The following is a 44,237-nucleotide window of genomic DNA, read 5'->3' on the forward strand; positions in this document are numbered from 1 at the left end:
CCTCGGGGGCCAATCTAAAAATAATCAGGCCAACAGGCCGAAAGGCTGATCAAGATACACAGCCGACCGAGGCCGCACAAGCCGCCAAAAGTCGCATTAACCGCGTGCGCACCGGCTTGCGCGCCCCGATTGTCGAGCGGCGTGATCTGTATCAACGTTTCCGGCAGGCCAACCTGCAAACCCGGTCTTGCCAATGCCGGGCCAAAACGGCCCGGCAATTAAAGTAACGCGCGTGCTCAACCAGTGTTACGCAGACCAGCAGCGATCCCGGCTACAGACACCAGCAGCGCCAGTTCCAGAGGGCTGTCCAGACTGGCTTCGCGACTGCGGGAGCGGGACAGCAGCTCGGCCTGGAGCAAATGCAACGTGTCGAGATAGGTGTTGCGCAGACTGATGAATTCCAGCGTGTCAGGGCTGTGTGCCAGTAGTTGCTTCTGCCCGGTCAGCCCCAGAACCACCTTGCACGCCTGCGACAATAGGTCGCGTAAATGTGCGCCCAAATGTTGCAGCTCAGCACTGACCAGACGTTCGTCATAGAGTCGGGCAATGTCCGAATCAGCTTTGGCAAGGACCATTTCCAGCATGTCGATGCGGGTTCTGAAAAACGGCCACTGTTCGCGCATTTGCGCCAGCACCGTACCCTCACCACGCTCCAGAGCCTTGCTCAGCGCGGCTTCCCAACCCAACCAGGCGGGCAGCATCAAACGCGTCTGCGTCCAGGCGAAGATCCACGGAATGGCGCGCAGGCTTTCCACGCCACCTTCGCGGCGCTTGGCCGGGCGACTGCCGAGTGGCAGGCGCCCCAGTTCCTGCTCGGGCGTTGCCTGACGGAAATACTCGACGAACTCAGGGTTCTCGCGCACTACCGCGCGATAGGCGCTGACCCCGTCAGCGGCCATTTGGTCCATCATCGTCCGCCAAGACGGTTGCGGAGGTGGTGGCGGCAGCAGGGTCGCTTCCAGCACCGCTGCCAGATAGAGATTGAGGTTCTGTTCGGCGATGTCCGGCAGGCCGAATTTGAAACGAATCATTTCCCCTTGCTCGGTGGTCCGGAAGCGCCCGGCTACCGAACCTGGCGGCTGCGACAGAATCGCCGCATGCGCGGGGCCACCACCACGACCAACCGTACCGCCGCGACCGTGGAACAGCAGCAATTCGACCTGCTGTTCGCGACAGATCTCCACCAGCTTTTCCTGCGCGCGGTACTGGGCCCAGGCCGCCGCCGTAGTGCCCGCGTCCTTGGCCGAGTCGGAATAACCGATCATGACTTCCTGCGGGCCGTGCAGACGCGAACGATAGCCAGGCAAGCCGAGCAGCGTCTCGATCACCGGCCCGGCGTTGTCGAGGTCAGCCAGGGTCTCGAACAACGGCACCACACGCATCGGCCGTTGCAGCCCGGATTCCTTGAGCAGCAACTGCACGGCCAGCACGTCGGATGCCGAACCTGCCATCGAAATGACGTAAGAGCCCAGCGACGCTGCCGGAGCTGCTGCCACTACCCTGCAGGTTGCCAGCACTTCTGCGGTGTCGGCTGCCGGTTTGAAGTAGCTTGGCAGCAACGGCCTGCGGTTGTTCAGTTCGCGCAACAGAAAGTCGATGCGGGTCTGCTCGTCCCACTCTTCGTAGCGACTCAACCCCAGATAATCGGTAATTTCAGTCATCGCCGCACAGTGGCGACTGGAGTCCTGGCGGACATCCAGACGCACCAGAAACAGGCCGAACGTGACGGCACGGCGCAGGCAATCCAGAAGCGGCCCGTCGGCAATCACGCCCATGCCGCACTCATGCAGCGACTGGAAGCACAGCAGCAGCGGGTCCAGCAGCTCGCGGTTGTCTCGCAGCACCGCTTCAGGCGCAGGCAAGGTCTCGCTCAATGAGGCGTTGGCCCAATTGCGCGTCGCGCGCAGGCGCTCACGCAGACGCTTGAGTTCTGCCCGATAAGGCTCGGCACTGTCACCGACGCTGGCCCGCAAGGCGTCGCTGGCCTGTTGCATCGACAGCTCTGCGGCCAGGTTATCCACATCACGCAGATACAGGTCAGCCGCCATCCAGCGCGCCAGCAACAACACTTCACGGGTAACTTTGGCCGTGACGTTCGGGTTGCCGTCACGGTCTCCGCCCATCCACGAGGCAAAGCGGATCGGCGCGGCTTCCAGCGGCAAATGCAAGCCGGTCGCTGCGTGCAGTGCATGGTCAGCCTTGCGCAGGTAGTTCGGAATGGCGTGCCAGAGGGAGTGCTCGATAACCGCAAAACCCCATTTGGCCTCATCAACCGGCGTGGGACGGATACGCCGTATCTCTTCGGTATGCCAGGCCTCGGCGATCAGACGCTGCAAGCGCGAGGTAATCTGTGCGCGCTCGGTGCTGTTGAGGTCGCGATGATCGAGCGCGGCCAACTGCGCAGCGATGGCGTCGTATTTCTGAATGAGCGTACGGCGCGCAACTTCGGTGGGGTGAGCCGTCAACACCAGCTCGATTTCCAGCTTGCTCAGTTGGCGCGCCAAGGCATCAGGCGTGTGACCTTCCGTTTTCAGGCGGTCAAGCAGCTCGGGCAACACCCGCGACTCAAAGGGCAGAGGCTGGGTATCGTCACGGCGATGCATGAGCTGATACTGCTCGGCAATATTGGCCAGGTTGAGAAACTGGTTGAACGCACGGGCCACAGGCAGGAGTTCGTCATCACCCAACCCGTCGACACTGGCGCTGAGTTGCTCGGCACCTTCTGCAGAACCGCGCCTGCCCGCCTTGGCGCCTTTGCGAATACGTTCGATCTTGTCGAGGAATTCAGCGCCTCGCTGCTCACGAATCGTGTTACCCAACAGCTCACCCAGCAGGTGAACGTCTTCGCGCAGACGCGCATCGATATCGGCCATCGTTCCTCTCCCGTTTTTTGTCTGGGCTCAGTTGCGTACCCGCAAAACAGCGCGGGCGTACGTGAATTCGAATCCGCATTGCCAACAGTGCACCAAAAGCCTGCAATTGGACAAATGGTTCAACAAAAAGCCGCGCCTCAACGCCTGATTAATCCTGCAGCGACGTCCGCTCACATGCCGATCGACATGCTGACCGCTTCCTGAAGCCCCCTGAAAATTCCTGACCACACAGTAGATATTTATCTGAACTATTCAAAAACAGCGCAGGTCGGAGCCTTTAACCATTACAGGAAAGCCCGAAAGGCAGCAGGCGGTTGTACGACCTCATGCCCGGACTTGATGCAACAACTGTCATGGATAACCACGTTCGGAGTCAGACAATGGAGTTGATCACCATGAACACCTTAACTGCCAAAACCAAGTTCAAAGGCCTGCGCGGTCTCAAGCTGGCTGCGCTGGCGCTCGGTAGCACCTTTATCCTCGCCGGTTGCGCAGGTAACCCGCCATCCGAGCAATATGCAGTTTCGCAATCGGCCGTCAACAGCGCTGTCAGCGCCGGCGGTACCGAATTCGCAGCGGTGGAAATGAAGTCGGCTCAGGACAAGCTCAAAGAAGCTGATCTGGCCATGCAGGATCACAAGTACGACGAAGCTCGCCGCCTGGCTGAACAAGCCGAGTGGGACGCTCGTGTAGCAGAACGCAAATCTCAGGCCGCCAAAGCTGCCAAGGCTGTGCAGGATGCTCGTCAGGGCGTCAACGAACTCCGTGAAGAAGGCCTGCGTCAGGTGCAGTGATTGCCCTGAACCCTTTCTGTTTTCATGAATTCGTAACTGATTAAAGGACGACCCTATTATGCGTAAACAATTGATGATCCCTGCTCTGCTGGCCATGAGTGTTGCCCTGGCAGCCTGTGCAACCAAGCCTAACCCTAATCTGGAACAGGCCCGCAGCAACTTCACCGCGCTGCAGACCAACCCGGAAGCTACCAAAGTCGCGGCGCTTGAAACCAAAGACGCCAGCGAATGGCTGGCCAAGGCAGAACAGGCTTTCCGTAACGATGATGACGTCAAGAAAGTTGACCAACTGTCTTATCTGACCAACCAGCGCGTAGAGCTGGCCAAGCAGACCATCGCCCTGCGCACCTCCGAAGCTGCTCTGCAGAATGCTTCTGCCGACCGCGCCAAGGCACGCCTGGAAGCTCGTGATGCTCAGATCGCTGCGCTGAAGAACAGCCTGAACGCCAAGCAGACCGAACGCGGTACGCTGGTGACTTTCGGTGACGTGCTGTTCGACTACAACAAGGCCGATCTGAAGCCGACCGCTCAAGGCGACATCGGCAAGCTGGCTGCTTTCCTTCAGGAAAACCCTGATCGCAAAGTGATCGTTGAAGGCTACACCGACAGCACAGGTTCTGCTTCCTACAACCAGTCGCTTTCCGAGCGCCGCGCCAATTCGGTTCGCATGGCACTGGTACGTATGGGTGTAGATCCAGCACGCGTTGTGACCATGGGTTACGGCAAGGAATATCCGGTTGCTGACAACACCAGCAACTCGGGCCGTGCCATGAACCGTCGTGTGGAAGTCACCATCTCCAACGACAACCAGCCTGTTGCACCGCGCTCGTCGATGAAATAAGCGACTGAGCCGCTGCACTGAAGCCCCGCCTGCGCATACAGGCGGGGCTTTTTAATGCCGAAAATTTATCGCCTTGTTTATTGCTGTGGCGTCTGCTGGCCGATGCACCGCACCGCTTGCCTGTGGTCATCGATCAACACGCCCGACAAGCCCTTTCGCGATGTGTCGAACAGCACCAGCACGCCATCAACGCATTGCGCTACCTCGACAGCTGGCGTCGCGGCGATCTTATAGTCCTCGCCTGGCACGGTCTTGAGCAGAGTGAATTCGCCGAGCAGCAATGCATCCTCAGGCTTTGCGAAGTGCAGGTAGCCGTAAAACCACAGACAGCCGACGGTGCCGATGACTGCACCGACAGCGCTGAGAATCATGCCGTTGACGTTACGGTCGCGGCTCATGGCGCTGGCGGTGTAGCAGGGGTCGGGTAGTCGGGCACTTGCGCAAGGCGACGCAGGCCATTGAAATGCGTCGGGTCGTCCAGATAGCGCAGCATCACCTGACGCCAGAGAGGGTCTGCGAACGTCTGTACGTGCTCGCCACGGGTCAGTTGCAATACGCGCGGCGGAGGCGCTGCCTTGTACAGCTCGATACCGTTGGCGAGCGGCACCAGTGTGTCGTCCATGCTGTGAAAGATCAGCATCGGTGTGCCGGCCAATCGTGGCAGGCCGTTGACGGCACTGTCGGCCTCCGGGATCAGCCAGGACAAGGGCGTCTTCAATGGCCAGGTCAGCCACGACTTGCTCAGCGAGTTTCGCGCGACGCTGCGATAGCTGGCCGGCACGCTGTCCAGCACCAACGCCTTGAGCCGCGAGCGCTCCTGCGGATGTTCTGACAAGTAGTGCACCGCCAGCGCTCCACCAATGCTTTGCCCCAGAACCACAAGGGGTTTGCCTTGCACTTGCGGTGCAGTGTTCAACCAGTCGAAAGCGGCCTGAACATCCTGATAGACCGCCGGCAGGCTCGGTTCGCCCTGCGACTCGCCATAGCCACGGTAATCCAGCATCAGCACCTGATAACCCTGCTCGGGCAACCACCAGACGCCACCAAGGTGCCAGGACAGATTGCCGCCGTTGCCATGCAGATGCAGCACCGTACCCTTGACCGGCACACCCTCTTTCGCGGGCAGCCACCAGCCATGCAGGCGCGTACCATCGGCGGCGGTGAGGTTCACATCCTGATACTGCAGTCGCGCCTTGTCGGGTGTGAACGGAACACCTTGCTCGGGATAGAACAACATCGAACTGCAACCGGTGAGTGCGAGGAACAGGGTGAAGATGCCGAGCAGTTTCAAATGGGGTTTCCTTGTTGTTTTCATCGCCACATCACTGCCGTGCTGGCGCAGAGCAATGGCACGATAGTTACAAGATTATCGTTCCTCACGCTCCAGCGTGGGAATGCCGTTCTGGACGCTCAGCGTCCGATCCTAACTGTGCAGCGCGGCGCGGCGCAGATTTGAGACGCCGAGCGTCACCCACTGCGTGCCAACGCGAAGCATTGGCACGATAGTCAGGTCGGCCTACAAAATATTCGAGTAGTCCGCTTCGATACGGTCCAGGCTCAGGTGGTTGAGGAAGTTGGAGAAGCACATCCAGGCCGACAGCGCGTTCATGTCACGGAACTGCTCAGGCAGGTATTTGGGTGCCACTACCAGTCCTTCATCTACCAGTTGGCGCAAGGTACGCATGTCTTCCAGCGTGGTCTTGCCGCAGAACAGCAGCGGCACCTGTTCAAGCTTGCCCTTGCGCACGGCCAGCTGAATGTAGTTGTAGACCATGATGAAACCCTTCAGATAGGACAGGTCTTTAGTGAACGGCAAGCCGTTGGGCACCGAGCCGCGGAACACGCGACTCGCGTTGCCGTAGCTCTCCGACATGCCGAAGCCCTGCTCGCGGTAGAACTCGAATACCTGCAGAAAATCAGCGCCCTGCTCGGCCATGTGAATGGCACGGGTGCGATTGGTCAGCTTGCGCAAACGGCTGGGGTAGGAGGCAAAGGCGATGACTTCCATGAGAATCGCCAGGCCTTCCTGAGTCACCGTCGATGAAGGCGGACCTTTGGACAGGAACGTACAGATCGGCTGGTTTTGCCCGTTCAACGTGGTGCCGACGTGTACCAGCCCTTCGTGAACCTCCAGCGCCCGTACATCACGCTCATTGAACATCGCGTCGGTGCGGATTTTGATGTAGTCGGCACCGGCAGCCGCATCAGCGACGATACCGTCGGACTCGAAAACCCGGATGGTCTCCTCGGCCTCACCGAACACACGGTTCAAACGCGATTGCAGCAGCGAGACAGCGTCCTTGGCCGTGAGCGTTTTCGGCTCGTCCTTCAGGTCGCCGCGTCCGGCAATGTTGTTCAGGTAATCCGAGAGCATCAGGCCCAGATCGGCCAGCGTCGGGTCACCGGCGTGAAAGGCATCGGACGCAGCGCCATACAGCTCCTGCGAAATCAGGCCGAAGTCGGACGTACCGCGGGCCTCGAGCATACGCACCACCATGCGGTACTCACGGCACATGCGGCGCATGATCTGCCCGACCGGGTTGAACTGCCCGAGTTGACGCGTTACATCCCGCTCGATGTTCTGAAACTCTTGATTCAAGGCGACCGAATCAAAGCCCAGCGGACGGTTTTCGTAATAGGCACGGTCCACGGCAGGAAGCGCCTTGCCCTTGGCGGCCAGAAAGTCCTTGCGAACTGTCTCATCCCATTTAACTGCATCCAGAATGCGGATCGGCGTCTGTGCAACGACGATCCGATCCGATAACGCACGAATAGTCTGTTGATACTCGTCCACCGGTACTCCTTGGCTGGCTGTTTCGCTACTGCTCGGCGGCATGAGAACACGCCACCGCTGGAAAATATCGAAATTGGCAGGGTCGTCAAGCCGTCTGAACCGCCGACCCAGAGCACGTCGAACGAAGTATAGTCACCCTCGAACCGGCTGCGGCGTTCCCAAAACCAGACGCATCTGCCGGGTCAGAATACAGAGCATTTCTTCGTCCGCCTGACGCTGTGGGCCATGCAGCAGGCCTTGATACTCAATGCGCCGGATGAGCCCCGTCAACACCTGAGCGTCCTGATACGGCTGCAACGAACCAATCACCTGAAAGAACTGACAACTGCCCTGCAGCAGAATTTCCTGATGGGCCATCACCAGCGGGGTCAGACGCGGGTTGATCAGCGCTTCGTGGTAGAACGCCTGTTCGGCAATCAGGTAGTCGCGCCGGGTCAGCAATTGATGCCGGATATGCTCCATCACCATACGCGCAATATCGTCAGCCAGCCGAAAACGGTCGGTCGGGCTGCCCGAACTGCGGCTCATCATCTCACGCAGAATACCTTCAGTGTTCTGCCAAAGCCGCGCCAGGTAATCGGCACTGCGCTGTACATACTGGGCAAAGGCATCGGTGAGCAGGTCATTGATGTCCTTGAAGTAATAGGTGGTTGCCGACAGCGGTACGCTGGCCTCAGCGGCCACTGCGCGATGACGTACAGCGCGCACGCCGTCGCGCACCACAATACGCATGGCCGCATCGAGAATGACCTGTCTGCGTTGTTCACTGCCTTCGCGGGCCGCCTTGCGGCCTTGATACTTGACACTTTTGGCCACCGCGCTCGCTACTCCGGCGGCCCCTTCTCTGGCAATCGTCACGACAGCTTCCTTTTTAAATCGTCCTGAAAAACACCTAAAAAAAAGCCGCCCATTGAAGGCGGCTGTTTTTTCATTGATTACGCTTGCGGGCGCATGTGCGGGAACAGAATGACGTCGCGGATCGATGGCGAGTCGGTGAGCAGCATCACCAACCGGTCGATACCGATCCCCTCGCCTGCCGTCGGCGGCATGCCGTACTCCAGGGCGCGGACGAAGTCGGCGTCGTAGTGCATGGCTTCGTCGTCACCGGCATCCTTGTCGGCCACCTGAGCCTGGAAGCGTTCGGCCTGATCTTCGGCGTCGTTGAGCTCGGAGTAGGCATTGGCGATTTCACGGCCGCCGATGAACAACTCGAAACGGTCGGTTACGCTCGGGTTTTCGTCGTTGCGACGAGCCAGCGGAGAGACTTCGAACGGGTACTGAGTGATGAAGTGCGGCTGTTCCAGCTTGTGCTCGACCAGTTCTTCGAAAATCATCACCTGCAATTTGCCCAGGCCTTCGAAGCCGAGCACCTTGGCACCGGCCTTTTTGGCAATGGCACGAGCCTTGTCGACGTCCTGCAGATCGGCAGCGGTCAGATCCGGGTTGTACTTGAGGATCGAGTCGAACACCGACAGGCGCACGAACGGTTCGCCGAAGTGGAACACCTTGTCGCCGTAAGGCACGTCGGTGGTTCCCAGAACCAGTTGAGCCAGTTCGCGGAACAGCTCCTCGGTCAGGTCCATGTTGTCTTCGTAATCGGCGTAGGCCTGGTAGAACTCGAGCATGGTGAACTCGGGGTTGTGCCGGGTCGAAACGCCCTCGTTACGGAAGTTGCGGTTGATCTCGAAGACTTTCTCGAAACCACCGACCACCAGACGCTTGAGGTACAACTCCGGCGCAATGCGCAGGAACATTTCCATGTCCAGCGCGTTGTGATGGGTTTCGAACGGCTTGGCTGCCGCACCGCCGGGAATGGTCTGCAGCATCGGCGTTTCGACTTCAAGGAAGTCACGCTTCATCAGGAAGCTGCGGATGTGAGCGATAACCTGCGAGCGCACGCGGAAAGTCTCACGCACGTCTTCGTTGACGATCAGGTCGACGTAACGCTGGCGATAGCGCTGCTCGGTGTCGGTCAGGCCATGGTGCTTGTCGGGCAGCGGACGCAGCGACTTGGTCAGCAGGCGAACGGTGGTCATCTCGACGTACAGGTCGCCCTTGCCGGAGCGTGCCAGGGTGCCTTCGGCAGCAATGATGTCGCCCAGGTCCCAGGTTTTCACCTCGGCCAGGGTTTCTTCAGGCAGGGTCTTGCGGTTGACATAGACCTGGATACGCCCGGTCATGTCCTGGATCACCATGAAAGAGCCACGGTTGAGCATGATGCGACCGGCGACCTTGACCGGAATCGCTGCCTCTGCCAGTTCTTCCTTGGTCTTGTCGACGTACTGTTTCTGCAAGTCGTTGCAGTAGCTGTCGCGGCGGAAGTCGTTGGGGAAGGCCTGACCCTTGGCACGGCCTGCAGCAAGCTTTTCCTTGCGCAGGGCGATCAGGGTGTTTTCTTCCTGTTGCAGGGCTTGCGGGTCGAGTTGTTGGTCGCTCATGTCTTTAAATATTCCATCACAGGTTCGCCCTCGTCTTGCGACGAGGGACTTGAGGTGTCGGCTGACGGTTTACAGCCCTTGCTTGAGGCTCGCGATCAGGTATTCGTCGATATCGCCATCAAGCACCTTGTCGCAGTCGCTGCGTTCGATGTTGGTCCGCAGGTCCTTGATACGCGAGGCGTCCAGCACATAGGAACGAATCTGATGACCCCAACCGATATCGGACTTGGTGTCTTCGAGCGCCTGGGACGCTGCATTGCGCTTCTGCACTTCCTGCTCATACAAACGGGCCCGCAGCATTTTCATGGCGGTGTCCTTGTTCGCATGCTGGGAACGTTCGTTCTGGCAACTGACCACGGTGTTGGTCGGAACGTGGGTGATACGAACCGCCGAGTCTGTGGTGTTTACGTGCTGACCACCGGCCCCGGAGGAGCGGTAGGTATCGATGCGCAGGTCCGACGGGTTGATGTCGATTTCGATGTTGTCATCGATTTCCGGCGAAACGAACACGGCCGAGAACGAGGTGTGGCGACGGTTGCCGGAGTCGAACGGGCTCTTGCGCACCAGACGGTGAACGCCGATCTCGGTACGCAGCCAGCCAAAGGCGTATTCACCCTTGATGTGCACGGTAGCGCCCTTGATACCGGCGACTTCACCGGCAGACAGCTCCATGATGGTGGCGTCGAAACCGCGCTTGTCAGCCCAACGCAGGTACATGCGCAGCAGAATGTTGGCCCAGTCCTGCGCTTCGGTGCCGCCGGAACCGGCCTGGATATCCAGGTAGGCGTTGTTGGGGTCCATCTCGCCACTGAACATGCGACGGAATTCGAGCTTTTCCAGCGATTCGCGCAGGCGCTCGACTTCGGCGGCGACGTCATCGACGGCGGCCTGGTCTTCTTCTTCGGCAGACATCAGCAACAGGTCTTTGGCATCGGCCAGACCCGAGGACATTTCGTCCAGGGTTTCTACGATCTGCGCCAGCAGGGAGCGCTCACGCCCCAGTTCCTGGGCGTAGGTCGGGTTGTTCCAGACGTTTGGATCTTCGAGCTCGCGGTTGACTTCGGTCAGACGATCATGTTTGTGATCGTAGTCAAAGATACCCCCGAATGGTTTCGGAGCGCTCGGACAAATCCTTGATGCTGTTTAGGATCGGGTTGATTTCCATGGTAGGCAGCACTCGCAGGCGAAATTTTCAAAGCCGACGAGTATACCCCAGGCAAGGCCACGAAAGCAGCCCGTCGAGCAGGCGTTGTGAGGCCTATTTTACCGGTCACTGGCGGCGTCAGCCTGCCGCAACCTGATTGCGTCCGTTGTTCTTGGCCAGATAAAGCCCCTTGTCGGCATCCAGAATCAGCTGACGGCTGTGCATCCCGACCTGCGGCGTCACGGTAGCGACGCCAATACTCACAGTAAGGCTGGAACCCGGCGTTGGAGCGATATGCGGGATATTCATGCCTGACACGCTCTGGCGCAGTTTTTCAGCCAGCAGACGCGCCCCGCCCGGAGAGGTATTGGGCAGGACCATGGCAAACTCCTCGCCGCCATAGCGCGCGGGCAAGTCGGACGGGCGACTGCAACTGTTGCGGATGGCTTTCGCCACCTGACGCAGGGCCTCGTCGCCCTCCAGGTGCCCGAAGTTGTCGTTGTAAGCCTTGAAGTAGTCGACATCGATCATCAGCAGCGACAACTGCGCCTGATCGCGAATGGCACGCCGCCACTCCAGCTCGAGGTACTCATCGAAATGGCGGCGATTGGACAGCCCCGTCAGGCCATCGGAGTTCATAAGGCGTTGCAGCACCAGGTTGGTGTCAAGCAACTGTTGCTGGCTGACCCGCAGGGCACGATAGGCCTCGTCACGCTGCAACAGTGTCATATAGGAGCGCGAGTGGTAGCGAATGCGCGCCACCAGTTCGATGTTGTCCGGCAGTTTGACCAGATAATCGTTGGCCCCGGCCGAGAACGCGGCGCTCTTGATCAGCGGGTCTTCCTTGGTGGACAACACGATGATCGGGATATCGCGGGTCAACGGGTTGCTGCGGTACTCGCGAACCAGCGTCAGACCGTCGAGGCCCGGCATGACCAGATCCTGAAGAATCACGGTCGGTTTAATCTGCACGGCCTGGGCAATTGCCTGATGCGGGTCGGCGCAAAAGTGGAAGTCGATCGATTCGTGGCCAGCCAGCCCACGCCGGACAGCCTCGCCAATCATGGCCTGATCATCAACCAGAAGCACCATGGCGGTGTTCTCATCCGGGGTCTTGATCTCATCCGTCTGCAGGTCATGCATAGTGTTTCTCCTGATCGCCGACCACAGGTGAATGCACCTGAGCAGTCATTGAGTAAATACCTCGACCAAGCGAGGAGCAATGGCGGGCAGCGGACGTATCTCAACAGCAGCATCAATGGCTGCAGCCGCTTTGGGCATGCCATACACAGCAGAACTTGCCTGATCCTGGGCGATGGTCAGAAAACCTCGCTCCCGCATTGCCTTGAGTCCCTGCGCACCATCGCGCCCCATGCCGGTCAGTAGAACGCCGACTGCCTCACCACTCCAATAACGGGTTACGCTCTCGAAAAACACATCGATCGAGGGCCTGTAGACTTCATTCACTGGCTCTGCGGTATACGCCAGCGTACCGTCCTTGAGCAAACGAATATGATGATTGGTTCCGGCCAGCAGCACCACCCCTGGCTGCGGCGTTTCGCCTTCCTTTGCCAACCGCACGGGCAGGCCGGAAGCGGAACTCAACCACTCCGCCATACCGGCCGCGAACACCTGATCAACATGCTGCACAAGGACGATCGCTGCCGGAAAGCTCACCGGAAGCCCCTTCAGGAGGATCTCCAGCGCCGCGGGGCCGCCCGCCGAGGAGCCGATGGCAACGAGCCTGTCGCGCCTCGCCGGCTCCGATCTCGGCGCAGCCACCACATGCTCGCGGCCGACACGCTGACCGATCAGCCAGTCGATATTGAGTATCTTGCGCAGCAGGGGTGCTGCCGCCTCTTTGGGGTTAGGACCGCCGATGGCAGGCGTATCCACCACATCCAGCGCACCATGCCCCATCGCTTCGAATACGCGACGCATGTTCTGCTCGCGGTCGACGGTCACGATGACAATAGCGCAGGGTGTTTCGGCCATGATCCGACGGGTGGCCTCTACGCCATCCATCACCGGCATGATCAGGTCCATCAGGATCAGGTCCGGGGTCTGCTCGACGCAGCGCTGCACGGCATCGGCACCATTGGACGCCACCCATATGATCTGGTGCGCGGGCTCGAAGGCCAGCGCGCGACGCAGGGCTTCGATGGCAATGGGCATGTCGTTGACGATGGCAATCTTCATCCTTGCGCGTCTCCTATCAATTCGACAACAGCGTCGAGCAAGGCATCATCGTGGAAACTGGCTTTGGCCAGGTAGTAATCCGCTCCGGCGTCCAGGCCGCGGCGTCGGTCTTCTTCACGATCCTTGTAGGAAACAACCATGACCGGCAATGACTGCAAACGGGTATCACGGCGCAGCAACGTCACCAGTTCTATACCGTCCATGCGCGGCATGTCGATGTCGGTGATGAGCAGATCGAAGTCCCCGGCACGCAGGGCATTCGAGCCGTCCATCCCGTCCACGGCAACCGATACTTCGTAACCGCGACCGACCAGCAGCTTGCGTTCCAGCTCGCGAACAGTCAAAGAGTCATCGACCACGAGAACCCGTTTACGCGATACATGGTCGACCTGACGGTTGCGCCGGTCAATACGCTCCAGGCGTCCGGTATTCAGGAGTTTTTCCACCGAGCGCAGCATGTCTTCTACATCAACGATCAACACCACCGAACCGTCATCGAGCAAGGCCCCCGCCGAAACGTCCTGAACCTTGCCCAGCCGCGCATCGAGCGGCATCACCACCAGCGTACGCTCACCGATGAAGCGTTCGACGGCTACGCCATAAACTGCATCACGCTCGCGAATAACCACAACCTTGAGCGCTTCGCCGGCATTCTGGGCGGGCGGCCGATTCAATAACTGACTGGCCGAGACCAGACCGACATGGCGCTCTTCATCCCAGAAGTGCTGACGCCCTTCCAGTTGCAAAATATCATCCGGCTGCAAGTCGCGCATGCGCTCGATATGGGCCAGAGGGAAGGCATAGGCTTCTCCGCCCACTTCCACTACCAGGCTACGCACTACAGAAAGCGTCAGCGGCAATTCAATCCTGAAGCGACTGCCCTCGCCCGTCCATTGTTGCAGCTCGACACTGCCATGCATCTGGCGAACCATGTGCTGCACAGCATCAAGACCGACACCACGACCGGAAATTTGCGTGACCTTGTCGCGCATGCTGAAACCCGGCAGAAACAGAAAACTCAGCAGTTCCTCCTCACTCAACTGCGCGGCGGTTTCTGCTGGCGAAAGCTTGCGTTCAACAATGCTCTGGCGCAAACGCTCCAGGTCTACGCCGCCACCGTCGTCACTCAACTCAACGACCAGCAAACCAGCCTGATGCGATGCCTGCAGACGAATCAGACCTTCAGGGTCCTTGCCCGACGCCGCGCGTTTTTCGGGCGACTCGATGCCGTGGTCCACCGCGTTGCGCAACAGATGGGTCAGCGGCGCATCAAGCTTTTCCAGTACATCGCGGTCGACCTGGGTCTTCTCCCCTTCAATCTGCAGACGTACCTGTTTACCCAACTCACGCCCCAAATCGCGGACCATGCGCGCCTGACCGTTCAGCACATCGGCGAAGGGCCGCATGCGGCAGGCCAGTGCGGTGTCATACAGCAGCTGCGCGCGCTGCGCCGACTGCCAGCCAAACTCATCCAGCTCTGCGGTTTGCTGGACCAGCACCTGTTGCGCCTGGGACAGCAGGTTACGTGCATCTTCCAGGGCTTTTTGCACATCAGCCGGGGGGCCTTCTTCGCCAAAGCTCGCACCCAGCACTTCAAGCGCGCGGTCGCTGCTGCTTTGCAAGCGTTTGAGGCGCTGCATACCGGCCAACAGCGGCTTGAGTCGCTGGGTCTCGACCAGCGATTTGCTGGACATGTCCAATAGCCCGTTCAAACGCTCGGCAGTGACCCGCAAAACACGCTCGCCGCCCTCGGCCACTCGACGTTCACGCAAGGGGGTAAAAGGTGCTTCCGGTTCCGGAGCCGGAGCCGGAGCCGGCTTGGCGGCGGACCTGGATGGCGGACGCGGCTCTGCTGTCAGTGGATCAAGGACAGGGTTGATTACTGGCTCAGCCCCTTGGGCTGAAGACTCAAGCTGCTGCATCGCGCTGGCCAGCAATGCGTCCGAGGCCGGGTCAGGCAGCGGCGTATTGACCGTGCGCGCTGCGCCAGCACCGGAGGCCAGCAGCGCGTTGAGCCTTTCAACATAACTGTCGATATCGGGCTGACCGACGCTATTACCGCCTGGCGTAGCGATACGCATCAACAGGTCAGTGCCGGACAGCAGCGCATCAATGTGCTCGGCCTGCAGCAATAGACGGCCTTCTTGCGCGCTGACCAGACAGTCTTCCATCACATGCGCAACGCTCACCCCGAAATCGACGCCGACAATGCGCGCCGCGCCCTTGAGCGAATGTGCCGCCCGCATGCAGGCTTCCAGCTGATCCGCCTGGGTCGGGTTACGCTCAAGCGCCAGCAGGCCCGCACTCAATACCTGGGTCTGCGCATCGGCTTCCAGCGTGAACAGTTCAAACAGTGAGGCGTCACGCATTTGATCTGGCGTCATGTAAGGCTCCGGTGCACCGCCGACAACAACTCTTCTTCGTCCAGCCAACGCAGGCTTCGGCCTTTCCATTGCAGAACGCCGCGAGTAAAACGGGCGTTGGCATGAGTACCGGACGCAGAAGCGGCTTCCAGCTCACGCTCGTCAATGGCGTGAATGCCGTCTACCTCGTCCACCGGTACCACGACCGGGCCGCCTTCAGCAGCAACGATCAACATGCGCGGAACCACCCGCGCCGACTGGTCACTCGCTGCATTGCTGTCCAGCCCTAGCAGCTCGACCAGCGATATGCACGCTACCAGAGCACCTCGTACGTTGGCGACACCCAGCATCGCACGCGAGCGCTGGTGCGGCAGCGAATGGATGGTCTGGCTGGGGGCGACCTCCGAGAGGCAGCGGGAAGCCAGCCCCAGCCACTCTTCGCCAAGACGAAATACCAGGATGGAGCGGGTCTGTATGTCGCGTAGCAATACAGAGCCCTGAAACTGCTCATGCGATTCCTGGGCCAGTGCGTAGCGGTCCAGCAGACGAGTGGCCGCCGCAGAATAAACCGCGCAGTTGCGACAGTGTATGTGCTCTTCAAGCAACGGGCAGGAACGATCACCGTGAATACCGATACGGTTCCAGCAGTCATCGATATCCAGGGCTTGGTCATGGGTAAGACTGGAAAAACCGGACACACCCGTCATCAATGGTTTCCTTGTTTATTCGCGCCACGTGCAGCACGGTCCTGCAAGCGCCGGGCCCCGGCACTGTCGCCCTGGGCGGCCAGCAACGCAGCCAGTTGGGCCAGCGATTCGGAGTGCTGCGGTTGCAGGTACAACGCCTTGCGATAGAAACCCTGAGCCTGCGCCACGCTGCCTTCTACTTCGCTGAGCAGGCCCAGCCAGTAAAACACCTGTGCAACCGGCTCATGCTGTTGCAGATAGCGCTCGCAGGCAGCCTGCGCCTCGGCACTTTTGCCTTCGTTGGCCAGGCCGGCAATCCTGTCGAGCAGCGCCGAAACCTCGCTATTGCCAGTGACAGCAACCGGCTTGACGATGGGCGCAAACGCTGCGGACGTTCGTGCGACAGGTCGTGGCGCAGGCGCTCTGGCAGGTGCATCGGGGGCCGGGCGCGGTGCAACCGGGGCGGTTACCGGAGCCGGGCTCCAAGCCGGAGCCGGAGCTGTCGGTTCGATTGGCGCATGCCGGAAGGCAAATGATTGCGCAATACCGATCGAGCGCATGCCAATACCTGCCAGCAGGTTGCCCTCCGCCGGCCCGATGAACAGCAGGCCGTCTTCCCGGGTCAGTTGCTTGAGGACCTTGAACACATGTTGCTGGGTCTGCCGATCAAAATAGATCACCAGATTGCGGCAGAAAACGATGTCATAGGCGACCTGCGAAGCCAGTTTCGGATCGAGCAGGTTGCCAGCCTGAAAACTCACACAGGCGCGCACACTGTCGGCGATTTCAAACCCGTCAGCGACCGGGTTGAAATACCGCTCGCGAAAACCGGTGTCGCTGCCCCGGAACGAGTTCTTGCCATAGATGCCGTGCTCGGCCTTGGCAATCGAAAAAGGGCTGATATCAATGGCATCGACCTTGAACTGCCTGGCATCGACTCCCGCATCGAATAACGCCATGGCAATCGAATAGGGTTCCTCGCCGGTCGAGCACGGCAGGCTGAGAATACGCAACGGGCGCACACCGGCAAGGCTCGCTATACGTTCACGGGCCAGCATGCCCAGTGTGACGAACGATTCCGGGTAGCGAAAAAACCAGGTTTCAGGAACGATCACCGCCTCGATCAGCGCCTGCTGTTCTTGAGGCGACGACACCAGAAGGTGCCAGTACGCATCACTGTCGGGGCAATGGGCGACCGTCGCACGCTGACGCAAGGCACGCTCGATGATCGCCTCGCCGACCGAGGTCACATCCAGCCCGATACGCTCCTTGAGGAAGCTGAAGAAGCGTGAATCGTCGACCTTCATGGCGCGTCCTCAAGCAGTTCGAGGTCGATTGGCGGCACCGGGTACAACAACTCGCGAACCGGCTCGCTCAACAGTTCCTGAACGTGAATCCATTGCAGCAGCCCCTGCTCATCCTCCCGAACCGGCCCCAGGTAAGGTGACAGGCGATTGTCCAGCCCGTACGCCTTGAACTGTGACACCGGGCAACGCAGCGTTTCGGTGGCCTGCTCCAGAATCAGCCCGAGTAATTGCGCCGGGTGCGCGTCGTCGTGCCGATAATGCACCAGAACCATGCGGGTGCTGGTGCGCAAGCGCGCTGGCTGACCGGAGTTCAGTGCACTGATGTCAATCACAGGCACGATCTCGCCGCGATGGGCAAAGATCCCCGCCACCCAGTGCGGAGCCTGGGCAATTGCCTTGAGTTTCACGCGAGGCAGGATCTCGGCAATCTCTGTCGCGTCCAGTGCATAGCGGTCTTCGCCGATGCAAAACAGCAGAAAGAGTTTGCTGGTGGTCAGTGGCGTGCCGTTGCGCCTCGGCGATTGATCCGTCATTGGAGTGTTCAGACCTTGAATCGCGAAACGCCACCGCGCAGCCCGACCGCGACCTGACTCAACTCGTCGATGGCGAAACTGGCTTGACGCAGAGATTCGACAGTCTGGCTGCTGGCATCCGCCAGTTGCACCAGCGCCTGATTGATCTGTTCGGCACCGGTAGCCTGAGCCTGCATACCTTCATTGACCATCAGCACACGGGGCGCCAACGCCTGTACCTGCTGAATGATCTGCGACAACTGCTCGCCGACCTGAGTGACCTCGAACATGCCACGGCGCACTTCTTCGGAAAACTTGTCCATGCCCATAACGCCTGCGGAAACCGCCGACTGGATTTCCCGCACCATTTGTTCAATGTCATAGGTGGCGACAGCGGTCTGGTCGGCGAGGCGCCGCACTTCGGTGGCGACCACCGCGAAACCACGGCCGTACTCACCCGCCTTCTCGGCCTCGATGGCAGCGTTAAGCGACAGCAGGTTGGTCTGGTCGGCCACCTTGACGATGGTAACGACGACCTGATTGATGTTGCCGGCCTTCTCGTTGAGGATCGCCAGTTTGGCGTTGACCAGATTGGCAGCGCCCATCACCTGATGCATGGTGTCTTCCATGCGTGCCAGCCCCTGCTGGCCGGAACCGGCGAGAATCGACGCCTGGTCTGCTGCGGAGGTGACTTCGGTCATGGTTCGCACCAGGTCGCGCGAGGTGGCAGCAATTTCCCGCGAGGTCGCGCCGATCTCGGTGGTGGTTGCCGCGGTCTCGGTAGCGGTGGCCTGCTGCTGGCGGGAAGTCGCAGCGATTTCAGTGACAGAAGTCGTTACCTGCACCGAAGAACGCTGGGCCTGCGCAACCAGCGCAGTCAGCTCGGTCATCATGTCGTTGAAGCCGGTTTCGACCGCATTGAACTCGTCCTTGCGGGACAGGTTCAGGCGGGTGCTCAGATCTCCGGTACGCATGATGTCCAGAATCCGCACGATCAGTTGCATCGGTGCCATGATCGAACGCATCAGCAGCAGCCCGCAGGCCGCAGCCGCCAGCACTGCCACCAGCAGCGACAGGATCATGCTGATCTTGGCAGCCAGCACGGCGTTGACAATGTTGGCGGTGGCCTGATCAGCCAGCTGTTTATTGGCCACGATGAGATCATTGAGCTGCTTGCGGCCCGTGAGCCAGACCGGGTTCACTTCGCCATAGAATTCGGCGCGCGCGCCTGCGTAGTCGCCGCTATCGTACTTGGCGTGAACATCGGCGAGCATGCGCGAATAGGTTTCGCGGCGCTTTTCGAAAAGCGCGAAGCTGTCTCTGTCTGCATCATCGAAGATGGACTTCTTGTAGCCGTTCATCTGTGCCTGCAGGTTTTCGTCAAACCCCTGAAACTGGTCCTTTTCCTGCTTGGTCAGCGCACGCCCCTGCCCTTCGGCAATCAGCTCCAGGGTGCGGATGTAACTTTCGCCCCATGCGCTGCGCACCAGCGTGCTGTAGTAGACACCGGGTAACGCATCAAGACGGACATCTTCCTCGCTGGACTCGATGGAAAACAGTCGTGAATAAGATACAACGACCATCAACAGCATGATTGCGATGATGACGGCGAAACTCGCCAGAATCCGTTGGCGCAAGGTCCAGTTCTTCACAGTCAGCCCTCAAGAGTTCAACGACGGCATCGGGCCGTGTTCAAGAAGCGGACCGACGAGCGGTCCAAGCGGCGTGAGTATAGCCCAGCCGTCAACCGGTACACGGGGAATGAAAAACCAAATCATGGCACCTGCTCATTAACCCGCTTTCCTGCCTTCTTGTCGGCACTTGCCACCACTACTTGAACACAACACGTCAGGAACCTGTGCAGCCGATAAATAGTTAGCACTTGCCGGCCTGACCTCAAACGTAAGCTTTGTCGCCTGCTCACTCACGACAAGGCACTTCAATGCTGGACCAAACTTCGCCGGGCAAGGCACCTGCCGCCCAGCATGTGCAACTTATAAAAGATAAATCACCCCGATGGCTGCTTGACGCAGAACCGTCAACCCATGCAACTCTGCGCAAAACCTCCGGACGCCCCTTGCAATGGCTGACGAGCGCGCGCACGTCCAGCCCGGAGCAAGTCGATAAACTTCAGCAGCTCTATGCCGAGCATCGCCAGAATGAACAAAAGGTTCGTCCGACGCTTGATCGCCTCTCGACACTGGAAGACTTCGCGACCCCTCTTCTGACGGCGGCGATCAAGGACCGCTTCGGTCTGGACGTCGACGTCGCCCGGACCTGGCTGTTTCACGCCAGCCGGGCCAGGGTCGACCAGTCGTTCCAGGCGGCATCCCGAGACCCCATCACTCAAGCCAACATTGCCTTGAGGGCCGCCTGTCAGATCCTGCTCAAGGCTGCGCTGCAGAATTTCGAAAAGTGGGAAACCGCGCCTGGCGCGATGGATTCGGACTCGGGCATAGAGGCTCAGGTGTTTTCCGCCTTTGAAATCATCGGTCAACAGATCGCCGGCCAGTCCTTGCCGATATCTGCTACCGGGTTCGCAGCGATGTGCCGCGAGTTGGACCTGGGCGGTAAATACCAGACCCACCTGGAGTCCATCTTCAATGCACCTTCGACACTCGAAGAAACGGCGGACGCTGCGGCATCCAGGCTGCGTAAGGACTTCCTGAAACTTCAGTCATCGTCCATCCGGCTTCAACTGCAGATTGCCTACCTGCAGGAACTTGTCAGCCCGCCATTGCAGGGCGCGTTACTGGATATTCTCGACGGCAAGCAAAACGTCAGGCTTGATAACAGGCCGGTCAACTGCAGCGTGCTGTGCCTGGGGGATGTCGAACTTGACGGCCCGTTCGTTATTGGCAAAGACCGCGACATGGCAACTCAGGCAGAAAAAATTGTCGTCTACATTCCAGACGATCCGGTTGCGCCATTGAAGGAGTACGACTCGGTCGAGGCGTTTATAAACTCGTTGCGCGACCGAATGTTCATCGATGGATATCTGAATTTTTTCATGCGTTTCATACCGGCGCGCCATCGAAGTGCCTTGTTTGAAAAGCTGTCCGAGCGTCTGCACCCCAAAGTCAAGAAAGGGGGGGTCTTCGAGCGCCAGTGGCTGGAACGTGAAGCGGACCGAAACGCCCGGCTGGACCTGAGAGAGACTCCTCTGCAAGACCCCTTGCCGGAGGCCCTGTACGATCGCAAACGTGCAGCGTTGAAGGACAATGCGCTGTTTCATGGCGTGCCAACGGCGGCGCAGGACCAGAAAACTGTCGACGAGCGTGTGCAGTACTTTAAGGACAAAGCCTTCGACGTCTTGAACATCGCCGCTTTTGTCGTTCCGGTACTGGGCGAAGTGATGATGGCCGTCACAGCCATTCAGTTGGCCCATGAAGTCTATGAGGGCATAGAAAGCTGGGCCAAAGACGAAAAACAGCAGGCGCTCACCTACCTGTTCGACGTGGTGGAGAATATTGCCCTGATGTCGGCCCTTGGCGCTGCGGCGACGGGCTCAGCAGGCATACCTGCGATACAGGTGCCCGAGTTCGTAAACGGCCTCAAACCCGTGGAATTACCGAGTGGAATGACTCGTCTCTGGAAACCGGACCTGACACCCTTTAGCCATGACATCGTGCTGCCAAAGGGTCTGCTGCCCAACGCCACAGGCCTGTATACATGGCAAGGCAAGCAGTGGCTGCCACTTGAAGGACGCACCTATTCGGTGAGCCCTGCCCCGACCGGCGATGGTTATCTGATAGAGCACCCAGCCAACCCGCACGGCTATCAACCCGCCCTGCGCCACAACGGCGCGGGAGCATGGCTGCATGAACTTGATCGCCCGCTGGAGATGGAAGGCCTGACGCTGTTCCGACGGTTGGGGTATTCCAGCGAAGCGTTTTCCGACAGCGCAGCCAGACGCATCCTGAAGGTCAGCAATACGCCTGAATCCGTGATGCGCCGGGCACTGGCTGATCAGCTCCGCCCACCGGACTTGCTCGAAGACACAGCGCGCCGTTTCAGGCTGGATCAGGAAATTGATCGTTTCATAGAGCAGATGGAAGCCAACGATGCAGACGCAGCAGCGCCCCTCCAACTTGAACTGCTGAGCCATGACCCTGGCTGGCCGAACAATCGCGCTCTGGTGCTGGTGGATGCCCAAGGCAACACGCTCCATCGGTTCGTTGCGGCGCAGCAGTCTGGCGCTGCTGCCCCCCTCGACATGCATATTCGTGCCGATCAGCCAGATGCCCTGCGCCAGGTCCTGGAAAAACTGAACAACATCGAAATCCGGACTCTGCTCAACGAAGAGTTCGGTGCGGGTCAGCCGGGCATCGCACCGCGCCTGATCGCTTTACGCGCACAATTGGTGGCGCGTGCCCGGACAACCAGAGCCTGGTTGTTCGAATCACGTTACCGCGCCCTGAAAGTCGCTGATACGGACGGCGCGCAAACCCTCCAGCAGGCGTTTGCCGGCCTGCCGCCGCTGGTTGTCGAGGAATTGGCCAGCCACGCCTCGCCAGCCGAGCGGATACAACTCACTACAGAACGCCGCGTACCGTTACGCATGGCCGAAGAAGCCAGTGCCTATTTGCAGCAAGTACGGCTGGCACGAGCCTATGAGGGCCTTTACCTGACCTCGGTATCCAGCGCAGATACCGATTGCCTTGCCCTGCACAGCCTTGAAGCCCTTGCGCAATGGCCTTCTCAGGTCAGGCTGGAGGTGCACAATCGCTTCTTTGGCGGCCAACTGCTCTACAGTATCGGGGCTCAGGAGGCTCCCGTTCGCAAGGTGCTGATCAAATATGGCAATCGTTATGAGACACGTGACGCTGAAGATCAGCACCTGCACGGGCTGGACGATCTGTATTCATCCGTACTTCACGCCCTGCCCGATGCCGAGCGCAGCCATTTGGGTTTTGCCCATACCGGCCAGGGGCAGGCGCTGGAGGCTCTGATTCAGGAAAACCCTCTGCCTCGCCAGACTCTCGCGCCACTGCTGAACATGCAGGCGCTCAAACCCGGCTCCATGTCCCCCATGCGTCTGGCCGATGGGCGCCTTGGTTATCCCTTGAGCGGTAACGGCAGAACCGACTGGCATATGACCGATGAAAGTCTGCTGGACAAGATCCGTTTGCTGGAGCTGGAAGACGCGCTCCCCGAAGAAATTCTCAGCCGCCTGCGCCACACCGGCCGGGATAATCGGGCTATCGATGAACGACTCAACAGTTTGCTGGGCGAACAAATGACGCTGCGGGCAAGTCTTGACGCCTGGACCTATGAGGTCGTGGCAATGCCCTCCATGAGTCAGGCGCATATCGATAGCCGGGCGCGTATCAGTGAGGCGATCTGGAACCACTGGCGCATCAATAACCTGCCTGAAATCGGACGAACGCTTGAGCCACTGTATCTGCAGCAGGTATCCCTGACTGACTTCCCACGACACCTACCAGATTTTGTATACGCGCGGGTGAGCGGACTCTATCTGGAGAATATCTCGATCGAACCCCGAGTTCGCCCGGGCGCAGAGCTTTCAACACCGGTAGCCACGGATCTACCCAGACAGTTGACCAACAGCTTCGAACTTGGACACTTTCTGCAACGCTTCCCCCACACGCGCTCACTCATTCTGGTCGGCGAACCCGGCGCCGGTGCGGATCCGCAGATATCGGCCTTCCTCAACCTGCCCCAGCAAGTGTCCAGTGTGCTGCCGCAACTTACTGAACTGGGACTGATAAACCAGAGCATTTTTCTGGATCAGGCGCAGATGGACCACTTGCGCGATATGCCTGATCTCAGGTCGCTGAACCTCAGCGGCAACCGGCTGGTCAGCTTGCTGCCGATGGACCTTGGCTGGCTGCATCTTGACCGGTTGATACTGGAACGAGTCGGCATGCACCGCTGGCCTTCCTGGCTGACGGACATAATCCCGAACAATATTCGTGAGCTGTCGGTAGCTCATAACAATCTGACCGAACTGCCGGACTGGATCCTCGACAATCCCCTCAACCCCGAGCATCAGACCCTGATCGATTTGCGCGGCAACAGCCTGTCCAGGCATACGGTGATGCACGCACGCATCAATGAGGCTGTACCCGACTGCTCGTTTCGCTTCCTCATGGACACGCCGCTCGCCGTGCAAGCCGCTATAAACATGCAATTGCGCGAAGGTGCCGAATTATCTGCCGCGCTTGATCAGTGGACACATGCCTCAAATTCGCTGGCCATTACGAGTGAACGGACCATCGAAGCCCGCCGCGAGATCGGCAGGATACTGACTGATCACTGGCGAGCGTTCAGCCTGGGGCAAATCCACCGTCCACTGCGCCTGGAAAACCTTTCGCTGGTCGACTTTCCCCGCCAGCTGCCGGAGTTCTTCTATCGTCAGATACGCTATCTGCGCCTGAGCAGAGTCACGGCCACGGGATCTGATCTGGACCAGCTGCTGCGCCGTATGACTGATCTGAACTCACTGGAAATGAACGGGTATGTCGCACCGCTGCTGCAACTGCCTCCGGCGCTGCTTGAGCTTCCATCACTTCGTTCGCTATTGCTGATTGACCAGGGAATGGTGATCGAGCAAAAGCACATCGATTTCTTCAGCCGTATTCCGACGCTTGCAAGGCTGGAACTGGATGGCAACCGGATGGGTGCGATCAGCGATCTGTCTGCCCTTAGCAATACCGCGCTCAACTGGCTATCACTCAATAACGTCGGATTAACCGAATGGCCGACCTGGGTGAATGACATGATTCCAGCACATCTGGGGACGCTCCTGCTGGAGGGCAATCTGATTACTGACTTGCCGGAGCATATTCTGGCCAATCCCGGCAGCGAATCTGCGCACACGGAAATAAGCTTGCTGAACAACCCGCTTTCCGAAGACAGCATGCGTCGAGCACACTTTTCAGAAAGCTATGGACGCTCTTTCACCTTTGACATGGACCTGCCACCCGAACTCGCAGCGATGGACTGGACGGAGCAGCATGATTCGGACTCATCGATATCAGACTACGAGTCAGAAGACAGTCGGGCATCGACTCCAGAGCCAGTGACTGCCGAACCCTGGCTGGACGACAGCAGCCCGCTCATCGCCGCGCGGCGTGCGCTCTGGGAGCAACTGGAGATCAGCGACCACAACCGAAGGCTATTGGACCTGATCGGTTCGCTGCGCCACAGTGCCGACTATCGCAATACGGCCAACCGGGCAGCACTGCAGGAGCGCGTCTGGCGAGTACTCGGCGCGGTGAGTCAGGACCCTCAACTGGGAATGACCCTGAGTGCTATCGCCGAAGAACCACTCAGGCTGTTCCGTGACAACAACACCTGCCCGGACGGCATCCTGCTGGAGTTCAACCAGATGGAGGTGATGGTGTTCATTCGTCAGTCACTGCACGATGTTGTGCCGGAGCAGCGAGGTGCACTGCTGTACAGGCTGACAACCCGCCTTTATCGCCTGTCCGAACTGGATGCTGCTGCCCGAGAGCAGACCGGGAGCCGCGATGAAGCTGAAGTCCGTCTGGCGTATCGCATACACTGGGCAAGCGCGCTGGACCTGCCCGTACCACCGGAAGGCATGTTGTATCAGGCCCACGCCGCCATCAGGCCGAGTGAGTTCGATACAGCCCTGCTTCGCGTGCAGTCCGGAGAACAAGGCGAACCATTCCTGCGCTTCGCCGAGCAGCAGGATTACTGGATCAACTATCTGCGCGAAACCCATGCTGGACGGTTCGATGCACTCGAACATCTTTACAGGACTGACCTGACCCGACTCACCGACGAATTCGAACAGCGCAACATCAGCCTGGACAATCCGGAATACGAAAAACGCATTCGCGAATTCGAAGCCAGCTTCAAGTCACAGCAAACAATGCTGATAAGGGAGCTGACCAACGCCGAGGGGCTGGAGCATCATTGATGGCATGGGCCGCCTGACGCACAGTGCGCCAGGCGGCCCGGCAGCGGACGTGGCTGCTTACTCGGCGCCCCGCACCTGTGCTTCCAGTTCGGACTTGAGACCGGGCTCCAGTTTCAACTGGCGCGCCAGCTCATCAAGATAGGCGCGCTCCATGAAATGCTCTTCATCCACCAGCATGACACTGGCGATATACATTTCCGCCGCCATTTCAGGCGTGGTCGCGGCGCGAGCCACTTCTGCCGGGTCCAGCGGTTTGTTCAGCTCGGCCTGAAGCCATTGCTGAAGCGCCTGATCGCTGTTCAATTTGCTGAACTCGCCCTCGATCAGTTCTCGCTCACGCTCATCCACATGACCATCGGCTTTTGCAGCGGCGACCAGGGCACGCAGGATGGCCTGGCTGTGCTGCTCGGCTTCAGCCTCGGGCAAGCGATCAATGGTTTGCGGCTCACGCTGACCAACGAGGCCCTGACTGGACTGCCAGTTGTTATAGGCCTTATAGGCCAGTACGCCCAATGCCGCCAAGCCTCCGTAAGTCAGCACCTTACCGCCCATACTGCGCGAGCGTTTGCCGCGCAGAAGGCTCATGGCACCTGCAGCCAGCGCACCGCCACCGGCGCCGGACAGCAGACCGCCAAGACCGCTCTGGAAGGTCCCTTGGCCTTTACCGCCGCCGAGCAGGCTGCCCAGACCATTGATCAATGAATCGCTGCCCGAAGACTGCTTGCCGGATTTGCCGTTAGCCTTGTCCTGCAACATGCTTTGTCCGGATTTGAGCAACTGATCGAGTAAGCCACGCGTATTCACAGAAAGCCTCCTACAAGGTTTGTCAGATGAGTCATTGACCAACAAGTTGACAGGAAGTCACTGACTCAAGATTACCGGTGTGCTTCCGGATGTTACGATTCCCGACCAGCCCCATTCATCCAATCATTCCCGATATCAGCGAAACACGTGCAACGCGCGGCTCTGATAAGGGGTCAATAGTGGAGCAGTCGGTACGAAAAGCAGTTAAAAAGACTGCTCGTCCAGATTGATCAACCTTAAGTACACCCATATGAACGCAAGACGCATACCGTCAGGAGCTTGCCTGAAGTGATATCGCTCACTGGTTTCCCGACAGCTAACGGCACGGCTGCCGGGATTATCCGATCAAAGGACTGGAGCCAGACACCACTCGGACCCATCGAGCATTGGCCGGTATCGCTGAAAAACACCCTGAATCTGATTCTGAACTCGCCGGAATCGATGTATCTGCTCTGGGGGCCGGAGCTGGTGTTTTTCCACAATGATGCTTATACCCCCATCCTCGGCCCGCGTAAGGATAACGCCATTGGCGCGCTTATTCCGGACCTCTGGGCTGATGTGTGGGATCAGGTCGCGCCACTGGTCATCGATGCATACGCCGGCAAGCCGTGCCATTACAAGGACATGCCGCTGAGCATGGCGCGCTATGGTGAGGTCGAGCAGACATGGTGGTCATTCTCCTTCTCGCCGGTGATCGACGAGCAAGGGATGATCGTTGGCATGTTTTGCATCACCAACGAAACCACCGAGCATGTCCTCAGTCAGCAAGCGTTGCAGGACAGTGAGCGCGAACGCCTGAAACTGATCGAGGATCTGGTAAATCTGGAACGGCGGCAGACCGCCAGGCTGGCACAGCGGACCCTGGAGCTGGATACATTCTGGGAGATTTCCCCGGATCCGCTGGCGATACTCGATTTCAACGGCATTTTCCTGCGGGTGAACCCAGCCTGGACAGTACTGCTGGGCCACACTGAACAAGAGCTGCTGGGCAGCTCGATCATGAGCCTGCTGCATCCAGATGATGTGCGTAATACCGAGGATGCCCTGCAACACACCATCAATCATGTTTTGCCGCTGTTCGAGAATCGCTACCTGCATGTGGACGGGACCTATCACTGGTTCGGCTGGACCGCTGCGCCAGGCAATGGAATCATTTTTGCGCTGGGCAAGCACCTGCCCCATGAGAAAGATCGCATCGAAGCATTGCGTATTGCCGAAGAAGCACTGATTCAAGCGCAGAAAATGGAAGCGGTCGGGCAGTTGACCGGCGGTTTGGCACATGACTTCAACAATCTGCTGATGGGCGTGACCGGCAACATGGAGTTGCTCCTGTCGAGGATCAGACAGGAGCGCTTCACGGAGCTGGATCGCTATATCAATGCAGCACTGGAGGGCTCAAGACGTGCAGCCTCCCTGACGCACCGCCTGCTGGCATTCTCGCGCCGTCAGACACTGGCCCCCAAGGCGACGGATATCGACCTTCTGGTGGCGGGCATGGATGAACTGATCCGGCGTACCGTGGGCCCTGCCATCGATATGCAGGTCATTGCTTCACGAGGGCTGTGGTCGACCCTGGTGGACCCGCATCAGTTGGAAAACTCGCTGCTCAATTTATGTATCAACGCCAAGGACGCCATGCCCGACGGCGGGCAGCTGCTGATTCAGACCGGCAACCGTCATCTGAATGCAGCCGCAGCGGCGAGGTATCAGTTGCCCGCAGGTCGTTACGTGGAGTTATGCGTCAGCGATACAGGCACGGGCATGGACAAAGATGTCATGGCACGGGCCTTCGATCCGTTCTTCACCACCAAACCGTTAGGCATGGGGACGGGCCTGGGGCTGTCGATGATTTACGGCTTTGCACGGCAGTCCGGAGGCGGCGTCAACATCACATCAAACGTTGGAGAGGGCTCGAAAGTCTGCATCCTGCTGCCGATGCATGAAGGTGAGCCTGAAGCGGTGGCACTTGAGGACAGCCCTTTACAAGTACCCGCACCTGGCATCAGCGATGAAACCATTCTGGTCGTTGATGACGAGCCCGCTGTGCGCCTGCTGATTGCCGAGTTGCTTGAAGACCTTGGCTATACCATTTTGCAGGCCGAGCGAGGTGCCGATGCTCTGACCATTCTGCAGTCCAAAGCGGCTATCGACCTGTTGATTACCGACGTCGGTCTGCCAGGCGGCATGAACGGTCGTCAGGTCGCAGACGCCGCCCGGGATGTTCGGCCCGACCTGAAAATACTGTTTGTGACCGGCTATGCTGAAAACGCGGCGCTGGCCCACGATACGCTTGAACCTGGCATGCATGTACTGCCCAAGCCTTTTGCCATTGCCGAACTGATCGGACGCGTCACCGAACTGCTGGAAGGCGAATAAAAATGAGCGCCCTGCGGCGCTCACTTATTGGCTGCTTCCTTGCGTAAACCGAACGGGCATCAATCCCGCAGATCAGACTCATGAATCGGCTGATCCCGATGTGTGGCGCGTTGGTACTGTGCGGGCCAGGTCGCCAGACGCCCGCCCAGGTCTTCATCGGCACGCAGCGGCCAGTACGGATCACGCAGCAACTCACGCGCAAGCAGGATGATATCGGCCTGCCCGGTACGCAGAATATGCTCTGCCTGGGCCGGATCAGTAATCATGCCTACCGTCCCTGTAGCGATTTCGGACTCTTTGCGAACCCGTTCGGCAAAACGCGTCTGGTAGCCGGGGCCAACCGGAATTTCTGCGTTGGCTGACGTGCCGCCCGACGACACATCGATCAGGTCGGTACCCAGCGCCTTCAGACGGCGCGCCAACTCTACCGTTTCATCGGCGTTCCAGCCGTCTTCCACCCAGTCGGTGGCGGACACGCGAACGAACAACGGCAGCTCTTCAGGCCACACTGCGCGCACCGCTTGGGTGACTTGCAGCGTCAGGCGAATGCGGTTCTCGAATGAACCACCGTATTGGTCAGTGCGCTGGTTGCTCAATGGCGACAGGAACTGGTGCAGCAGATAACCGTGGGCCGCGTGAATTTCTACCACCTTGAAGCCTGCGGTCAGGGCGCGCCGTGCGGAATCGACAAACGCCTTGATCAGTTCCTGAATCTGCGTTTCGCTCAGTTGCACAGGCGCCGTGTGCTGCGGATCAAAAGCAATTGCCGAAGGCCCGACCGGAGTCCAGCCGCCTTCATTGAGGGAAATGCTGCCGTGCTTGCCAAGCCACGGGCGCCAGGTGCTGGCCTTGCGACCGGCGTGCGCCAGCTGGATGCCAGCCACCGCACCCTGAGCATTGATAAAGCGGGTAATGCGTTGCAGCGGCTCGATCTGTTCATCATTCCAAAGCCCCAGGTCTTCGGGGGTTATGCGGCCGTCCGGCGTCACAGCCATCGCTTCAGTGATGACCAGGCCGGCGCCGCCAACTGCTCGGCTTCCCAGATGAACCAGATGCCAGTCGTTGGCCAGGCCGTCGACACTGGAATACTGGCACATCGGCGAGACTGCGATACGGTTGCGAAGGGTCAATTGGCGCAGGGTGTAGGGTTCAAGCAGCAGGCTCATGGCAACCTCTCGTAATGAAAAATCAGGTGTCCAGGCCCCGTTCATTCAATGAACAGGTTTTGCAGACAGTCTGTTGTCGACAACCCGGTAGCGAGAGGGGTTCCTGCTGATTGTCAGCGTGGCGCGATGTGCACCACCATCAACTGCACGGTTTCGTTGCCACGAAACTCGTTGAGGTCCAGTTTGTAGGCCAGTTCGACCCAGCGAATGTTGGGGTTGGGCCAGATGTCGCGGTCGACGCCGAACGCAATGCCATCGAGCTTGACGCTGCCGCACTCGGTCTTGAGCACCATCTTCAAGTGACGCTCGCCCACCACCCGCTGTTCGACAAGCTGGAATATGCCGTGGAACAAGGGCTCGGGGAAGTGCTGTCCCCATGGACCGGCGTTGCGCAGTGCGCGGGCCAGTTCCAGATGGAATTCCTCGACGGCCAGCGAACCGTCAGACAGCAGACGTCCGGTCAAGTCCTGCTCGTCGAGCTGACGACGCACTTCCAGGTCGAACGCTTCGGCAAACGCCGGGAAATTCTCTTCAGGCAGCGAGAGACCTGCCGCCATGGCGTGGCCGCCGAACTTGCTGATCAGATGCGGATGACTGGCCGCCACAGCGTCCAGCGCATCGCGAATGTGAAACCCCGGCACCGAGCGAGCCGAGCCTTTGAGCACGCCCTCCCCGGCACTGGCGAACGCGATGGTAGGTCGGTGGTAGCGCTCCTTGAGGCGCGAGGCCAGGATACCGATGACACCTTGATGCCATTCGGCATCGAACAGGCACAGGCCGAACGGCATGGACTCCAGCGGCAGGTCCTTGAGCTGCGCGAGCGCTTCACGCTGCATGCCCTGCTCAATGGATTTGCGATCCTGGTTCAATTCGTCCAGTTGCACGGCCATTTCTCGCGCCAGTGTCGGGTCGTCGCAGAGCAGGCATTCAATGCCCAGGCTCATATCGTCCAGGCGCCCCGCCGCGTTCAGGCGTGGCCCGATAATAAACCCCAGATCAGTAGAGGTGATGCGCGAAGACTCACGCCGTGCAACCTCAAGAATCGCGCGCAGCCCGGGCCGGGCACGGCCAGCACGAATACGCATCAGGCCTTGGTGCACCAGAATGCGGTTGTTGGCGTCGAGCGGCACGACATCGGCCACGCTGCCCAGCGCGACCAGGTCCAGAAGCTCACCCAGGTTGGGCTGGGCACGCTGGTTGCTCTCGAACCAGCCGGTGTCCCGCAAACGCGCACGCAAGGCCATCAACACATAGAAAATAACCCCGACACCGGCCAGCGATTTGCTGGGAAAGGTACAGCCTGGCTGGTTGGGGTTGACGATGGCGTCTGCCGCCGGAAGCTCGTGACCCGGCAAATGGTGGTCGGTGACCAGTACCTGCAAGCCTGCCGCCTTGGCAGCGGCCACACCCTCGACGCTCGAAATGCCGTTATCCACGGTGATCAATAGCTGAGGCTCGCGCTGCAACGCCACTTCGACGATTTCCGGCGTCAGGCCATAACCGTACTCAAAACGGTTAGGCACCAGATAATCGACGTGCGCCGCGCCCAGCAGGCGCAGCCCCAGAACACCCACGGTGCTGGCAGTCGCGCCATCGGCATCGAAATCACCGACAATCAGCATGCGCTGGCCTTCGCGCAGCGCCGTTACCAGCAGGTCTACCGCAGCATCGATACCCTTGAGTTGCTGATAAGGGATCAACCGCGCCAGGCTTTTGTCCAGCTCGGCCTCGCAGGCCACGCCCCTTGCGGCATAAAGACGAGTGAGCAAGGGCGGCAGGTCGCCGAGAAACGGCAAGGTATCGGGCAATAGACGGGGTTCGATGCGCATGCGGGTCAGCTGATTCTCTTTGCAGTGTCGATGAATGTTTTTTCGATCGGAACCGGCGGCTGTCAGCCGCGTTCGCCCGCAAGCCATTGCAACTGGACTTCATGCTGGCCACGGTCGTCGGTGACGAACACCGTTCCTTCACTGATCATCACATCCCACTTGATGACCCGCGGCATATCCTTGGCCAGCACTTCCAGCACGTCCTGCGGGACGGCGGCAATATTGACGTTTTTCAGGTTCTTGATCGCCGGGATGACCTTGCCTTCCCAAACGCGCAAGCTGCCGTAGGCAAGCAGGCTGGTGCGTTCGGTGCGACGCGAGCACCAGGTCAGGCGGTCGGCATCCGGCTGTCCGACTTCAATCCAATGCAGAACCCGATCATCCAGGCTTTTTTCCCACAGTGCGGGTTCGTCCACATCAGACAGGCCGCGACCGAACGACAATTGTTCGTTGTACCAGAAGGCATAGGCCAGCAGGCGCACGGTCATGCGTTCTTCAGTTTCCGAAGGATGGCGGGCAATGGTCTGTTTGACGCTCTCATACACTCCGCGATCGAGGTCGGTGAGGTTGAGTTCGAATTTGTAGGTCGTGGACGGCTGGGCCATGAACGGGCTTCTAGAGTCTGGAGGTAAGACGGCAAGTCTAACCGATGCCGGGCCTGTGAACGAACTTGCTCGCGCAGGGGATGCAATTGCTCCTGCTTGCGGGCTATACAAAAATCGATAGCCTGAAACAAAATTCTGATACAGATTGGCTTTATAGACGATGTGCTCCGAGTACCTGGATCCCGGCAAGGGACTGCCGAAGCACCTGAATGTGACGCCACAGGCGCAGCGCCACTCAAAGAGCTGCCACTCTACTCCAGTTTGCTGAATCTTTTTCGAGGATGAAACCAGCGAATGTCCCTTCCTGCCTCGTACTGCACAACGGCTCGATTGATGCTCGCCCTGTCGCTGGCTGCCCTGTCATGCGCCAGCCAGGCAAGGGAGACATTGACCTGGTTGATGCGCGACATACCACCTTCGACGATTTTTTCCGGGGTCATGCGCGGGCAAGGTGCCATTGATCAGCTCATGCCTTTGTTAACTGCGCGAATGCCCGAATACGATCACGTGCTAATGCGCGTCAATCGTGCCAGGGGCCTGCAGATGCTTAACGACGCCACGTCTCTGAGTTGTGATCCCACCATGCTGTGGACTGAGGAGCGAGCCAGAACCCTGCTCTTCTCCATACCGATCGGCGCCATATTCAGCAGCGGCCTGATTGTACGCAAGGAAGACATGTCGACGTTCGAGCCGTATGTCGAGGACGGAAAAATCGACTTCGCGGCGCTTATGGCCACCCGGGCGATCAAATTGGGCATAGTCGCCGAACGCAGCTATGGCGAACTGATCGACCATACGCTGCAAGGTGTCGACGAAGATGCGCTGGTGCTCCATTACGGTAACGATGCCACCGGCAGCCTTCTGCAAATGGAACGCCTGGGGCGCCTGCAAGCCTTTATCAGTTTCTGGCCGGAAGCACGCTATCAGGCCATGCAACAAGGTATCAGGCCGGATGAACTGGCCTTCTTGCCGATCAGGGGCAACCCCGCCTACCAATTCGTCTATATCAGTTGCAGCAACTCACCTGAAGGCAAAAAAGCCCTCGCACAGATCAACCGCGAGATGCGTACGTTGCGCGAAAGCAGCCTGATGGGCTTTTACGCGCGGTGGCTGGACCCCGAGCAACGGGCAAGCTACCTGGAAGACGTCAAAGCGCTGTTCGAGAAGAACTGACCACCTAAAAGAAACCCCGGGCAGAGGGGGACCTGCCCGGGGTAAACATGACCATGATGGTCAGTACGCCAACCTTCGATCACCGGAGCACAATGATCAAACCTGACGTAATGGATAGGAGTGCAACGAACGCGTCAGGTTCCGACCTTGTGGACGCAAGCCAGACGACTGTTTAGCAACTGTTAAGCAAAAGACGGAGTGCCGATAAACGTTCGGCTGATTGCAGCATTACGCATCGCGGCAATGACGCAGGGTTCGATTCGACCTTCGGCGACCATCAAATCCCGGCGCAGGCCGTCTACCACATCGGTGAGCTGGCGCTTGTCGCTCAGTTGATCAGCGCCGAATGTACGCTCGATCACACAGACGCCCGCTTTATCCTTAAGAGTAACCAGACGTTCGCCCCGAGTACCCGCCGGGCCAATAGTGGCCTGATAAGGAGCCAGCGCTTCGCTTAGCAGTAAGCTGATATTTTCCATCCGGATCACCACTCAACAGTTTGAATGCAAAGGTGCTAACCAATGACCGTCGGCGACAGCAGAAAGTTCTTTCTATCGCCTGATCACAGCACCGGTCTGTCATTTCGAGCATGCCTGTTGAATGTGACAAGGAAAAAACCGGAGGCCAATGGCGACAGGAAGTGGGCTTGTAGGAAAACTCAACATAATTACGCTACGCCTCCTACAAGGTGCCTATGCTATTGATCACTGCGTTAAACAACGCTGTCGTCTGTAATACCAGTCAGCCTTTTTGATGGAGCCACACCTTGAGCGATTCCACTGATCGCCCGTTGCGCGTCATCGTGGCTGATGACCACCCTATTTTTCTCATCGGCCTGCGTGTCGTACTGGAACAGGACAATCTGGCTACCGTTGTCGCCGAAGCCTGTAATCCGGATGAACTGCTACAGGTACTCGCGCGCCATCCCTGCGATGTGCTGGTGACTGATTTCATGATGCCGGTCGAACTGCAGAACGATGGCTTACGTCTTTTGCAGCGCATACACCGGGATTTTCCGGCATTGCCGCTGATCGTTGTAACAACACTGAGCAATGCCGGACTTTTTCAGTCCATGCTGGACCTTAACGTGCGGGGCCTGTTGAGCAAGGCCAGCCTTGCCGGAGAACTGCCAGCTGCCATCAGGGGCGTGCAGCGCGGTGAGTTTTTTGTCGCCGATTCCGTGCGCAGGGTGCTGATAGAAGCGCGTCAGTAAGGCCCTGACGCGCTGTTGCCGGCAGAAAAATTGTCGCCCAGGGAGCTGGAGGTGTTACGCCTGCTCTCGGCCGGTCATACCGTCGGCCAGATCGCTGCGCAGCTCAATCGCAGCAAACAGACTGTCAGCGCACAGAAAGTCGCGGCCATGCGCAAGCTCGGTCTGGCCAACGACGCGGCACTGTTCATTTATTTGCAGGAAAGCGGCATGTCCTGAGGCCGGCCGTCTGTCAGCATGGCCTGCAGATGAGACTCGCGCTCGGCGGCCCAGCGCACCAACTCTGATGAAGGCATCGGACGCGCAATGAAATAACCCTGAATGGCCGGGTTGCCCAATGCCAGCAGGCTGTGAAAGTCGTCAATCGTTTCGACCCCCTCCACCACTACCGACATGGACAGCCGCTGTGCCATGAGCATGGCTCCAGCCACCACTGCAGACTTGCGCGCATCGTCGGCCATGCCACGTACAAACTCGGTCGGTATCTTCAACTCGCTGAAGGGCAACTGCAGGAGCCTGTCGATGTTCGAAGCGCCCATGCCAAAGTCATCGATAGACAATTTGCAGCCCTGCATGCATAACCTCAACAGGCCCTCCATCTGCCAGGTTTCCGGGCGGGCGGCATCCTGTTCGAGAATCTCCAGGGTCAGCGCAGTTGCCGGCACGCTGTGACGGGTGAGCGCCTGCATGATCTGCCCGGCGAAATCCGCCTGTTGCAGCACTTGCGGGTCGATATTGACCGCAACCGAGAGTACTTCGCCCTGCTCGCGCATGAACTGTGCAGAGAACTGCAGGGCCTGATCCAGCATACGCCAGGTCAACGCAACGGTCAGTTCCTCAGCTTCGATGGCGTCCATGAATCGTCCGGGAGCCAGCAAGCCATGTGTGGGGTGCTGCCAGCGGACCAGCGCCTCGACACCCAGCAACTTGCCCTGCAGATTCACCTTGGGTTGAAAATAGGCAATCCACTGTTCGGCAACAGACGCAACGTCTATGGGCATATTGTCTTTCGGATCAAACAACTCCACGGCAGACAGTGCCCCGAACGCACGCTTTACCGGTGGCTGTGGTGCACTCCCGGCACGGCCTGGCCCGTACGCCTCAAGCAGGTCATGGAGTACAGCGGCCGAAGCAGGTTTTTGCACATACCCCAACACTTCCAAGCCTTGGCTGAGCGCCAGCTGCGCAACACCTTCCAGCACGCAGGCAGCTGAACTGCTGACAATGATCAGAGCCCTCGCCAACCCGTTTTCGGCCATAAAGCGGATCAGCTCAAGGCCGTCGGGGCCGTCCATCTGCAAGTCACAGATAGCAATGTCGACAGGACCACGGCTTTGCAGGGAAAGCCTGGCAACCTCAACGCTCTCGGCAGCCAGCACATCGAACACCTGATTGGCGTTGAGCATCTGGTGCAGAGCCATCAGCTGGAAAGGATGGTCTTCGAGAATCAGAACCTTGAGTGAGTGCACGGTCACGCCTACGGGAGTCAGAGCCAGCGGCTCAGGGGAACACTTACTGTAGCTCCTACCGCACGCATGCCCCATAGGACATGTCCTAAACCCGGTAGCGATTAACGTTTTTTTCAGCAAGCATCAATCGCAAGCCGGTGCAATGTCGGGCACTGCCACCAATTGCAACTCGATATCAGCGCGCAGGCCGGTCATCGCAGCCTCCAGCGCCAACCAGCGCTCAGGCACACTGGCCACACACTCAAGCCGCACACTTTCATCGAGCGCCGCGCACGCCTTGGCCAACGGCACTGCGTCAACCAGACTCGCCGCGCCCTTGAGCCGATGCAGGCAAGCGCTCAAGGTGTTCCAGTCATTTGCCAGCACCGCAGGCTCCAGCAAGGCGTGTTCATGCCTGAGATTCTTCCACAACTCGCCCAACAACCGTTGCATCTGTTCCGGGTTGGCCCGGGTCATGTTTTGCAGCGTGCTGATGTCGAACGTCGGCTCACGTACCCGATCCGCCAGCTCCTGGGCCAGACGCGCCAGGGAAAGCGGTTTGATCAGCAGACCGTCCATCCCCGCCTGCTCACACCGTGCAGCCTCGTCGCTCATTGCGTTAGCGGTACAGCCAATGACCGGGCAGCGCCGGCGCTGCTCTTTCTCTTCGATCTGTCGAATGGCTTCGGTCAATGCATAACCGCTGATACCCGGCATGTTGCAGTCGGTGATGACCGCATCGAACGGCTCTTCGCACCACCTCGACAGCGCAGCCTTGCCATCTTCGACAGCCACCACCTGATGACCAAGAAACTCCAGCTGGCGGGTCAACACCAGCCGATTGGCCGACATGTCATCGACCACCAACAAGCGAAGGCTGCGCGTATCCACAGGTGCATCCGGGACATCGCAGGAGGGCAAAACCGGCTCGCTCACCCTGACCAGCGGCAAATCGATGTTGACCAGCGTACCCTCGCCCGGCGAGCTGTGCAGGCTGATATCGCCCTTCATCAACTGCACCAACTGCCGAGTGATGCTCAGTCCCAGCCCACTCCCACCGTAATGTGCGGCAGTGTCATCGCTGGCCTGAGTAAAGGGCTGGAATATCTGCTGTTGACGCTCTGGCTCGATACCTTCGCCACTGTCCTGGATACCGATGCGTACACGCGATGAGTCATCCAGCGCCGCCACCCTCAAGACGACCGACCCTTGCCGGGTGAATTTCAAGGCGTTGCCCAGGACGTTATGCAGCACCTGACGCAGCCTCAGCGGGTCAAGCCAGTAATCGCCCTGAGCCTGTTCGGAGAATTCCAGCCGCAGTTCCAGGTCCTTTTCCCGGGCCTGCGCTGAAAAAAGCTCGATTACGCCCTCGAAAAGAGCCTGCAAGGATGTGACTGTCAATGACAACTGCATGCCGCCCGCTTCGATTCTGGCCAGATCAAGACTTTCGCCAATCAGTGCCACCAGCTCCGTAGCCGAGCGATGGGCGACCTGCAAGCCTTGCGACGGTGTATGCCCCTTGCGTAAAGCGTGTGCGCATTCCAGCTCCAGCAAACCGATGATTGCACCCATTGGGGTACGAATTTCATGACTCATGCTGGCCAGAAAGACACTCTTCGCCTCGTTGGCCTGAGCGGCCAGACGCATTGCTTCCTGGAGCTGCTGCTCAAGCCGCTTGCGCTCGGTGATATCGACCCAGCCGCCCAGCAACCCCTGCAGCTGTCCGTCGGCAGCGAAGAAAGGGACCGTCCATTGCCAGACGTCCATGCGTTTTCCGGACAGTTCGATGGTGCGGTCGGAAAAGACTGGCTGGTGATTTTCCAGCAAGTTGAGGTAGTCGGTATGCATCTGCTCAGCCAATGCACGCGGTATCAGATTGACATCCGTAAGGCGTCGACCATTCATCTGCTCGAAACTGATGCCAAGGCTCTGCTCGTAGCTACGGTTGCAGGAAATCAGTCGTCCCTTGAGATCGCGAACATAAATCGGATTGGGGATACCATCGAACAAGGCGTGTTTGAAGGCCAGCTGGTCATTGAGCTGCCTTTCAGCCTTGAGGCGCTGGCGAATCTGTACCTTGAGGCGACTGCTCCAGACCAGTGACACCAGCCCGGTCAGTAAGGCCAGGGCCAGTACCCAGAATACCCACTGCGGTATCCGCCCCCAGAGCGAAGGCTGAGGCAGTGCCGAGCCCAGCCACTTCAAGCGGATCGAGCGCAACTCGGCCACCGGGAACTCTTCCAGCGCCTTATTCAGAATGCCCAGCAGTTCGGGCTGGGTCTTGATCACCAAAAACCTGTCGGGTGACCATTGGCCATCGACACTGCGGGCGACCTTCAGTTGCCCGGCCGGGAACAGGTAGGCACCTACTTCATTCTGAATGGTCGCGTCGGCAACACCGCTTTCCACCAGGGCGCGGGCCTGGTCGTAGGTGTCCACCAGACGCAGCTGGATCAAGGGGTGCTCGCGCCTGATCAGGTCCTCGAGCGCATGCCGGGCAGGCAGTGCCAGCACTTTACCGGCCAGACTGTCGAGCGATACTCGGGATGAGCGCTCTGAGCGCACCACGAACATCCAGCTGTTGCCTCCGAAGGAATATGTAAAGTCCAGAAACCGCCGACGCTCGGCATTTTCTGCAAGCGAGGTGTTCATCTCGGCAAGACCGGCACGCAGCATTTCAATGCTCTGCTGCGTGGAAGGCACTTCCTGATGGACAAACTGCAACCCGGTCATGCGTGAGATACGGGACAGCACATCTGCGTTCAGCCCCACCCATTGGCCATTCTTGTCTTTGTAGATGTACGGCGGATGCTGTGTGGTGGCGATGGTCACGCTCGGATGCTTGAGCAGCCAGCGCCGCTCGGCACCGGTAAGGCGAATGCGTTGTCCCTCCACGTCAGCGCCCAGCCCCATCGTCCAGCGGCCGAGCACTTCACGACCGATCGACGGTTCAATACTGTCCAGCGCACGATTGATGAAGGTCAGCAAGCGCTGCTCATCGTCACGCACTGCAAAAGAAAACCCTACCGGAGGCAACCGGCTTTCGAACTTGATCTGCAATCCGAGATAAGGACGCAGGGCGGTGTAGGCCCGGACAATGACTTCGTTGCCGATAAAAGCGTCGACCTCGCCTTGGCTCAGGGCCTCCAGAGCACTGTAGAGGTTAGGCGCGATAATCAGCTCGCTGTCAGGATAAACGCGGTGAGCGACGTCCGAGTCGGCATAGCCATCAAGCAGCACAACCTTCTTGCCGGCCAGGCTTGGCGGCGGGCTCAGATCGTTGCCACGACCAACGACAACAGATCGGTCAGGCATGTATTCGGTTGAGAACGACAGCCCTTTCACGCCCCGCTCAAAGCCATTGGCGCTGGTCAGCAGGTCTATCTTGCCGTCGTGCAATGCCTCGATGGCCTCGTCACGCCTGGCAAACCCGGTCACCTGCACCGGAATGTTCAACTGGTCGCTGACCAACCCCAGATAGTCGGCACTGATGCCCTGATAACGGTTGCGGTCACTGGTGATATCAATCGGCTCGTAGTCGGCAATCGCAATGCCGACCCGAAGTACCTTGCGTTGATCGAGCCAGGCACGATCCTGATCTGCCAGGGCCAGATCCGCTGAAGCCACGAAAGGGGCTGTCAGGGTAAACGGCAAGCTTTGCGCCGCATCGGCTGGCCCGACAAAAACCAGCGCCAACAACATGCATGCCATGCGCCACGCGCGGCCTCTCAATGTGCTGTCTGCCTCCCTGACTACGCTTTGCATGCTTGCCTGCTTCACTACAAATGACCCAACTCTATGGTTCGAAAACCAGCGAAGTTTGGCACGTAGAAACAGAAAGGCCCGCCAAGTGGCGGGCCTAAAGTTGTTACACGACGCTTCTGTCAGAGCGGTTTGCCGCGATTGCCATGCTGGCTGACAAATGCCTGTATGGCTTTCAGGTCATTTGGCAGCACAGTGCAGCGCTCGTCACGCTCGAACAAATCAGACAAATGTGCAGGTAGCTCAAGCGCTTTTCCTACACCGGCCTTCTCCACTGCCTCCGGAAACTTGACCGGATGCGCCGTACCCAGAATCACCATCGGCGTGTCCAGGCTGCGACGGCATTCGCGAGCAGCCTTCACCCCGATAGCGGTATGCGGATCAAGCAGTTCGCCGGTGCTGGCAAACACTTCAGCAATGGTCGTGCAGGTGTCCTCGTCGCTGACTGCCAGCGAATCGAACAGTTTGCGGGTTTCGGTCCAGCGCTCTTCTTCGACACTGAAACCGCCGCCCTGCCTGAACGTGCTCATCAACTCGGCAATGGCAGAACCGTTGCGACCGTGCATATCGAACAACAGGCGTTCGAAGTTCGACGACACCATGATGTCCATGGAAGGCGACAACGTAGCGTGCAGGGTTTCCTTGACGTACTGATTGCCGCTCATGAAACGGTGCAGAATGTCGTTGCGGTTGGTGGCGACGATCAGTTGATTGACCGGCAGCCCCATGTTGCGTGCCAGGTAACCGGCAAAGATATCGCCGAAGTTGCCGGTCGGAACCGAGAACGATACCGAGCGCGCGGGACCGCCCAACTGCAGCGATGCATGGAAGTAGTAGACGATCTGGGCCATGATTCGCGCCCAGTTGATCGAGTTGACGGCGACCAGACGCGTGCCCTTCAGGAAGCCCTGATCGGCGAAGCTGGCCTTGACCATTTCCTGGCAGTCGTCGAAGTTGCCTTCTACTGCAATGTTGTGGATGTTGTCGCCAAAGATGGTGGTCATCTGCCGGCGCTGGACATCCGATACCCGATTGTTCGGGTGCAGAATGAAGATGTCGACGTTGTCACAGCGACGGCAGCCTTCGATGGCTGCAGAGCCGGTGTCACCCGAGGTAGCGCCGATGATCACCACGCGCTCGCCACGCTTGGCCAGTACATAGTCCAGCAAGCGACCGAGCAATTGCAGCGCGAAGTCCTTGAACGCCAGGGTAGGACCGTGGAACAGCTCAAGTACCCACTCGTTGCCATTCAACTGACGCAACGGTGCCACTGCACTGTGGGCGAAGACAGCGTAGGTCTCTTCAAGAATCTTCTTGAAATCGGCATCCGGGATGCTGCCAGCCACAAATGGGCGCATCACCCGAAAGGCAAGTTCGTGATACGGCAGACCGGCCCAGGAGGCGATCTCTTCCTGAGTGAAGCGTGGCAGGTTTTCCGGCACATACAGACCGCCGTCGCTGGCCAGACCAGTCAACAGCACGTCTTCGAAGTTCAGGGCCGGCGCCTGGCCGCGAGTACTGATATAGCGCATGGGATCAAACCTTTGGTTTGAGCTGAAAGCCTCAAGCTTCAAGCGTCAAGCTCAAAACGACTGGCGTCTGACTTGTAGCTTGAAGCTGACGGCTCGCAGCTGGTGTTAATTAAGATGTTCTACGCGAATACGAACCACCGGGCCAACCACGTCCTGAAGAGCTTCCAGGGCCTGAATGGCGTCATTGATGCGCTGCTCCACAACACGGTGCGTCAACAGGATCATCGGCACCAGACCATCGTGCTCCTCGACTTCCTTTTGCATGATCGACTCTATGTTGATGCCGCGCTCGGACAGGATACTCGCCACCTGGGCCAGCACGCCCGGGTGATCCTTGGCCTGGATGCGCAGGTAGTAGGCACTTTCACAGGCTTCGATCGGCAGAATCGGGTGCGCGGACAGCGAATCGGGCTGGAAGGCCAGATGCGGCACACGGTTTTCCGGATCGGATGTCATCGCCCGCACCACGTCCACCAGATCGGCCACTACCGAGGAAGCCGTAGGCTCCATACCGGCACCGGCACCGTAGAACAGCGTCGAGCCGGACGCATCGCCATTGACCATCACCGCGTTCATCACGCCGTTGACGTTGGCAATAAGACGATCGGCCGGGATCAGCGTCGGGTGTACGCGCAGCTCGATACCCTGGGCCGTGCTGCGTGCAACGCCCAGGTGCTTGATGCGATAGCCCAGCGCTTCAGCGTAGTTCACGTCGGCGGTGGTCAGTTTGGTGATGCCTTCGGTGTAGGCCTTGTCGAACTGCAATGGGATGCCGAAGGCAATGGAGGCCAGAATGGTCAGCTTGTGCGCTGCATCGATACCCTCAACGTCGAAGGTCGGATCGGCCTCGGCATAACCCAGCGCCTGGGCTTCGGCCAGAACATCCGGGAAGGTACGGCCCTTCTCGCGCATTTCGGTGAGGATGAAGTTGCCAGTGCCGTTGATAATGCCTGCAACCCAATTGATACGGTTTGCCGACAGCCCTTCGCGAATGGCTTTGATGACCGGGATGCCGCCAGCGACAGCTGCTTCAAAAGCAACGATTACGCCCTTTTCACGCGCTTTGGCGAAAATTTCGTTGCCGTGAACCGCGATCAGCGCCTTGTTGGCGGTCACTACGTGCTTGCCATGCTCGATGGCCTTGAGCACCAGATCACGGGCGATGGTGTAGCCACCGATCAATTCAACGACGATGTCGATTTCAGGGTTGGTCGCAACGGCAAACACATCACTGGTAGTAGGCGTACCGGCAATCTGGCAGTTGGGGTTTGGTGTACGAACCGCAATTTGCGCAACTTCGATTCCTCGCCCGGCACGGCGGGCGATCTCCTCGGCGTTACGCTGAAGTACATTGAAAGTACCGCCACCGACAGTACCCAGCCCACATATGCCTACTTTGACCGGTTTCACTGATGAACTCCCCGAAAAACAGCTGATGCTTGATCCGCCGTGAAATCCGCCGCACGTTGCCATGCGGCTACAAATGTGAAGAGGCGCCAAAAACACGGCCTCGTGTAGCGCATGCTCATATGAAGCATGCTGATGTGACAAAGCGTTATTTGGCGCCCATTGCCAGTTTGGCAACCTGAGCAGCAGGCTGATAGCCCGGAATCACCTGACCGTCGGCGAGGACAATCGCCGGGGTGCCGTTGACGCCGATCGACTGACCCAGCTCATATTGCTTGCTCACCGGATTGTCGCACTTGGCGGCCTTGATGTCCTTGCCGTCTACCATGCGGTCCATGGCGCTTTTGCGGTCCTTGGAACACCACACGGCCTGCAACTGCTCGTCACCCGAAGAACCCAGGCCTTGGCGCGGGAATGCCATGTAACGGACTTCAACGCCCATTTTGTTCAACTGCCCGACTTCTTCGTGCAGTTTGTGGCAATACGGGCAGGTAGTGTCGGTGAATACCGTGATGTGCGATTTGGTCTCGCCCACCGCCGGGTAGATCACCATTTCAGAAAGCGGAATGGCGTTGATGGTCTTGGCAATGGCCAGACGTTCGGTCTTCTCGGTCAGGTTGACCGGCTTGCCGTTCTGCACCTGAAACAGGTAGCCCTGAACCACGAACTGGCCGTCGGCACTGGCATACAGCACACGACCGCCCTTGAGCTTCACTTCATAAAGACCGTTGAGCGGGCTCGGCGAAATACTCTCGACCGGCAACTGCAATTCCAGCGAATCGAGGGTCTTGCGGATGGCTTGGTCGGGGGCTGCATCAGCCAGGGCAGACATACTGAATGTGCCGGCCAGCAGTAAAGCGGCGGCAGCGAAAATCTGGGGCAAACGCATGAAAACTCCTATAACGACGGGCAGACTGGCGGCAGTCGAAAAAAGGCGCGCCAGCCTTGATATGCGAAACCGGCAAAGCCTACCACATAAGGCTCGCGGGGCCGACAGGCCGTCGTCACTCGGGATGTTTCCAGGATGGATTAGAGATTTTTCCTGCGCAGATCGGAATGGGG

29 protein-coding genes and 1 pseudogene are annotated in these 44,237 nt (G+C 59.0%); 6 read left to right on the forward strand and 24 right to left on the reverse strand.

The features are described from left to right. Positions 1 to 236 precede the first annotated feature (236 nt). A complete protein-coding gene (gene ppc / locus AO277_RS17375; RefSeq protein WP_044317332.1) occupies positions 237 to 2,873 on the reverse strand; it encodes a phosphoenolpyruvate carboxylase in 2,637 nt (878 codons plus the stop codon). 380 nt (positions 2,874 to 3,253) lie between these two features. On the opposite strand from ppc, the gene AO277_RS17380 reads away from it, so the two are divergent. Further along, positions 3,254 to 3,667, forward strand: a complete 414-nt coding sequence (locus tag AO277_RS17380; RefSeq protein WP_004657980.1) for a DUF4398 domain-containing protein — start codon at positions 3,254 to 3,256, stop codon at positions 3,665 to 3,667. Between the two features lie 58 nt (positions 3,668 to 3,725). After that, the gene (gene lptF, locus AO277_RS17385) at positions 3,726 to 4,508 is read left to right on the forward strand and encodes a lipotoxin F family OmpA-related lipoprotein LptF (RefSeq protein ID WP_002554755.1); all 783 of its coding nucleotides are present in this window, start codon (positions 3,726 to 3,728) and stop codon (positions 4,506 to 4,508) included. A 77-nt stretch (positions 4,509 to 4,585) separates the two neighbouring features. Here lptF and AO277_RS17390 read toward each other — a convergent pair whose 3' ends face one another. The 13 genes from AO277_RS17390 to AO277_RS17450 form a co-directional block, all read right to left on the reverse strand. Further along, on the reverse strand, positions 4,586 to 4,906 hold the full coding sequence (locus AO277_RS17390; protein ID WP_002554756.1) for a PA3694 family proteiin: 321 nt from the start codon (positions 4,904 to 4,906) through the stop codon (positions 4,586 to 4,588). Beyond that, the gene (locus tag AO277_RS17395) at positions 4,903 to 5,799 is read right to left on the reverse strand and encodes an alpha/beta hydrolase (protein ID WP_044317331.1); all 897 of its coding nucleotides are present in this window, start codon (positions 5,797 to 5,799) and stop codon (positions 4,903 to 4,905) included. Before AO277_RS17395 ends, AO277_RS17390 begins: the two co-directional genes overlap by 4 nt. 225 nt (positions 5,800 to 6,024) lie before the next feature. Continuing rightward, entirely contained in the window at positions 6,025 to 7,344 is a 1,320-nt protein-coding gene (locus AO277_RS17400; protein WP_180273454.1) for a flavohemoglobin expression-modulating QEGLA motif protein, read from the reverse strand. Positions 7,345 to 7,434: 90 nt separating this feature from the next. Further along, positions 7,435 to 8,160, reverse strand: coding sequence for a TetR/AcrR family transcriptional regulator (locus AO277_RS17405; protein ID WP_005743405.1), 726 nt, complete (start codon positions 8,158 to 8,160; stop codon positions 7,435 to 7,437). 77 nt (positions 8,161 to 8,237) lie between these two features. Beyond that, positions 8,238 to 9,740 carry a lysine--tRNA ligase gene (lysS, locus tag AO277_RS17410; RefSeq protein ID WP_005732488.1) on the reverse strand — a complete coding sequence of 501 codons (1,503 nt, stop codon included), beginning with the start codon at positions 9,738 to 9,740 and terminating at the stop codon, positions 8,238 to 8,240. A 69-nt stretch (positions 9,741 to 9,809) separates the two neighbouring features. Further along, positions 9,810 to 10,905 (reverse strand): peptide chain release factor 2 gene (gene prfB, locus AO277_RS17415; protein WP_099259081.1). Its coding sequence is split into 2 segments (ribosomal slippage): positions 9,810 to 10,832 and positions 10,834 to 10,905, totalling 1,095 coding nucleotides; the frame shifts between segments, so codons are not numbered across the junction. Between the two features lie 117 nt (positions 10,906 to 11,022). Beyond that, positions 11,023 to 12,027 (reverse strand): response regulator, encoded by a 1,005-nt coding sequence (locus tag AO277_RS17420; protein WP_002554762.1) that lies wholly within the window; start codon positions 12,025 to 12,027, stop codon positions 11,023 to 11,025. Between the two features lie 45 nt (positions 12,028 to 12,072). After that, positions 12,073 to 13,083 carry a chemotaxis response regulator protein-glutamate methylesterase gene (locus tag AO277_RS17425; RefSeq protein ID WP_044317329.1) on the reverse strand — a complete coding sequence of 337 codons (1,011 nt, stop codon included), beginning with the start codon at positions 13,081 to 13,083 and terminating at the stop codon, positions 12,073 to 12,075. Continuing rightward, entirely contained in the window at positions 13,080 to 15,467 is a 2,388-nt protein-coding gene (locus AO277_RS17430; protein ID WP_044317328.1) for a hybrid sensor histidine kinase/response regulator, read from the reverse strand. Before AO277_RS17430 ends, AO277_RS17425 begins: the two co-directional genes overlap by 4 nt. Then, a complete protein-coding gene (locus tag AO277_RS17435) occupies positions 15,464 to 16,153 on the reverse strand; it encodes a chemotaxis protein CheW (RefSeq protein WP_002554765.1) in 690 nt (229 codons plus the stop codon). Before AO277_RS17435 ends, AO277_RS17430 begins: the two co-directional genes overlap by 4 nt. After that, on the reverse strand, positions 16,153 to 17,439 hold the full coding sequence (locus AO277_RS17440) for a CheR family methyltransferase (RefSeq protein WP_044317327.1): 1,287 nt from the start codon (positions 17,437 to 17,439) through the stop codon (positions 16,153 to 16,155). Before AO277_RS17440 ends, AO277_RS17435 begins: the two co-directional genes overlap by 1 nt. Then, on the reverse strand, positions 17,436 to 17,972 hold the full coding sequence (locus AO277_RS17445) for a chemotaxis protein CheW (protein ID WP_002554767.1): 537 nt from the start codon (positions 17,970 to 17,972) through the stop codon (positions 17,436 to 17,438). Before AO277_RS17445 ends, AO277_RS17440 begins: the two co-directional genes overlap by 4 nt. Positions 17,973 to 17,980: 8 nt before the next feature. Further along, positions 17,981 to 19,603, reverse strand: a complete 1,623-nt coding sequence (locus AO277_RS17450; RefSeq protein ID WP_044317326.1) for a methyl-accepting chemotaxis protein — start codon at positions 19,601 to 19,603, stop codon at positions 17,981 to 17,983. Between the two features lie 290 nt (positions 19,604 to 19,893). Here AO277_RS17450 and AO277_RS17455 point away from each other — a divergent pair, with 290 nt between their 5' ends. Continuing rightward, a complete protein-coding gene (locus AO277_RS17455) occupies positions 19,894 to 25,863 on the forward strand; it encodes an NEL-type E3 ubiquitin ligase domain-containing protein (protein WP_044317325.1) in 5,970 nt (1,989 codons plus the stop codon). Positions 25,864 to 25,920: 57 nt separating this feature from the next. Here the strand turns inward: AO277_RS17455 and AO277_RS17460 are convergent, their stop codons facing one another. Next, a complete protein-coding gene (locus AO277_RS17460; protein ID WP_044317324.1) occupies positions 25,921 to 26,667 on the reverse strand; it encodes a tellurite resistance TerB family protein in 747 nt (248 codons plus the stop codon). 288 nt (positions 26,668 to 26,955) lie between these two features. On the opposite strand from AO277_RS17460, the gene AO277_RS17465 reads away from it, so the two are divergent. Further along, positions 26,956 to 29,043 (forward strand): hybrid sensor histidine kinase/response regulator, encoded by a 2,088-nt coding sequence (locus tag AO277_RS17465; RefSeq protein ID WP_044317323.1) that lies wholly within the window; start codon positions 26,956 to 26,958, stop codon positions 29,041 to 29,043. Between the two features lie 59 nt (positions 29,044 to 29,102). On the opposite strand, the gene AO277_RS17470 is transcribed toward AO277_RS17465, so the two are convergent. The 3 genes from AO277_RS17470 to AO277_RS17480 form a co-directional block, all read right to left on the reverse strand. Beyond that, a complete protein-coding gene (locus AO277_RS17470) occupies positions 29,103 to 30,209 on the reverse strand; it encodes an NADH:flavin oxidoreductase/NADH oxidase (RefSeq protein ID WP_002554772.1) in 1,107 nt (368 codons plus the stop codon). A gap of 113 nt (positions 30,210 to 30,322) precedes the next feature. After that, positions 30,323 to 32,038, reverse strand: a complete 1,716-nt coding sequence (gene recJ, locus AO277_RS17475) for a single-stranded-DNA-specific exonuclease RecJ (RefSeq protein ID WP_044317353.1) — start codon at positions 32,036 to 32,038, stop codon at positions 30,323 to 30,325. 62 nt (positions 32,039 to 32,100) lie between these two features. Continuing rightward, complete coding sequence (locus AO277_RS17480; RefSeq protein WP_002554774.1) at positions 32,101 to 32,643, reverse strand: YaeQ family protein; 543 nt, start codon at positions 32,641 to 32,643, stop codon at positions 32,101 to 32,103. Positions 32,644 to 32,976: 333 nt separating this feature from the next. Here AO277_RS17480 and AO277_RS17485 point away from each other — a divergent pair, with 333 nt between their 5' ends. Further along, the gene (locus tag AO277_RS17485) at positions 32,977 to 33,816 is read left to right on the forward strand and encodes a TIGR02285 family protein (RefSeq protein ID WP_044317322.1); all 840 of its coding nucleotides are present in this window, start codon (positions 32,977 to 32,979) and stop codon (positions 33,814 to 33,816) included. A 182-nt stretch (positions 33,817 to 33,998) separates the two neighbouring features. On the opposite strand, the gene AO277_RS17490 is transcribed toward AO277_RS17485, so the two are convergent. Then, positions 33,999 to 34,295: a DUF3509 domain-containing protein gene (locus tag AO277_RS17490; protein ID WP_004656356.1), complete on the reverse strand. Its 297-nt coding sequence runs from the start codon at positions 34,293 to 34,295 to the stop codon at positions 33,999 to 34,001. Positions 34,296 to 34,582: 287 nt separating this feature from the next. Here AO277_RS17490 and AO277_RS17495 point away from each other — a divergent pair. Further along, positions 34,583 to 35,245 (forward strand): annotated as a pseudogene (locus AO277_RS17495) (response regulator). Here AO277_RS17495 and AO277_RS17500 read toward each other — a convergent pair. The 5 genes from AO277_RS17500 to dsbC form a co-directional block, all read right to left on the reverse strand. Further along, complete coding sequence (locus tag AO277_RS17500; RefSeq protein ID WP_080899126.1) at positions 35,218 to 36,495, reverse strand: EAL domain-containing response regulator; 1,278 nt, start codon at positions 36,493 to 36,495, stop codon at positions 35,218 to 35,220. The pseudogene AO277_RS17495 and the gene AO277_RS17500 overlap by 28 nt on opposite strands. Before the next feature lie 123 nt (positions 36,496 to 36,618). Beyond that, the gene (locus AO277_RS17505) at positions 36,619 to 40,176 is read right to left on the reverse strand and encodes an ATP-binding protein (RefSeq protein ID WP_161795770.1); all 3,558 of its coding nucleotides are present in this window, start codon (positions 40,174 to 40,176) and stop codon (positions 36,619 to 36,621) included. 182 nt (positions 40,177 to 40,358) lie between these two features. Next, positions 40,359 to 41,768, reverse strand: coding sequence for a threonine synthase (gene thrC / locus AO277_RS17510; protein WP_044317319.1), 1,410 nt, complete (start codon positions 41,766 to 41,768; stop codon positions 40,359 to 40,361). Between the two features lie 105 nt (positions 41,769 to 41,873). Next, positions 41,874 to 43,178 (reverse strand): homoserine dehydrogenase, encoded by a 1,305-nt coding sequence (locus AO277_RS17515; protein ID WP_002552527.1) that lies wholly within the window; start codon positions 43,176 to 43,178, stop codon positions 41,874 to 41,876. A gap of 145 nt (positions 43,179 to 43,323) precedes the next feature. After that, the gene (dsbC, locus tag AO277_RS17520) at positions 43,324 to 44,064 is read right to left on the reverse strand and encodes a bifunctional protein-disulfide isomerase/oxidoreductase DsbC (protein ID WP_044317318.1); all 741 of its coding nucleotides are present in this window, start codon (positions 44,062 to 44,064) and stop codon (positions 43,324 to 43,326) included. Positions 44,065 to 44,237 lie beyond the last annotated feature (173 nt).

Source organism: Pseudomonas amygdali, assembly GCF_002699855.1.
Lineage (GTDB): Bacteria > Pseudomonadota > Gammaproteobacteria > Pseudomonadales > Pseudomonadaceae > Aquipseudomonas > Aquipseudomonas amygdali.

What these genes read in the sequence shown, in the direction of transcription:
- ppc (WP_044317332.1), bottom strand. Translation starts at nt 2,873, where the DNA reads ATGGCCGATATCGATGCGCGTCTGCGCGAAGACGTTCACCTGCTGGGT.
- AO277_RS17380 (WP_004657980.1), top strand. Translation starts at nt 3,254, where the DNA reads ATGGAGTTGATCACCATGAACACCTTAACTGCCAAAACCAAGTTCAAA.
- lptF (WP_002554755.1), top strand. Translation starts at nt 3,726, where the DNA reads ATGCGTAAACAATTGATGATCCCTGCTCTGCTGGCCATGAGTGTTGCC.
- AO277_RS17390 (WP_002554756.1), bottom strand. Translation starts at nt 4,906, where the DNA reads ATGAGCCGCGACCGTAACGTCAACGGCATGATTCTCAGCGCTGTCGGT.
- AO277_RS17400 (WP_180273454.1), bottom strand. Translation starts at nt 7,344, where the DNA reads ATGCCGCCGAGCAGTAGCGAAACAGCCAGCCAAGGAGTACCGGTGGAC.
- lysS (WP_005732488.1), bottom strand. Translation starts at nt 9,740, where the DNA reads ATGAGCGACCAACAACTCGACCCGCAAGCCCTGCAACAGGAAGAAAAC.
- AO277_RS17420 (WP_002554762.1), bottom strand. Translation starts at nt 12,027, where the DNA reads ATGCATGACCTGCAGACGGATGAGATCAAGACCCCGGATGAGAACACC.
- AO277_RS17425 (WP_044317329.1), bottom strand. Translation starts at nt 13,083, where the DNA reads ATGAAGATTGCCATCGTCAACGACATGCCCATTGCCATCGAAGCCCTG.
- AO277_RS17430 (WP_044317328.1), bottom strand. Translation starts at nt 15,467, where the DNA reads ATGACGCCAGATCAAATGCGTGACGCCTCACTGTTTGAACTGTTCACG.
- AO277_RS17435 (WP_002554765.1), bottom strand. Translation starts at nt 16,153, where the DNA reads ATGACGGGTGTGTCCGGTTTTTCCAGTCTTACCCATGACCAAGCCCTG.
- AO277_RS17440 (WP_044317327.1), bottom strand. Translation starts at nt 17,439, where the DNA reads ATGAAGGTCGACGATTCACGCTTCTTCAGCTTCCTCAAGGAGCGTATC.
- AO277_RS17445 (WP_002554767.1), bottom strand. Translation starts at nt 17,972, where the DNA reads ATGACGGATCAATCGCCGAGGCGCAACGGCACGCCACTGACCACCAGC.
- AO277_RS17455 (WP_044317325.1), top strand. Translation starts at nt 19,894, where the DNA reads ATGCTGGACCAAACTTCGCCGGGCAAGGCACCTGCCGCCCAGCATGTG.
- AO277_RS17470 (WP_002554772.1), bottom strand. Translation starts at nt 30,209, where the DNA reads ATGAGCCTGCTGCTTGAACCCTACACCCTGCGCCAATTGACCCTTCGC.
- recJ (WP_044317353.1), bottom strand. Translation starts at nt 32,038, where the DNA reads ATGCGCATCGAACCCCGTCTATTGCCCGATACCTTGCCGTTTCTCGGC.
- AO277_RS17480 (WP_002554774.1), bottom strand. Translation starts at nt 32,643, where the DNA reads ATGGCCCAGCCGTCCACGACCTACAAATTCGAACTCAACCTCACCGAC.
- AO277_RS17485 (WP_044317322.1), top strand. Translation starts at nt 32,977, where the DNA reads ATGCTCGCCCTGTCGCTGGCTGCCCTGTCATGCGCCAGCCAGGCAAGG.
- AO277_RS17490 (WP_004656356.1), bottom strand. Translation starts at nt 34,295, where the DNA reads ATGGAAAATATCAGCTTACTGCTAAGCGAAGCGCTGGCTCCTTATCAG.
- AO277_RS17505 (WP_161795770.1), bottom strand. Translation starts at nt 40,176, where the DNA reads ATGTTGTTGGCGCTGGTTTTTGTCGGGCCAGCCGATGCGGCGCAAAGC.
- thrC (WP_044317319.1), bottom strand. Translation starts at nt 41,768, where the DNA reads ATGCGCTATATCAGTACTCGCGGCCAGGCGCCGGCCCTGAACTTCGAA.
- dsbC (WP_044317318.1), bottom strand. Translation starts at nt 44,064, where the DNA reads ATGCGTTTGCCCCAGATTTTCGCTGCCGCCGCTTTACTGCTGGCCGGC.